This window comes from Streptomyces sp. NPDC051320 (assembly GCF_040682175.1).
GTDB lineage: Bacteria > Actinomycetota > Actinomycetes > Streptomycetales > Streptomycetaceae > Streptomyces.
The window spans coordinates 1-57,671 of the sequence record NZ_JBFBAL010000001.1 but is presented as its reverse complement, the minus strand read 5'-3'; the positions used below and the strand labels follow the sequence as shown (position 1 = coordinate 57,671).

The window sequence follows — 57,671 nt, the reverse complement described above, 5'->3', positions numbered from 1 at the left end:
CCACATCCAGGGGCCAGTGATACCCGTGCAGGACAAGGCCGGTGCCCGTCGCCACCGTCAGGATTACGGCGACAGGCACCGGCCGGCTCCTTGTGGTGTACGGCGTGAGCAGCAGGGCCGCTCCGCCGTACGCCACCATCGCGGTGGCCGAGTGACCCGAGGGGAAGTACCCCGTCGACGGGTCGAGCGGTCCGGGCCTGGCCGTCCAGTCCTTGAGCGGGATCACCAGTGCGGGGACCGCGGCCATCGCGATGGCCGCGACCCCGACATCGAAACGGCTGCCGCGCCACAGGGCGTAGCCCATCGCCAGCGCGAGCACCGGCAGCGCGACCTGCATATTGCCCAGATCGGAGAAGGCCTGATTCAGCCAGCTGGGGCCGTGGTTCACGAGGTGCCGGTCGATCCGCTCGTCCAGCCGCAGCAGCGGACCTGCTGTCCTGACCTGCCAGGTGATCAGCGCGAAGAGGAGCGCGCAGCCGAGTACGGAGAAGACCGGAAGCCGCTCGGCGGGGAAAATAGCCGGCCGCCCGGGAACAGGGGGGGTAGTTCCTGGGCGGCCGCCTGGACCGGTGTACCGCGCGCCCCGGGGGGTGTGGGGCGGGCGGCCATCCGATCGGTGAGGAGACCCGGAGCCTGAAGCTCCGGTGGTGTGCGCGAAGGCACGACCAGGCGTGAGCTGGGGAGGCCCTTGCCTGGAATCGCCCACGGTTACCCGTGAGCGAGGTGTTTCTCTCATCTGTAGAGACCGTACGGCAGAAGACCTGGGGGCCGACAGCGGGAAACGCATCCCGCCATCGGCCCCGCACACCTTCTTCACACGCTCTGACCCTTGCGGGCGATCAGACGCCCGCGAAGGCCTGCTCCAGCAGGTCGAGGCCCTCGTTCAGCAGATCCTCACCGATGACCAGCGGGGGCAGGAAGCGCAGCACGTTTCCGTAGGTTCCGCAGGTCAGGACCAGGAGACCCGCCGCGTGGCACGCCTTGGCCAGAGCCGCGGTCGCCTCCGGATTGGGGTCCTTGGTGCCGGACTTGACCAGCTCGACCGCGATCATGGCGCCGCGGCCGCGGACGTCGCCGACGATGTCGTACTTCTCCTGCACCGCCGCCAGACGCCCCTTCATGACCTCCTCGATGCGCTTGGCCTTCGCGTTGAGGTCGAGCTCCTTCATCGTCTCGATGGCGCCGAGCGCGGCGGCGCAGGCCACCGGATTGCCGCCGTAGGTGCCGCCGAGGCCGCCGGAGTGCGCGGCATCCATGATTTCGGCGCGGCCGGTCACCGCGGAGAGCGGCAGGCCGCCAGCGATGCCCTTGGCCGTGGTGATCAGGTCGGGGACGATGCCCTCGTCCTCGGAGGCGAACCACTGACCGGTCCGGCAGAAGCCGGACTGGATCTCGTCGGCGACGAAGACGATGCCGTTGTCCTTGGCGAACCGCGCGATGGCGGGCAGGAAGCCCTTGGCGGGCTCGATGAAGCCGCCTTCGCCGAGCACCGGCTCGATGATCACCGCGGCGACGTTCTCCGCGCCGATCTGCTTGTTGATCATGTCGATGGCCTGTGCGGAAGCCTCGGCGCCCGCGTTCTCCGGGCCGGTCGGCCAGCGGTATCCGTACGCCACCGGCACCCGGTAGACCTCCGGCGCGAACGGACCGAAGCCCTGCTTGTAGGGCATGTTCTTGGCGGTCAGCGCCATCGTGAGGTTGGTGCGGCCGTGGTAGCCGTGGTCGAAGACCACGACGGCCTGGCGCTTGGTGTAGGCGCGGGCGATCTTCACGGCGTTCTCGACGGCCTCGGCGCCGGAGTTGAAGAGCGCCGACTTCTTGGCGTGGTCACCGGGGGTCAGCTGGGCGAGCTGCTCACAGACCTCGACGTACCCCTCGTACGGCGTGACCATGAAGCAGGTGTGGGTGAAGTCGGCGAGCTGCGCCGACGCACGGCGCACCACGGCCTCGGCGGAGGAGCCCACGGAGGTCACGGCGATGCCGGAGCCGAAGTCGATGAGCCGGTTGCCGTCGACGTCCTCGATGATGCCGCCGCTCGCGCGGGTGGCGAAGACCGGCAGCACCGAGCCGACACCGGCGGCGACCGAGGCGAGACGCCGGGTCTGCAGTTCCTGTGACTTCGGGCCGGGGATGGCGGTGACGACGCGGCGCTCCTGCGGGAGAGCGGTCATGGGGGACTCCTGTGGGACGAAATCGGACGGTTCCTCTCTGTGCAGGCTAGGGGCGGCCCCGACGCCACGGCATGCTCCGTTCGGTACGGGTCGCGATGTGTCGTTGTCCGCCACGGACATAGGCGCGTGATGACGCCCGGTAACGGGAACGTGGCACTAGATTGAGGCCTCATCAGCGCGAGGCAGCGCGAAGCGCCGGCACGGCGCAGCACACGCACAGGGCACACCTGGCTGGTCAGGGGGCACGGGCATGGACACCGAAGGCACGTACGACGCACGCGGTACCCGGGGCGCCCGCCCCGTACCGCGTCCCGCCGGGCCGCCGGCCATCCCGCCACCGCCCGCCCACGCGCCGGGCAACGGCCCGGCGCTGACCGAATGGCTGCGGGCGCCGCGCAACCACGAGGGCCCCGGGGTCTGGGCGTACGGCCATGTGGAGCGCCCCGCGGAGTCGGAGCAGGTGCCCGGACGCAGTGTGCTGAGCGGTGCGGTGATCTCACTGCTGGCCTGCGTGCTGGTCTGGTCGCTCTGGCGCAACGGTTATATCCCGTACTGGCGGGTCCCGCTGGAGCTCTTCACCCCCGGCGACTGGTGGACCGCACGCCGGCTGGCCGAACCGGTGCCGCAGGCGGCCGACAACGCTCTGGAGATCTACCAGTTCCTGATCGCCGGGGCCCTCCTCTACGGCTTCGGCCGGCTGGGCAACTGGCGCGGAGCCTTCGAGCGGGCGGTGCAGGACCGGAGCGCGCAGGGACGTGCGGGGGTTGCACTGGTCAGCGGGTTCCTCGTCTGGCTCCTGGTCTGGTCGGGCACCCTGCCGGGGCTCGACATGGTCTTCATGCTCATGCCGCAGTCCTGGCTGACCGGCGGCGGCGACCGCATCACCGCGGCCTTCGTGGCCTACACGGTGTACGGGCTGATCACCCTGGCGATCTTCTGGCCGTTCGCCCGCCTCGGCCGGTGGGGCGACCTGCTGCGTCCGGGCCGTGCGCCACGGCGGAGCGCCGAACCCCCGCGTCCCGGTGTCGCAGCCCCGGCCCAGGACCCGACCGCGCCGCAGGTGGAGGACTGGCCGGAGCTGCGTGCCCAGGGGCTCGTCGAGCTCGCCGACCGGCTCTCCGACGAGGTGCGGTCCGGCCGGATGAACGACGTCGACTACACCCGGGTCCGCCGCGCCTGGCGCTCCGTCCAGGCCGATCCCTCGCGGCTGGCGCCGTTCAGCGAGGCGGTGCGGCAGCAGGCGTCCGCCGCCTGTGTGCATCCCTCCGGCGACCGCGACCTGCCGGTGCGTTCCGCCCGCCACGATCTGCTCGTCAGCCAGGTCCGGCTCGGCACCGTCGACGACAGCGAGCGCAACCCCCACCCGCGGCGCGGGAGCGGACTCGCGCTCGACCCCGGACTGCTGGGCACCTCATTGCTCGCCGTCGGCCCGCCCGGCGCCGGCAAGACCCGCCTGCTGGTGCGGCCGGTGGTGGAATCCCTCGCACTCCAGGCGCTCACCGGCCAGGCCGCGGTGATCGCCGTCGCCGCGGCAGGCACCCCGTTGGGACCCGACGAGATGTACGACGTCATCATCAGGCCGGGTGATCCGGCCTCGGTGCACGACCTGGACCTCTACGGCGGCACCACCGACCCGGACGAGGCCGCAGCCGTCCTCGCCGAGGCGCTGACCGGAGACCTCCCCGAGGTGGACAGCCGCCGCGCCGCGACCGCGCTGGCCCAACTGCTCGGCCCCTACCACGTGGCGCACGGCCACTTCCCGTCCGTTCCGGACCTGCGTGAACTCCTCGACGGGGTGCCGACGGCGCTGGCCGCGCTACGCGAGGCGCTCGACGCGGGCGGTCACTTCGGCCTCCAGCGCGAACTCGACGCACGCGCACGGCAGGCCGGCGCCCCTGGTGACCCGGGGGTCGCGCTGGCCGACCGGGTCGCGGTCCTCGACCGGCCGGCCTTCGCCGGCTTCTTCCAGGTCGCCGGCCCCGGCACGGGCTCAGGCGGGGACAGCGGTTCGGGCGGCGGCACCGGCCGGACGGTTCGGCCGTTCTCGCTGCGCGCCCTGGAGCACCCCGTCCGGGTCCGTATCGATCTGCCCGAGCGGGCCCATGCCGAGGCGTCGCGGGTACTGGCACGGCTGGTCCTGGCCCAGTTCACCGCGAGCGCGGCGGCCCGTGCCGACCGCTCCCTCTTCGCCTGCCTCGTCCTCGACGACGCGACGCGCACCATCACCGCCGACTCGCTCCGATCCGTGCAGCGGCTGCGCTCCGCGCACGCCGGAGCGGTCCTCACCCTGCGCGGCCTCAGCGATGTGCCGGAAGAGTTGCAGACCGCGCTGTTCGGGGCGGTCGGCTGCCGGATGGCGTTCTCCGGGATCACCACCTGGGAGGGCAGGTCCTTCGCCGAGGCGTGGGGCACCGAATGGGTCGAGACCAGGGACGTCACCCAGCGCACGGTCTTCGCGGACCAGCCGCTCACCCGGGCCATCCACTCCTTCCGCAAACTGGTCACCGGGAAGGCCGTAACGACGGACGCGGTGACCGTGCGAAAGGTCGAGCGGGAGCGCTGGTCGGCCTCCGACCTGGCGCACTCCGTGCCGGCCGGCCATGCGGTGCTGTCGCTGACCTCGGTACGCGGTGACCACGCACCGCCCCTGCTGGTCGACCTCCGCAGCTGACCGGGGGTGCGGAACCCGTACATGCTGGCAGAATCGAAAGAGCCGTTCATACGGGGCGGCCTATTTCTCACCCATTCTTCAGCCGAAAGTCCTACGGTCCCCTCATGCCGCCCACCCTTGCCTCACTGGTTCATCACTCCACGCTCAAGCTGACCGTGCGTGCGGGGGAGGGGCGCCTGGACGCCCCGGTGCGCTGGGCCCATGTCAGCGAGCTCGCCGATCCGGTGCCCTACATGGAGGGCGGCGAGCTCCTCCTCATCACCGCGACGACGCTGGACACCGACGATCCCGAAGCGATGCGCCGTTATGTACGCAGGCTCGCCAAAGCGGGGGTCGTGGGGCTCGGTTTCGCCGTCGGCGTCAACTACGACGACATCCCGCCGACGCTCGTCGCGGCGGCCGAGGAAGAGGGACTACCGCTGCTGGAGGTGCCGCGCCGTACGCCCTTCCTGGCCATCAGCAAGGCGGTCTCGGCGGCCATCGCCGCCGATCAGTACCGCTCGGTGACCGCCGGTTTCGAGGCCCAGCGCGAACTGACCAGGGCGGCGCTCACCGGAGACGGCGCCGGCGATCTGCTGGCCCGGCTCGCGGCTCATGTGAACGGCTGGGCGGCGCTGTACGACGCCTCGGGCGCGGTGGTCGCTGCGGCCCCCGAGTGGGCGGCCCGGCGAGCCGCCCGGCTCACCCCCGACGTGGAACGGCTGCGCGAGCGCGCAGCCCCGGCGAGCGCGGTGGTCGGTGGCTCGGAGGACCGGGTCGAGCTGCACTCGCTGGGCACCGGACGCCGGCCGCACGGTGCACTGGCCGTCGGCACCGCCGCACCGCTCGGCACGGCGGAAAGGTACGCGCTGCACTCGGCGATCGCCCTGCTCACCCTGACCACGGAACGCTCCCGGTCCCTGCAGGCCGCCGAACAGCGCCTGGGCGCCGCGGTACTGAGGATGCTGCTGGCCGGTGAGCCCGACCATGCCCGGGCGGTTGCCGGGGATCTCTACAACGGCCTCCTCGACGCCCCGTACCGCCTGCTCATCGCCGAGGGCGCGGCTGCCGCCCTGCAGGAACTGTCGGAAGCCCTGGAGTCCGGGGCCTCCCGCGCCGGCGAGATGGTCCTGGTGGTCCCCGAGGGCGAGCGGATCGTGGTGCTCGCCCGGGACGGCGGAGCGGCAGTCGCCGCCTGCACCGCTCACGCGGAACAACTGGAGACCCGCCGCACCACCGCGGTGTCCGCCGCTCCCGCGACCGGCGGGGAGGACGACGACCTGGTTATCGGCCAGTCGGCGCCGGCCGGCACGATCGTGGCGGCCTCCGCGTACAAACAGGCCGAACAGGCCCTCTCGGTGGCCCGCCGGCGGGGCCGGATCCTGGTCGAGCACGAGGAACTGGCGGCCGGTTCGGTGGTGCCACTGCTCGCCGACGACGCGGTGCGGGCGTTCGCGGACGGCATGCTGCGGCCGCTGCACGAGCACGACGCGACGGGGCGCGGGGACCTGGTCGCCTCCCTGCGCGCCTGGCTCGCCCATCACGGGCAGTGGGACGCCGCAGCGGCGGATCTCGGGGTGCACCGGCACACGCTGCGGTACCGAATGCGGCGGGTGGAGGAGATTCTGGGGCGGTCGCTGGACGATCCCGACGTGCGGATGGAGCTCTGGCTGGCGCTCAAGGCGGGGAGCATGTCGTAACTCGTGGGACTCCGCCCAGACCCGGCCAAGGGGTCTGGGGGCTTGGCCCCCGGTGCGGGAAGGGGCGGCGAGCGGACAGGCCCCGCGCAGCGGAAGCCCACGGCACGACATTCCGGCGCGCCGGGCCACCCGACCACTCCACGCCGTCCAAATCGAAGAACACCCGGCGCCCCTACCGTGGGGACACCAACCCACCACGCGAAGGGCCGGAACCCCATGACCTCCCCCCATGCCTTCTGGCTGGCCGGCCGCCAGGCCACCGGTAAGGACACCCTCGACGTCACGTCGCCCTGGGACGGCCGCCTGGTCGGCGTCGCGTCGGTGCCCACCGATGCCCAGGTCGAGGAGGCGGTGGCCGCCGCGCACTCCGTGCGGGACGAGTTCGCCGCGACCCCCGCACACATACGGGCCGCCGCCCTGGACCACGTCTCCCGCCGCCTCGCCGAGCGCACGGAGGAGATCGCGCAGCTGATCACCGCCGAGAACGGCAAGCCCATCAAGTGGGCCCGCGGTGAAGTGGGGCGTGCCGTATCGGTGTTCCGGTTCGCCGCCGAGGAGGCCCGCCGTTACAACGGTGGCGAGGCGCAGCGCCTCGACACGGACGCCGGTGGCGTCGGCCGGCTGGCCCTGACCCGCCGTTTCCCCCGGGGCACCGTCCTCGGTATCGCGCCGTTCAACTTCCCGCTCAACCTCTGCGCCCACAAGATCGCCCCGGCGATCGCGGTCGGCGCCCCGATCATCCTCAAGCCCGCCCCGGCGACACCTCTCTCCGGGCTCATCCTCGGCGAGCTGCTCGCCGAGACCGAGCTGCCCGCAGGCTCCTGGTCCATCCTTCCGGTGGGCAACGACCGGATGCCCGCACTGGTCCAGGACGAGCGCCTGCCGGTGATCTCCTTCACCGGCTCCGACAAGGTCGGCTACGCGATCATGGACTCGGTGCCGCGCAAGCACATCACCCTGGAGCTCGGCGGCAACGGCGCGGCCGTGGTCCTCGCCGACTACGCCTCCGAGGAGGACCTCGACCGGGCCGCGTCCCGGATCGCGACCTTCTCGAACTACCAGGGCGGCCAGTCCTGCATCTCCGTGCAGCGGGTGATCGCGGACGCCTCGGTGTACGAGCGACTCGTCCCCAAGGTCGTGGCGGCCGTCGCCCAGCAGGGCACCGGCGATCCGGCCGACGACTCCACCGACGTCGGACCGCTGGTCAGCGAGGACGCCGCGAAGCGGGTCGAGGCCTGGGTCGACGAGGCCGTGAAGGCCGGCGCGCAGCTGCTCACCGGCGGCACCCGGGACGGCGCCGCCTACGCACCGACCGTGCTCTCGGACGTGCCCGCGGACACCACCCTCGCCTGCGAGGAGGTCTTCGGGCCGGTGCTCTCGCTGACGAAGGCCGACGGGGAGGCGGCGGCCTTCGCCGCCGTCAACGACTCCAAGTACGGCCTCCAGGCCGGTGTGTTCACCCACGACGTGCAGACCGCGTTCCGCGCCCACAGCGCCCTCGAGGTCGGCGGCGTGATCATCGGTGACGTGCCCTCGTACCGCGCCGACCAGATGCCGTACGGCGGCGCCAAGCAGTCCGGCGTCGGCCGCGAGGGTGTGCGTTTCGCGATGGAGGACTACACCTACGAACGGGTCATGGTCTTCACCGGCGTCTCACTCTGACCCGATCGGGCACCTTCTGCCCCATCGACCACTCCACCGGCATACGCGGGGTGGTCGATGGGCCAGGAATGGGGTACATACGGACGAGTAGCACCGCTCGGTAGCGGGTAGGTGCGTCCACCCGAACCTCGCGGTGAGGAGTGCCCCTCATGACCGCACCACTGAACAAGACCCAGCCACAGGACAAGCCGGACTCGAACAAGTACGGCGAGCAGGGCAAGCCCAAGGTCACCGAGCAGGAAGCACGCCGCGTGGCCGAGGCGGCTCGTGAACAGGACTGGCGCAAGCCCAGCTTCGCGAAGGAACTGTTCCTCGGCCGCTTCCGGCTCGACCTGATCCATCCGCATCCCCTGCCGGACGCCGAGGCAGCCCGGCGCGGCGAGGAATTCCTGTCGAGGCTGCACGACTTCTGCGAGACCCGGATCGATGGCGCGCTGATCGAGCGCGAGGCCCGGATCCCCGACGAGACGATCAACGGGCTCAAGGAGCTCGGCGCGCTGGGCATGAAGATCGACATCAAGTACGGCGGCCTCGGCCTCACGCAGGTGTACTACAACAAGGCGCTCGCCCTCGTCGGCTCGGCGAGTCCGGCCGTCGGCGCACTGCTCTCCGCCCACCAGTCGATCGGCGTACCGCAGCCGCTCAAACTGTTCGGCACCCAGGAGCAGAAGGACACCTTCCTGCCTCGGCTGGCCCGTACGGACATCTCGGCGTTCCTCCTCACGGAGCCCGATGTCGGCTCCGACCCGGCCCGTCTCGCGACCACCGCGGTGCCGGACGGCGACTCGTACGTTCTCGACGGGGTGAAGCTCTGGACGACCAATGGCGTCGTCGCCGACCTCCTGGTGGTGATGGCCCGCGTCCCCAGGACGGACGAGCGCAAGGGCGGTATCACCGCCTTCGTCGTGGAGGCCGACTCGCCCGGCATCACCGTCGAGAACCGCAACGCCTTCATGGGCCTGCGCGGCCTGGAGAACGGTGTCACCCGCTTCCACCAGGTCCGGGTCCCGGCGGCGAACCGCATCGGCCCGGAGGGCGCCGGCCTCAAGATCGCCCTCACCACCCTCAACACCGGCCGCCTCTCGCTGCCCGCGATGTGTGTGGGGGCCGGCAAATGGTGCCTGAAGATCGCGCGGGAGTGGTCCGGCGAGCGGGAGCAGTGGGGCAGGCCGGTCGCCAAGCACGAAGCGGTCGGTGCCAAGATCTCCTTCATCGCGGCAACGACCTTCGCGCTCGAAGCGGTGGTCGACCTCTCCTCCCAGATGGCCGACGAGGACCGCAACGACATCCGTATCGAGGCCGCGCTGGCCAAGCTGTACGGGTCCGAGATGGGCTGGCTGATGGCCGACGAACTGGTCCAGATCCGCGGTGGCCGCGGCTTCGAGACGGCGGACTCGCTCGCGGCCCGCGGCGAACGGCCGGTGCCCGCCGAGCAGATGCTCCGCGACATGCGGATCAACCGGATCTTCGAGGGCTCCACGGAGATCATGCATCTGCTGATCGCCCGGGAGGCGGTCGACGCTCATCTCTCGGTGGCCGGTGACCTGATCGACCCGGAGAAGTCCCTGTCGGACAAGGCGAAGGCAGGAGCCCAGGCCACCGCCTTCTACGCCCGCTGGCTGCCGAAGCTGGTCGCGGGTCCCGGCGGACTGCCGGGCACCTACGCCGCCTTCCACCCGGACGGTCACCCGGATCTCGCCACGCATCTGCGCTACGTCGAGCGCTCCGCCAGGAAGCTGGCCCGGTCGACCTTCTACGCCATGTCGCGCTGGCAGGGGAAGATGGAGACCAAGCAGGGCTTCCTCGGCCGCATCGTCGACATCGGCGCGGAACTCTTCGCCATGAGCGCGGCCTGCGTCCGTGCCGAACTGCTGCGCACCACCGGGGCCAACGGCCGCGAGGCGTACCAACTGGCCGATGTGTTCTGCCGCCAGTCCCGCGTCCGGGTCGAGGAACTCTTCGGCCGGCTCTGGAACAACACCGACGACCTGGACCACAAGGTCGTCTCCGGTGTGCTCTCGGGCACCTACACCTGGCTGGAGCAGGGCATCATCGACCCCTCGGGAGAGGGCGCCTGGATCGCGGACGCGACACCGGGGCCCTCCGGCAAGGACAACGTCCGCCGCCCGATCCGCTGAGCCCGGCGCCGGGGCGGTCCACGGTCCGGACCGCCCCGGCGCTCAGCGCACCGGCACGGCAGAATGTCCGCCCGTGACCGTGATCGAAATCCCCGGCTCCAAGTCCGTGACCGCCCGCGCGCTGTTCCTGGCCGCCGCGGCGGAGGGCACCACCACCCTGCGACGCCCGCTGGTGTCCGACGACACCGAGGGGTTCGCCGAGGGCCTGGTCCGGCTCGGCTACCGGGTCGAGCGCGGCCCCGGCTCCTGGCGCATCGAGGGCAGGCCCGCCGGACCCGGAACCGCCGACACCGACGTCTTCTGCCGGGACGGCGCCACCACCGCCCGCTTCCTGCCCACCCTGGCCGCGGCCGGCCACGGCACCTTCCGCTTCGACGCGTCGGCCCAGATGCGCCGCCGCCCGCTGGCCCCGCTCACCCGCGCACTCCAGGAGCTGGGCGTCGACCTCGTCCATGAGGAAGCCGAGGGACACCACCCGCTGCGGATCGTCGCGTCCGGCATCAAGGGCGGCGAACTCACCCTCGACGCCGGCCAGTCGTCGCAATACCTCACCGCGCTGCTGATGCTCGGCCCGCTGACGGCGGAGGGCCTTCGTATCACCGTCACCGACCTGGTCTCCGCCCCGTACATCGAGATCACGCTGGCGATGATGCGCAGCTTCGGCGTGGAAGTGGCGCGCGAGGGCCGGGTCTTCACGGTGCCACCGGGCGGCTACCGGGCAACGGCGTACCCGATCGAACCGGACGCCTCCACGGCCAGTTACTTCTTCGCGGCGGCCGCGGTCACCGGTCGGGAGGTCACCGTCCCGGGGCTCGGCACCGGCGCGCTCCAGGGCGACCTGCGGTTCGTCGAGGTGCTCCGGCGAATGGGCGCCGTGGTGCGCAGCACCGCCTCGGGCACCACGGTCACCGGCCCGGACCGCCTGCAGGGCCTCACCGTCAACATGCGCGACATCTCCGACACGATGCCCACCCTGGCCGCCATCGCCCCCTACGCCACCGGCCCGGTTCGTATCGAGGACGTCGGCAATACCCGGGTGAAGGAGTGCGATCGCCTCGAGGCGTGCGCGCAGAATCTCCGGGCGCTCGGCATCGACGTCGCGACCGGACCTGACTGGATCGAGATCCGGCCGGGCACCCCCCGACCCGCCCCGATCACCACGCATGGTGACCACCGCATCGTCATGTCCTTCGCCGTCACCGGCATGCGCGCACCGGGCATCACCTTCGACGACCCCGGCTGCGTGCGGAAGACGTACCCGGACTTCCACCGCGTGTTCGATGCGCTGCAGCGCACCTGGCGAGGCGAAGGACACCGTACGGATTGACCGATCCGGCAGACCCCGGCCACCTCGGTGCCGGAGAATGAACGGCACCGGGATCGGACCGTGGGGGCGGGGGATGTACCAGACGGAGGCACGGCAGTGGTGCCGTGCGGCGGCCGCCGCACTCGTCACTGTGCTCTGCGCCGGTGCGGTGGCCTGCGGCAGCAGTGGGGGACGCCAGGACGGCGGACCCACCGCAGAGACCGACGGGGTGCCGGGTCCGCTCAGCACGGCACGGCTCACCGCGGCGTCCTTCACCGAGGGCGAGAAGGTCGGTGCGTTCATCGTGAGCGAGTACGACCTGGACAGCCCCTTCGGCGACGAGTACTCCGCCCGCCCCGCCGACTGCCTGCCGTTCGTCAGCCTCAAGAAGGGCACCCGCCGGTACGGTGCGCCCGTCGCCGAGGCGAACCGGGAGGTCTACCGGCCCGACGAACCATTGCGGGAGACCACCGCCGTACAGCTGCGCTCGTACGCGCACGGGGGCGCGGCCCGGGTGATGAAGGCGCTCGGCCGGGCGGGGACCGTCTGCAGGGACGGCTTCACCGAGGACAGGTCCGTCGCCGAGGCCCACTACCTCGACGTCCGGACGCTCACCGCGCCCAGGACCGGGGACGAGGCGGCGGCGTTCCGCTTCACCGTCCGGGACGCCGGCGGAGAACAGAAGCACTACGAGTACCTGACCGTCGTGCGGTCCGGGTCCACCACACTCTCCTTCCGTACCGAGATCGACTCCCCCAAGGACGTACGCGGGGTACCCGGGAGCGTGATCGAAGACCAGTGGAAGAAGTTCCGCGCAGCCACGAAGTGAGCCCCGATCCATGGCATGCCGTCCCGGATCCGGGGCGCAGTGTCCTGACGGACAGCCGTTGCGGCCACAATGGGGTCATGAGCGACAGCCCTGCCCCCCTCGCCGACCCGCACATCGCCTTCGATCCGATCGAAGGACGCCGGGACATCGTCGTCCTCGGCTCGACCGGGTCCATCGGCACCCAGGCCATCGACCTGGTGCTGCGCAACCCCGACCGCTTTCGTGTGACGGCACTCTCCGCCGCAGGTGGACGCGTCGCACTCCTCGCCGAGCAGGCGCGCAGGCTGCGTGTCCGGCAGGTCGCGGTCGCCCGCGAGGACGCGGTGCCGGCGTTGCGTGAAGCGCTGAAGGACCAGTTCGGCTCCGAGCCGATGCCGGAGATCCTGGCAGGACCCGACGCGGCCACCGAGCTCGCGGCCTCCGAGTGCCACACCGTGCTGAACGGCATCACCGGCTCGATCGGGCTCGCTCCCACCCTGGCCGCCCTGCGGGCGGGCCGCACGCTGGCGCTCGCCAACAAGGAGTCGCTGATCGTCGGCGGCTCCCTGGTGAAGGCACTGGCTCGCCCCGGCCAGATCATCCCCGTCGACTCCGAGCACGCCGCGCTCTTCCAGGCGCTGGCGGCAGGCAAGCGAGCGGACGTACGCAAGATCGTCGTCACCGCGTCCGGTGGGCCCTTCCGCGGCCGCACCAGGGCCGAACTGGCGGACGTCACCCCCGAGGCGGCGCTGGCGCACCCGACCTGGGCGATGGGCCCGGTGATCACCGTGAACTCCGCGACGCTGGTCAACAAGGGACTGGAGGTCATCGAGGCACACCTCCTCTACGACATCCCCTTCGACCGCATCGAAGTCGTCGTCCACCCCCAGTCGTACGTCCACTCCATGGTGGAGTTCACCGACGGCTCGACGCTGGCCCAAGCCACTCCGCCCGACATGAGCGGACCGATCGCCATCGGTCTGGGCTGGCCGCACCGCGTTCCGGACGCGGCGCCCGCCTTCGACTGGACCAGGGCGTCCAGCTGGGAGTTCTTCCCGCTGGACACCGAGGCCTTCCCGTCGGTCGCTCTCGCCCGCCGGGTCGGCGCCGCCGGAGGCACCGCGCCGGCCGTGTTCAACGCGGCGAACGAGGAGTGCGTCGACGCCTTCCTCGCCGGAAAGCTGCCCTTCAACGGGATTATGGATACGGTCACCGCAGTCGTGACCGAGCATGGCGAGCCCCGTACGGGAACTTCCCTCACGGTCGCGGACGTCCTGCAAGCGGAGACCTGGGCGCGTGCCCGGGCCCGTGAACTCGCCCAGAAGGCCACAGCGGAGGCTCGCGCATGACCACGATTCTGTTGACGGTCCTCGGCATCATCATTTTCGCCTTCGGGCTGCTCTTCTCGATCGCCTGGCACGAACTGGGCCATCTCTCGACGGCCAAGCTCTTCGGGATCCGGGTGCCGCAGTACATGGTCGGTTTCGGCCCGACCATCTGGTCGCGGAAGAAGGGCGACACGGAGTACGGGTTCAAGGCGATCCCGGCCGGTGGCTACATCCGGATGATCGGGATGTTCCCGCCGGGACCGGACGGGAAGATCGAGGCCCGTTCGACCTCTCCCTGGCGCAGCATGGTGGAGGACGCGCGGTCGGCCGCCTTCGAGGAGCTGGAGGACGGTGACGAACAGCGGCTCTTCTACACGCGCAAGCCGTGGAAGCGCGTCATCGTGATGTTCGCCGGCCCGTTCATGAACCTGATCCTCGCCGTGGTGATCTTCCTCGGCGTCGCGATGTCCTTCGGCTTCCAGACCCAGACCACCGAGGTGGCGGGCGTCCAGAAGTGCGTCATCTCGCAGAGCGAGAAGCGGCAGACCTGCCGGAAGGGCGACCCGGTCTCTCCCGCGCAGGCGGCCGGCCTGAAGAAGGGCGACAAGATCGTCGCCTTCGACGGGCACCGGGTCTCCGACTGGGCCACCCTCTCGGACGACATCCGTGACACCATCGGCCCGGCCACCCTCACGGTGGTGCGCGACGGACAGCAGCAGACCCTGCACGCCACCCTGGCCAAGAACATGGTGGCCAAGAAGGACTCGAACGGTGACGTCGTCCCGGACAAGTTCATCGCCGCCGGGTACCTCGGCTTCGCGGCGCAGACCGAGATCAAACCGCTCTCCTTCGGCGCATCCGTGAACCGGATGGGCGACATGATCCAGAACGGTGTCGACTCCATCGTCGCGATGCCGTCCAAGATCCCGGACCTCTGGAACGCCGCCTTCGACGGCGGCGAGCGCAAGGCCGACTCCCCGGTCGGTGTGGTGGGTGCGGCACGTATCGGCGGCGAGGTGATGACGCTGCACGTACCGGCGCAGAACCAGATCGCGATGATGCTGTTCCTGCTGGCCGGCTTCAACCTGTCGCTGTTCCTCTTCAACATGCTGCCGCTGCTGCCGCTGGACGGCGGACACATCGCCGGAGCGCTCTGGGAGGCGCTGCGGCGCAACCTCGCCAAAATCTTCAAGCGCCCGGACCCGGGCCCGTTCGACGTGGCGAAGCTCATGCCGGTCGCCTACGTCGTGGCGGGTGTCTTCATCTGCTTCACCCTGCTCGTCCTGGTGGCCGACATCGTCAACCCGGTCAAAATCACCTGAGAACGGACCGTCGGTGGCGACCGTGCACCCGATGTGTGCGGCCGCTCACCAACGGGTGGTTTGGACGGCCGTTATGGGCGCGGGTGTTCGCCCCGTCCGCGCGGTGCCGTAATCTCGAAGGCCGAAGCCCGTTGATTTCGGGACCTCGATCGACACCTTGGGGATGCACTGCGCATGACTGCGATTTCTCTCGGAATGCCGGACGTTCCGATCAAGCTCGCCGACCGCAGGGTCAGCCGGAAGATCCAGGTCGGGTCGGTGGCGGTCGGCGGAGATGCGCCGGTGTCGGTGCAGTCCATGACGACGACGCGGACCTCGGACATCGGTGCGACGCTGCAGCAGATCGCAGAGTTGACCGCTTCGGGTTGCCAGATCGTGCGGGTGGCGTGTCCGACGCAGGATGACGCTGACGCGTTGGCGACGATCGCGAGCAAGTCGCAGATCCCGGTGATCGCGGACATTCACTTCCAGCCGAAGTACGTGTTCGCCGCGATCGATGCCGGATGTGCCGCGGTGCGGGTGAATCCCGGCAATATCAAGCAGTTCGATGACAAGGTGAAGGAGATCGCGAAGGCGGCGTCGGATGCGGGCACACCGATTCGTATCGGGGTGAACGCGGGTTCGCTGGACGCGCGGTTGCTGCAGAAGTACGGAAGGGCGACTCCTGAGGCCTTGGTGGAGTCGGCGTTGTGGGAGGCGTCGCTCTTCGAGGAGCACGGGTTCCGTGACATCAAGATCTCGGTGAAGCACAACGACCCGGTGATCATGGTGAATGCGTACCGGCAGCTCGCGGCGCAGTCGGACTACCCGTTGCACCTGGGTGTGACGGAGGCGGGCCCGGCGTTCCAGGGCACGATCAAGTCGGCGGTGGCATTCGGGGCGCTGCTCAGTGAGGGCATCGGGGACACCATCCGGGTCTCGCTGTCGGCTCCGCCGGCCGAGGAGGTCAAGGTCGGCATCCAGATTCTGGAGTCGTTGAATCTTCGGCAGCGGCGCCTGGAGATCGTTTCCTGCCCCTCGTGCGGGCGGGCGCAGGTGGACGTGTACAAGCTGGCCGATGAGGTGACGGCGGGCCTGGAGGGCATGGAAGTGCCCTTGCGCGTCGCGGTGATGGGCTGTGTGGTGAACGGTCCGGGTGAGGCGCGTGAGGCCGATCTGGGTGTGGCGTCGGGCAACGGCAAGGGTCAGATCTTTGTGAAGGGTGAGGTCATCAAGACCGTCCCGGAGTCGAAGATCGTGGAGACCCTCATCGAGGAAGCCATGAAGATCGCCGAGCAGATGGAAAAGGACGGCGTGATGAGTGGCGAGCCCGAGGTCTCCATCAGCTGACCTGCGGTTTGTGACAAGAGGCCGGAGCCTGCCCCTGCCCGGGGGTGGGCTCCGGCCTCTTGCGTGTGCGGTGCTCCCCAACTTCTCCGGGTACAGTGCGGAGACCGGCGGACCGTCCGACTGCGCCCCCGAAGGGGCTTCTCGCACGACGCGACGGTCGAGCCCCGACCCGCTTCCTCAGGGGTGGGTGATAACGCTAGCAAGACGTGCGACGCCCTGTCGTTGCCCGTGAGGAGTGATGGAGCGGCTTTCGTGTTGACGCAGACGACGACCCGGGTTCTCGAACCGGGCGACCTCGACGCGGCGCTCGCCCTTCTGCACAGCGAGCCCGTCGTCAACGCCTTCGTCACGTCCCGGGTCCAGGTCGCCGGCCTCGACCCCTGGCGGCTCGGCGGCGAGATGTGGGGCTGGTACTCCGGCGGACGGCTCCGCTCGCTCTGTTATTCCGGTGCCAACCTGGTCCCTATCTGCGCCGGCCCGGAAGCCGTTCGTGCCTTCGCCGACCGCGCCCGACGAGCCGGCCGGCGCTGCTCCTCCATCGTCGGACCCGCCGAGCCCACCGCCCTGCTCTGGAAGCTGCTCGAACCGAGTTGGGGTCCGGCCAGGGAGGTCCGTGCCAGCCAGCCGCTGATGGTGACCGAGCAGCCGTCGCCCGATGTCCCGCCGGACCCGCTGGTCCGCCGGATCCGTAAGGACGAGGTGGACCTGATCATGCCGGCCTGTGTGGCCATGTTCACCGAGGAGGTCGGCGTATCGCCGACGGCGGGGGACGGCGGGCTGCTGTACCAGGCCCGGGTGGCCGAACTGGTCGGAACCGGCCGCTCGTTCGCCCGGATCGAGGACGGCAATGTGGTCTTCAAGGCGGAGATCGGCGCCGCAACCCCACGGGCCTGTCAGATCCAGGGCGTCTGGGTCGCCCCCGAGTACCGCGGCCAAGGTCTCTCCGAGACGGGCATGGCGGCGGTCCTGCGCTACGCGCTCACCGATGTCGCCCCCGTCGTCAGCCTGTACGTCAACGACTTCAACACGGCGGCCCGTGCGTCCTATCGCCGGGTCGGCTTCCGTGAGGTCGGCGCCTTCATGAGTGTGCTGTTCTAGCGCGGCGACGGGCTGTTCAGGGTCCGGGGTGGTGACGTTAGGGTGCCGACCATGGATGACGTAGTGGTCGGGCCCGTCGATCTCGCCGCGCGGGTCGACGAGGCACTGGCCGTGCAGGCTCTCGCGTTCGGGCTCACTGAGGACGAGGTCGGGGTGCGCCGCTACATCGTGCTGCGCCATCTGCAGAACCCCGGTGCCCGAGCCCTCGGCGCGACCACCGCCGACGGCCGGCTGGTCGCCTTCGTCTACGGGATGCCCAACGACCGCCGTCACTGGTGGTCGACGGTCGTGGAACCGTATCTGCGCCGCACCGGCACCGAGGGCTGGCTCAACGACTCCTTCGTGATCACCGAGCTGCACGTGCACCCCGACTTCCAGGGCCGGGGCATCGGTCGCACGCTGATCACCACCCTCACCGACGGGTCCCGCCTGCCGCGCTCGATCCTCTCCGCGATCGACACCGACAGCCCGGCCCGGGGCCTCTACCGGGCCCTCGGCTACACCGACCTCGCCCGGCAGGTCCACTTCCCGAGCGCCGGACTGCCATACGCCGTGATGGGCGCCCCGCTCCCGCTCCTGCGTCCGCTCCGTCCGGACGCCCACTAACCGATTTCCGCCCGCCCGCCGGGCCCGGTTAACCTCCTGACATCACTTACGGGGGTCCGGCGCATTGCATCCGGAAAGACAGTCCTCCGGAAAACTCCAGTCCTCCGGAAACACAGCCAAGCAGGAGAGTCACCATGGCCCAGGTCCAGCGCATGTCCCGGTTGATGGTCAAGACCTTGCGCGACGACCCGGCGGACGCGGAGACGCTCAGCCACAAGCTGCTGGTCCGCGCCGGTTACGTACGCCGTAACGCGGCCGGCATCTGGACGTGGCTGCCGCTCGGCAAGAAGGTCCTGGACAACATCTCCCGCGTGGTCCGCGAGGAGATGGACGCCATCGGCGCCCAGGAGGTCCTGCTCCCCGCGCTGCTCCCGAAGGATGCCTACGAGGCGTCCGGCCGCTGGGAGGAGTACGGCGACCTGCTCTTCCGCCTGAAGGACCGCAAGGGCGGCGACTACCTCCTCGGGCCCACCCACGAGGAGATCTTCACCCAGACCGTCAAGGACCAGTGCACGTCCTACAAGGACCTGCCGGTCATGCTCTACCAGATCCAGACCAAGTACCGGGACGAAGCGCGTCCCCGCTCCGGTGTGCTGCGCGGCCGTGAGTTCCAGATGAAGGACTCGTACTCCTTCGACACCACCGACGAGGGGCTCGCCGAGTCCTACCGGCTGCACCGCGAGGCATACATCAAGATCTTCCAGCGGCTGGGGCTCGACCACCGCATCGTCTCCGCCGTTTCGGGAGCGATGGGCGGTTCGGCGTCGGAGGAGTTCCTGGCACCGGCCGCGGCCGGCGAGGACACCTTCGTGGACTGCCCGAACTGCGACTACGCGGCCAACACCGAGGCCGTGACCTTCAAGGCGGCGCAGCCCGCGGCCGCCGAACACGGTCTCCTCGAGGAGCTGGACACCCCCGACACCCCCACCATCGAGTCCCTGGCCGAGCTGCTGGGCATCCCCGCGTCCGCCACGCTCAAGAACCTGTTGGTGAAGGTGGACGGCGAAATCGTGGCCGTCGGCGTCCCCGGCGACCGCGAGGTGGACCTCGGCAAGCTGGGCGAGCACCTGGCCCCCGCCGTCGTCGAGCTGGTCACGGCCGAGGACTTCGAGGGCCGTCCCGACCTGGTGCGCGGTTATGTCGGCCCGCAGGGACTGGAAAAGGTCCGTTACATCGCCGACCCGCGGATCGCGGCCGGCACGGCATGGGTGACCGGGGCCAACAAGCCCGACACCCACGCCCGGAACGTGGTCGCCGGGCGGGACTTCGAGGTCGACGACTACCTCGACGTCGTCGTCGTCGAGGCGGGGGACCCCTGCCCGTCCTGCGGTGCGGGCCTCCAGCTGGACCGGGCGATCGAGATCGGCCACATCTTCCAGCTGGGCCGCAAGTACGCCGACACCTTCCAGCTCGACGTCCTCGGCCAGCAGGGCAAGCCGGTGCGGGTCACCATGGGCTCGTACGGCATCGGGGTCTCCCGCGCGGTCGCCGCCCTCGCCGAGCAGTCGGCGGACGACAAGGGCCTGTGCTGGCCCGCCGAGGTGGCGCCCGCCGACGTGCACGTCGTCGCCGCCGGCAAGGCGCTGCAGACGGAGCTGGCGCTCGACGTGGCGGAGAGGCTGGGCGCGGCCGGGGTCCGGGTCCTGGTCGACGACCGTCCCGGTATCTCGCCCGGGGTGAAGTTCACCGACTCCGAGCTGATCGGTGTTCCGCGGATTCTGGTCGCCGGGCGGCGGTCGTCCGAGGGCGTACTCGAGCTCAAGGACCGGCGGACGGGTGAGCGCGAGGAGCTCACGGTGGACGAGGCGGTCGTGCGGCTCGCCGGCTGAGGGACCTGCGAGCCGAGTCGGTCCGGGGGCGGAGCCCCCGGACCGCTACAGCCAGCCCGCGAACTCCAGCAGCAGTTCCCCGTCCTGCCGCCGCCCGGCGGCCAGCGCCCGCACCCCCGACTCCACCGCCCGGAACAGCGTCCAGCCCCGCACTCGGTCGGCGTCCACCTCGAGTGAGTCCGCGAGGCGGTTCACCCGGCGCCGTACCGTCGAAGAGCCGACTGCGGCAGCGACCAGATCGTCCACCCGGTCGCGCACCAGCCGGGCCAGGTCGTAGGCGCGTTCCCCGACGAGCGGATCGGGGCCCACCGCCAGCCACGGTGTGCGTTCACCCGCGAGGACCTTGCTCTGCCGGAAGTTGCCGTGCAGCAGCACCTGCTCGGCGGGGGCCGCGGTCAGTTCGTCGCGGGCGGCCAGCGCGGCGTCCACCAGCGGGGCCACCAGGGGCTCGGCCGCCGCACGCATCGCGGCGGCCTGGCGCGCGCTCCGCTCGGGCACCGTTTCGAAGGGGTGGCCGGCCGGCGGCTCGATCCACAGTTTCCGTACCGTGCCCGCTGCCTCGAGCAGCGCTTTGGCCTCCGGCAGCGAATGCAGTGAGACCTCGGGGTGCAGCCGTTCGATCAGCAGCGCGGTGTCGTCTGCCGTGCCTTCGAGCAGCCGCACCGCGCCCCAGCCGTTCCAGTGCGCCAGCGCAGCCCGCTCGAGATCGGGCCGGGCGAACGCCGGTGCCACTTTGAGCACGGCGGGGTCCCCGTCGGTCTGCCGCACCAGAACGACCAGGCAGCTGCGGCCGCCCGGGGCCTGCACCCGCTCGGCCGTCAACTCCCGTACGTCGAGTGCCGCTTGCGTGGCGGTCGAAATCCGGCCCAGCCAGTCGTCGGCGGCGGCTTCCCCGTATGTCTCGCCGAGCGCCCTGACAAGCCGCTGCGGCGGTTCGAAAGTCATACGTGCGTGGTTCCCTTTCCGGCACTGGGGGCTGCCCGCTCGACGAGCCCCGGAAAGGCTACGCTGCCGCCGCCCCGCCAGCGCACCGCCCGCACCGCCGCCTCCCGCAGCGCGAGCGCCGCTTCGTGCCGGAGCGGCCCCCGGGCGGCACGCACCAGATCCGAATAGACATCGGCCACCCGGTCCTCCAGATCCGCGGCCAGCCGCACCGCGTCGGCGGAACCGGCCACCGCGAAGGGCAGGGCATAGGCGGCCGACCCGGCGACCGGCCTGCCGCCCAGGTCGCGCACGGTACGGGCCAGCGAGTCGCGCCGGGCGCGGTGGGCGTCGTACGCCTGGCGGGCCTCGGTGAGCCTGCTGGGGGCGATCCGGCCGCCGACGACCCCGTAGCCGTACACGGCCGCGTGTTCGGCGGCGAGCGCGGCCTGCGCCGCCTCCAGCGAACTCATCAGTAGTCACCCCGCGACAGCAGATAGGCGTGGACGGAGGAGGCGGCGGCGACCGAGGCCAGCAGCCTGGCCAGCTCCGGCGGTGCCTCCAGGAGCGCGGCAACATGGGCGTCGGCTGTGTGCCGCTCGGCCGCGGCCAGCGCCGTCACCGCGGCGCCGGGGTCGGCCGGGACCGCCGGGGGAGCCGCGGCGGCCGTCGCCGAAGGCGTGGGTCGTAGGGACGGGCGGGGCGTCGCTCCGGTCACCGGCGACAACGCCTTGACGTGCTGGGCGACCGCGTCGCGCAGCGGCCTCGCCAGCCGGTCGGTCCGCGCATCGGTGTGCCGTGCGAGCACCGCGTCGTAGAGCGCGAGCAGCGCCCCGCTGGTCCGTGCCGAGCGCTGCCGCAGTGCGTCCGTGGCGTCAGGTGCCGCCGCACCCTGTGTACGGTGTGCAGCGGGCCGGTCCGAACAACCGGTCAGCAGACCGGCCCCGGTGACGCCCGTCACGCTCAGCAGGTGTCTGCGTGTGGTCCCCGTGCGCCGCACCTGTTCTCCTGGCCCCTCGAAGTGATCACCGCTGGCGAGCGTACCTGCGAGGCAATGGCGGCAGGACGGCAACACCCCCGGCGACCGGATACCCTTTGATCCGACACGCGACGATCCCACAACAGCACACGCGGCCGAGGAGTCACCCGGATGAGCACCACCCAGAGCGAGAGGCTGCGCGGGCTGCTGGAACCGCTCGTCGCCGCCAAGGACCTGGATCTGGAAGAGATCGACGTGTCCCGGGCCGGCCGCCGCGGTGTACTGAGGGTCGTTGTGGACTCCGACGAGGGCGTGGAGCTCGACACCTGCGCCGAGCTGAGCCGCGCCATCTCCGAGAAGCTCGACGCGAGCGACGTGATGGGCGAGGACGAGTACGTCCTCGAGGTCAGCTCGCCGGGCGCGGACCGCCCGTTGTCGGAGCACCGCCACTACGTACGGGCCACCGGCCGCCTGGCCAAGCTGACACTGCACGAGGACGGCGAGCTGATCGCCCGCATTCTCGGCGTGGACGACGAAGGGCTCGACCTCGAAGTGCCGGGCGTGAAGGGGCGCAAGCCCACCGCCCGCCGGGTCACCTTCGCGGAGATCGCCAAGGCACGTGTCGAGCTCGAGTTCAACCGCAAGGACAAGAAGGAAGAGGAGGCGTAGCCATGGACATCGACGTAAAGCTTCTGAAGGGCTTGGCGAAGGAGAAGGAGATTTCCTTCGACCTGCTGGTCGAGGCGATCGAGTCGGCCCTCCTCATCGCCTACCACCGCACCGAGGGAAGCCGCCGCCTCGCGCGCGTCAGCCTGGACCACGACAACGGTCACGTGACGGTCTGGGCGAAGGAGGACCCGGCGGATCTCGAAGAGGGCCAGGAGGCCCGGGAGTTCGACGACACCCCGTCCGACTTCGGCCGGATCGCCGCGACCACGGCCAAGCAGGTCATCCTGCAGCGGCTGCGGGACGCGGAGGACGACCTGACGTTCGGTGAGTACGCCGGGCGTGAGGGCGACGTCGTCGCCGGCGTCGTGCAGCAGGGCAAGGACCCGCGGAACGTACTGGTCGACATCGGCAAACTGGAAGCGATCCTGCCGGTGCAGGAGCAGGTGCCGGGCGAGAACTACACCCATGGCCTGCGGTTGCGCACCTATGTGGTGCGGGTCGTCAAGGGCGTCCGCGGCCCGTCCGTGACGCTGTCGCGCACCCACCCGAACCTGGTGAAGAAGCTCTTCGCGCTGGAGGTCCCGGAGATCGCCGACGGTTCGGTGGTCATCGAGGCCATCGCCCGCGAAGCCGGTCACCGGAGCAAGATCGCGGTCCGGTCCACCCGGTCGGGGCTCAACCCGAAGGGCGCCTGTATCGGCCCGATGGGCAGCCGTGTGCGCAATGTCATGGCCGAACTGCTCGGCGAGAAGATCGACATCGTGGACTGGTCGGACGACCCGGCCGAGATGGTGGCCAACGCGCTCTCGCCGGCCCGGGTCAGCAAGGTGGAGATCGTCGACCTGGGAGCCCGCTCCGCGCGGGTCACGGTCCCCGACTACCAGCTCTCCCTCGCCATCGGCAAGGAAGGGCAGAACGCCAGGCTGGCCGCAAGGCTGACCGGCTGGCGCATCGACATCCGCCCGGACACCGAGCAGACGCCGGAACAGGCGCCGGACCGCATGTCCGACCAGGACTGAACGGCCCGCTCCCGCCCGGCTCCGCAGAAACCGGAAAAGATCAAGACAACATCCGTTCGATTTCCGCCCCCCATGGGTGAGGTCGCTACGGGGAGGTAGACTTAAAAGTGTCTGGCCGGACAGCTGCTCCAGTCTGCCCTGAGCGAACCTGCGTGGGATGCCGGGAGCGTGCGGCCAAGAGCGATCTGCTGCGCATCGTGGCGGTGCAGGGGGTTTGCGTCCCTGATCCGCGCGGTACGCTGCCCGGCCGGGGTGCGTATCTGCATCCCGCCTCGGTCTGCCTCGATCTGGCGGTCCGCCGCCGGGCGTTCTCCAGGGCCTTCAAGGTCCGGGGACCGCTCGACAGTGCGGCGCTGTACCAGTATGTCGAGCAGGCAGCACCGTAAGACAGAGAACGGCACGGGACCCCGTGCGGTCAGGTACCTCGCGAGTTGGAAGTAGGTCGAGATTGCGATGAGCACTCGATGAGTACGCGATGAGTACGCCCATGAAGTAGCGACGGTCCGGCGGTAACCCGGACCTAAAAGGAGCGAAGTGGCTAAGGTCCGGGTATACGAACTCGCCAAGGAGTTCGGGGTTGAGAGCAAGGTCGTCATGGCCAAGCTCCAAGAACTCGGTGAATTCGTACGTTCGGCGTCCTCGACGATCGAGGCGCCGGTTGTACGCAAGTTGACTGACGCTTTGCAGGGGCCCGGCGGCAACGCCGGCAAGTCCGCTGCCAAGCCCGGCGCGCCTCGCAAGGCCGCGCCGTCACCCGCCAACCGAGCGGGTTCTTCCGCCGCAGCGCCGTCCCCGGCCGCCGCGGCACGTCCTGCTGCCCCGAAGCCCGGTGCCCCGGCCGCCAAGCCGGCCGCCGCCGAGGCTCCGCAGAGCAGCACCCCCAGCAGCCCCGCGGCGCCGTCTCCGGCTGCCCCGGGTCCCCGTCCGGGTCCGAAGCCCGCAGCGGCCAAGCCCGCTCCGGCGGCTCCGGTTCCCGCCGCCGAGTTCTCGGCTCCGGAGCCCGCGGCGCCGCAGGCCCCGCGTCCCGCGGGTGCCACGCCGGGTCCCCGTCCCGCCGGTGGGTCCTCCCGCCCGGGCCAGGGCGGCGGCCAGCGCGATGCCGGCCAGCGTGGCGAGCGTCCGGCCCGTCCCGCAGGTCAGGGCGCACCGCGCCCCGGCGGCAGCCGTCCGGCCGGTCCCCGTCCGGGCAACAATCCCTTCACCTCCGGCGGCTCCACCGGTATGGCGCGCCCGCAGGCGCCCCGTCCGGGCGGTGCCCCGCGCCCCGGTGGCGGTCAGGACCGCCCCGGCGGCCCGCGTCCGCAGGGTGGCCCCGGCGGAGCCCCCCGGCCGCAGGGCCAGGGCGGCGGCCGTCCGAGCCCCGGTGGCATGCCCCGTCCGCAGGGAGGTGCCCCGCGACCCGGCGGCGCCCCCGGCGGTAGCCGCCCGAACCCCGGCATGATGCCGCAGCGTCCCGCCGCGGCTCCTCGCCCCGGTGGCGGTCCCGGTGGTGGCGGTCGTGGTCCCGGCGGCGGCGCAGGCCGTCCCGGCGGCGGCGCCCGTCCCGGCGGTGGCGGTGGCTTCGCCGGCCGTCCGGCAGGTCCTGGCGGCGGCGGTCGTCCCGGCGGTGGCGGCGGCTTCGGCGGTCGTCCCGGCGGTGCTCCCGGCGGTGGCTTCGGCGGTCGTCCCGGTTTCGCGGGCCGTCCTGGTGGCCCCGGCGGCCGTGGTGGCACACAGGGCGCGTTCGGCCGTCCCGGCGGGCCCGCCCGCCGTGGCCGCAAGTCGAAGCGGCAGAGGCGCCAGGAGTACGAGTCGATGCAGGCGCCGTCGGCCGGTGGCATCATGCTGCCCCGCGGCAACGGACAGTCCGTCCGCCTGTCGCGCGGTGCCTCCCTCACCGACTTCGCGGAGAAGATCAACGCCAACCCGGCGTCGCTCGTCGCCGTGATGATGAACCTCGGCGAGATGGTCACGGCCACCCAGTCCGTGCCCGACGAGACGCTGAAGCTGCTCGCGGACGAGATGAGTTACGTCCTCGAGATCGTCAGCCCCGAGGAGGAGGACCGCGAGCTGCTCGAGTCCTTCGACATCGAGTTCGGCGAGGACGAGGGCGGCGAAGAGGCTCTGGTCTCCCGTCCGCCGGTGGTGACCGTCATGGGTCACGTCGACCACGGTAAGACCCGACTGCTCGACGCGATCCGCAAGACCAACGTCATCGCGGGCGAGGCCGGCGGTATCACCCAGCACATCGGTGCGTACCAGGTCTCCTCCGAGGTCAATGGCGAGGACCGCAAGATCACCTTCATCGACACCCCGGGTCACGAGGCGTTCACCGCCATGCGTGCCCGTGGTGCCAAGTCGACCGACATCGCGATCCTTGTGGTGGCGGCCAACGACGGTGTGATGCCCCAGACGATCGAGGCGCTGAACCACGCCAAGGCGGCCAACGTGCCGATCGTGGTCGCGGTCAACAAGATCGACGTCGAGGGCGCGGACCCGGCCAAGGTGCGCGGTCAGCTCACCGAGTTCGGTCTGGTGGCCGAGGAGTACGGCGGCGACACGATGTTCGTCGACATCTCCGCCAAGCAGGGTCTCCACATCGAGTCCCTTCTGGAGGCCGTCGTCCTCACCGCCGATGCCGCGCTCGACCTGCGGGCCAACCCGGAGCAGGACGCGCAGGGCATCGCGATCGAGTCCCACCTCGACCGCGGCCGTGGTGCCGTCGCGACCGTCCTGGTCCAGCGCGGCACCCTGCGGGTCGGCGACACGATGGTGGTCGGCGACGCGTACGGACGAGTCCGCGCGATGCTCGACGACAAGGGCGAGAACGTGGAAGAGGCGGGTCCCTCGACCCCGGTCCTCGTCCTCGGTCTCACCAATGTCCCGGGCGCCGGCGACAACTTCCTGGTCGTCGACGAGGACCGTACGGCCCGCCAGATCGCCGAGAAGCGTGCCGCGCGTGAGCGCAACGTCCGCTTCGCCCGCAAGGGTGTCCGGTTCTCCCTGGAGAACCTGGACGAGGCGCTCAAGGCCGGTCTGGTCCAGGAGCTCAACCTCATCATCAAGGGCGACGCGTCCGGTTCGGTGGAGGCTCTCGAGTCCTCGCTGCTCCAGCTCGACGTCGGCGAAGAGGTCGAGATCCGGGTCCTGCACCGCGGTGTGGGCGCGGTCACCGAGTCGGACATCGACCTGGCGACCGGCTCCGACGCGATCGTGATCGGCTTCAACGTCCGTGCGGCAGGCCGTGCCGCGCAGATGGCCGACCGCGAAGGTGTGGACGTCCGGTACTACTCGGTCATCTACCAGGCGATCGAAGAGATCGAAGCGGCCCTCAAGGGCATGCTCAAGCCGGAGTACGAAGAGGTCGAGCTCGGCACGGCGGAGATCCGCGAGATCTTCCGCTCGTCCAAGCTGGGCAACATCGCCGGTGTGCTGGTCCGCTCCGGAGAGGTCAAGCGCAACACGAAGGCGCGGCTGCTGCGCGATGGCAAGGTCATCGCGGAGAGCCTCACCATCTCGGGTCTGCGCCGCTTCAAGGACGACGTCACCGAGATCCGCGAAGGCTTCGAGGGTGGTATCAACCTCGGAAACTTCAACGACATCAAGATCGACGACGTCATCGCGACGTACGAGATGCGCGAGAAGCCCCGCGGCTGATCCGCGCACCTCGGTTGATCCGTAGCGTGTCGGTCGGGGCCGCTCGGCGGGAGTTATATCCGTCGAGCGGCCCCGGCCGTTGCGTGTACGGTTCTGGTGTCCCTGCCATCCGGTTGGCGGGGCACGACCCCGAACCGGCGGGATATCCGGACGTGCATGTATGTGGGGACACTGTCCTTCGATCTGCTTCTCGGCGACGTACGGTCGCTGAAGGAGAAACGCTCCGTCGTCCGGCCGATCGTCGCCGAGCTCCAGCGGAAATTCGCGGTGAGCGTGGCAGAGGTCGGCGACCAGGATCTTCATCGCAGGGCCCGGATCGGGGTCGCGATGGTGGCCGGGGACACGGGGCATCTCACCGAAGTACTCGACCGGTGCGAGCGACTTGTCGCTGCCCGGCCGGAAGTGGAGCTGCTGTCCGTACGACGGCGGCTGCACGGCGACGAAGACGACTGAGCAAGGTAAAGGGAGACGGACCAGTGGCCGACAACGCGCGGGCGAAGAAGCTGGCGGACCTCATCCAGGTGGTGGTCGCCGAGAAACTGCAGCGCGGTATCAAGGACCCCCGTCTGGGCACGCACGTGACCATCACGGACACCCGGGTCACCGGCGACCTGCGGGAGGCAACGGTCTTCTACACGGTCTACGGGGACGACGAGGAGCGGGCGAGCGCGGCAGCCGGTCTGGAGAGCGCCAAGGGCATTCTCCGGTCGGCGGTCGGCGCGGCGGCGGGGACGAAGTTCACCCCGACGCTGGCGTTCGTGGCGGACGCGCTGCCGGAGAACGCCAAGGCGATCGAAGACCTGCTCGACCGGGCCAGGGCATCGGACGCCAAGGTGCGCGAGGCATCGTCCGGAGCCACCTATGCCGGTGGCGCGGACCCGTATCGCAAGCCGGAAGACGACGAGGACAGCACCTCCGAATGACAGAGCAGAACAAGACACCGGGGAAAGCGAGCGGGAGCGAAGCGACCCCGGGCAGGGGTGGCGGCGGCAGGAGTGGTGGTGGCGGGCCCCGGGGGGACGGCCTCGTCATCGTCGACAAGCCGTCCGGCTTCACCTCGCACGACGTGGTGGCCAAGATGCGCGGGATCGCCAGGACCCGCCGGGTGGGTCACGCCGGCACCCTCGACCCGATGGCTACCGGGGTACTGGTTCTCGGCGTCGAGAGGGCGACCAAGATGCTCGGGTACCTGGCGCTGACCGAGAAGGAGTACCTCGGCACCATCCGGCTCGGCCAGAACACGGTGACCGATGACGCGGAGGGCGAGATCACCTCGTCCACCGACGCCTCCGGGGTCACCCGTGAGGCGATCGACGCGGGCGTGGCGAAGCAGACCGGTGCCATCATGCAGGTGCCCTCCAAGGTCAGCGCCATCAAGATCGACGGCAAGCGCTCGTACGCACGGGTGCGCGGCGGTGAGGACTTCGAGATTCCGGCCCGCCCGGTGACGGTCTCCTCGTTCCAGGTGTACGACGTCCGCCCGGCCGTCGCAGAGGACGGCACACACGTCGTCGACCTGGTCGTCTCCGTGGTCTGCTCATCCGGTACGTACGTCCGCGCCATCGCCCGTGATCTGGGCGCCGAGACCGGTGTCGGGGGGCACTTGACGGCGCTGCGGCGTACTCGGGTCGGCCCCTACGGGCTGGACACGGCGCGGACCCTGGACCAGCTCCAGGAAGAGCTCACCGTGATGCCGGCCGCCGAAGCCGCTGCCGCCGCGTTCCCCCGCTGGGACGTCGACGAGAAGCGGGCACGTTTGTTGCTCAACGGAGTCCGGCTCGACATGCCGGCCCATCCGGCCGGGGCGGTGGCCGCGTTCGGTCCCGACGGGCGCTTCCTCGCCCTGGTCGAGGACCAGCACGGAAAGTCCAAGAGCCTCGCCGTCTTCGGCTGAGGCCCCGGCGTAGAGCCTCGTCGCAGCGTCTCATCGTGGAGCGGACAGGGCCCGTTGTCCGCTCCACGATCCCCCTCGGAAGGGGTCTGTCCAATCCGCGTCCGCGATTCACTCCAATGGGCAGGCGCTCGGAGTGAATGACCGGAGTGTTGGGGGGCGCTTTCGGCCTGCGACCTTCTGCCGGCGATCATCCCGCGCCTACCGTCGATGACATGGGAAGCGGGGAGACGCTGGTACGCATCTGCGATCCGGCAGGGCGGCCGCGGGGCACCGGCTTCGTCGCCGACGACCGGGGCACGGTGGTGACCAGCCACGAGGTGGTCGACGGACTGGCCGGGGTCATGCTGCACGCCCCGGGCGGACGGAGCTGCCTCGCGGCGGGCGATGCGATGACCGTACTGCCCGAGCTGGGACTCGCGCTGCTCCGCACCGATGGCCTGGGCCGGCGGCCGCTGCCCATCTCCACCAGGGAGACCGTCGAGACCGGCACCTACGTACGGGTCGCGGTACACGGCTGGCTCGAGGCACGGGTGCTGGGCCTGTCACCGGTGACGTATGCGGCGGCCGGCCGCAGCCATCTGCTCGACGCCGCACTGGAGTTGGCGATGGGGACGGAGGGCAGCGATGCGCTGCGGCGCGGCGGCGCGGCAGCCGGTGGCCCGGTCGTCGACGCCACCACGGGGGCGGTGCTCGGCGTGCTCGGCACCGCACTGCGGGGCGCCCATCCGGCCGCCGGCCTGGCGGTGCCGCTGCGCGGCGCCGCGCTCGCCCCGCTGCTGCGGCGTAACGCGGCGACCGTGCCGGGCCACGGGCGCGACCTCAATCTCGCCGGAGTGCTGGAACTGACCGCCCTCTCGGTGGGGTCGTCCGGCGGGCCCGCCGCTTGGCCCGAGCCGGTGGAACGGGCCGCCCTCCTCCGCGAGTTGGCCGAGTTCACGACCGGTGACAGCTGCCTGCTCGGCCTGGTCGGCGATCCGGGCACCGGCCGGACGACGGAACTCAGAGCCCTTGCCGCCCGCCGCGCCCTCGGTGCGCAACCGGCCCCGACCCTCTGGCTGCGCGGTGCGGAGCTGCGAGCCGACGACACCTCGGTGGCCGACGCCCTGAGCCGTACCCTCCGGCAAGCGGGCCGGATCGTGGCTGCCGGGGAAACGGACAGCGCTACCCCGGAGCAGATCGCCCGGATCTCCGCCGGAGCCGGGCAGCCGCTGCTGGTGCTGCTCGACAGCCCGGAGGAGATGCCGGCGGCGCAGGCACCGGCGGTGTGGACAGCGCGGACGGTGCGGTGGCTGCGTGCGCACAACGTGCGAATGATCATCGGATGCCGGCCGGAACACTGGGAGCAGCTGCCGCTCCCGGGCGCACCGCGCGTGTCGATGGGCGACCTGCTCCCTCAGGAAGCCGCCGTGGCACGGCAGCGTTACGGCATCCCCGACGGGTCGCTCGCAGCCGAGGACGCCGGGCACCCGCTGACCCTGCGGATGCTCGCCGAGGTGCGGGCGGCGCTGCCCGGTGGCGTGGACGGCTGTCCCACCCGGGAAGACGTCTTCACCGGGTATCTGGGCCTGGTATGTCTGCGCATCGCGGTGCGGATCGCTGCCTCCCGCGACACTGCTGTGAGCGGCAGCGCGGTACGGAGGCTGGCGACGCGGGTCTCGGGACAGGTGCACGAGGCGGCGCGGCGCTGCCTGGGGCCCGGCCAGGGTGAGCTGGACCGCGCATCCTTCGAGGAACTCTTCCCCTGGCCCACGGGCTGGGCGCCCGCGGTCCTCGCGGAAGGCCTGCTGACCCCCGCGGGACCCGGCTACCGCTTCGCTCACAGTGAGCTCGCCGACTGGCTGCAGGCCGAGCATCTCGACCTGGACGCGGCACTGTACGCGCTGGTGCACCGCCGGTCCGGCCCTGACGGTTGTCGCGGGGGCGGCGGAGCCACCGGGCCGGGGGAAGACGCTCCGGTGCCGGCGCCGGCGGTTCCCCGGCACCGGATCGGTCCCGTGGTACAGGCGCTGCTCCTGCTGGAGCGCCGGCACGGCCCGCACGAACTGGGGCGCAGACTCGGGGACCTGATCGAAACCCTGGACCGGTTGCACCGTCCGGAACCCGGCGAGGCCGAGCCGCGCGCCGAACCGGATCAGGACAGCGAGGCCCGGTGGTGGGCGGCCCGTCTGCTGGCTGACGTCCTGCTGCGGCTGCCAGACCCCCGCAGCCAGCTCGGCGTGCTGCGGATCCTGGCGGACCGGATCGCCCTGCTGTCGGTGCGCTCGGACAGCCCCGGGCACCTCTGTGGCTTCCAGCGGTTCGGCAGCGCCTTCTGGGAACAGCTGAGGATCGGCGAGAGCCGGCGCATCGACCTGCTGCGGCGGCTGGTACCGGCCGACGGCGCACGCGGCAGCCTCGTCAGATGCGGCAGCCCCCTCGCAGCGGGCAGCGGCACCCCGTCCGGTGGGCGGGGGTCCGGCGCGCAGGCACGGCGTGCGCAGTCCGCCGACCGCTATCTGGACGCCGTGGCCCGGCGGCTCGCCGCCGATCCGCGGTCCGTACAGCCCTTGCTGTGCCGCTGGTTCACCGACGAACGGCCGCTGCCCTCCGCCGTACACAGCGAGCTGAGCCCCACCGTCGCGGGCGCCGCACAAGCGCTGCTGTACGCACGGCGCGGCCTCGCCGTCGACGACCTCGCCGAGGCACTGGTGGCCACCACGCATCCCCGCGCCGAGGAGCTGCTCGCCGCGCTGACCGAGGATGACCCGTCCGCGATGTGCCGCGCCGTCGACCGCTGGGCACACGACGACCGGCCCGAGCGGTGGGCCGCCGCGGCCGCCCACATCGGGCCGGTAGCCGGTCACGCGAGAACCGGCGCCGCTCGCGAGTTGTTGCACTACGCCGCACGCGCGCTCCTGGCCCGCCCCGACGACGCATCACTCCACGGGCCCGCTCTGGAGCTGCTCATCAGGGATCCGCGGACCCGGGAGCGTCATCTGCCCCGGGCCATGGCGCTCTACGCGGCCGGACATCCGACCTTGCCCGTGGCCGCCCTCGCCGCAGCGCTGCCCACCTGTCCGGAGGCGGTGCGCACAGCCCTCGTCCGGGACTGTGCCGACCGCCGTCCCGACGGCGCCGCGCAAGCGGCGGCCCTCGTCGATCACCTACTCGAGCACGACCTGCCGGACCGCGACCTCCCGGGCGCTGTCCTTCCGGATTCCCGCGCGCTCCTCCTCCCGCTGGTCACCGGCCTGCTGCACGGCCGGCCCGGCCGCGTGCGCAGCGCCCTGGCCGCGGTACTCGCCGCACCCGGCCGCCGGTGCGCACAGCACCTGCGGGACGAGTTGCTCGACCTGCTCCTGGACTACGAGCGGTACGGGGCGGGCAGGGAAGCCGGGGAGGACACCTCGGTAGCGGAGGCGCTGCTGCGGGCCGCCGCGCTGGGTTGCGGCCGCCGCGCCGAGTTCCGAACCCGCGACCTCGTCCACCGGACCGGCCTGCTGATGGGCCGCACCCCGGAGGGCGCGGCGCGGTTCGACCGGCAGCTCGTCGCACTCTGTCGCGAGATGCCAGGACTTGCCGCGCTGGTCGCGGACTGGCTGGCGGTGGCGCCGCAGGAGTGGGCCGTGGTGGTGGGGCCGAGCACCCTTCGGACCGTCGAGAAGCTGGGTGCGCACATGCCGATGCAAACCGCGCACGCATGACATGGCAGTCTTAGACCTGCATGAGTGCACAGCAATGATCATGTACACGGGTTCGGGCGAGGAGCGGGTCTCAGTGCAGCGCTGGCGTGGCTTGGAGGACATTCCCCAGGACTGGGGACGCAGCGTCGTCACCATCGGCTCGTACGACGGCGTACACCGCGGTCACCAGCTGATCATCGGACGGACCGTGCAGCGCGCCCGCGAACTGGGGATGCCCTCCGTCGTCGTCACCTTCGACCCGCATCCCAGCGAGGTCGTCCGCCCCGGCAGCCACCCGCCGCTGCTCGCGCCGCACCACCGGCGTGCCGAGCTGATGGCCGAACTGGGCGTGGACGCTCAGCTGATCCTGCCGTTCACCGCCGAGTTCTCGAAGTTGTCACCCGCCGACTTCATCGTGAAGGTCCTGGTGGACAAGCTGCACGCGCGGCTGGTCATCGAGGGCCCCAACTTCCGCTTCGGCCACAAGGCGGCCGGCAACGTCGACGTGCTGGCCGAGTGCGGCACGACGTACGACTACCGGGTCGAGGTCGTCGATCTCTCAGTGAGCGGAGAGGCGGGCGGTGGCGAGCCGTTCTCCTCGACCCTGACTCGCCGCCTGGTCGCCGAGGGTGACATGACGGGCGCGGCGGAGATCCTCGGCCGCCCGCACCGCGTCGAGGGCGTCGTGGTGCGCGGTGCCCAGCGCGGCCGTGAGCTGGGCTTCCCGACGGCGAACGTCGAGACGCTGCCGCACACGGCCATCCCGGCGGACGGGGTCTACGCGGGGTGGCTGACCGCCGACGACGAGCGGATGCCGGCGGCGATCTCGGTCGGCTCCAACCCCCAGTTCGCCGGTACGGAGCGCACGGTGGAGGCCTACGCCATCGACCGCGTCGGGCTCGATCTGTACGGGATGCACGTAGCGGTCGACTTCCTGGCCTATGTACGCGGCATGGAGAAGTTCGAGTCCATCGACGCGCTGCTGGTGGCCATCGCCGACGACGTGAAGCGTTGCACCGCCCTGATCGAGGCGTACGAACAGCGCTGAGCCGGGACCGGGCCCTCGTGCTCAATACACCTAGGAGGCGGCGACCGTCTCCGACGCCTTGAGCGCCGTCGCCCAGTGGCAGGCCACCCGGTTCCCGGTATCGCTGCTCGGCAGGACCGGCAGATCCTGCGTACGGCAGGCGTCCGCCACCCCGGCGCGCTCCGCCTCACCGGAGGCGAGGATGTGGCAGCGGGCGTGGAACCGGCAGCCGGACGGAACCCGCGACGGGTCCGGGGGCTCGCCGGTGAGCACCACCGGATCACCCTCGGCGTCCGGCATCACCGACAGCAGCGCCTGCGTGTACGGATGCCGGGGCGCCGTCAGGATCTCGTCCACCTCGCCCATCTCGACGATCCGGCCGAGGTACATCACCGCGACCCGGTCGGCGATGTTCCAGGCGAGCCCCAGGTCATGGGTGACGACCAGGGCGGAGAGGCCCAGTTCGTCACGCAGCCTGAGCAGCAGGGCGAGGATCTCCCCGCGGACCGACGCGTCCAGCGACGCCACCGGTTCGTCGGCCACGATCAGTTCCGGCTCCAGCACCAGCGCGCCGGCGATCACCACACGCTGGCGCTGCCCGCCCGACAACTCGTGCGGATAGCGCAGGAAGAACCTCTCGGGCGGCCGCAGCCCCGCCCGCGACAGCGCCTCGGCCACCGCGGCCCGCTCGTCTCCCGTGGAGCCGTGGATGCGCAGGCCCTCCGCCACCGCCTCGTACACCGTGTGACGCGGATTCAGCGAACCGCTGGGGTCCTGCAGCACCAACTGGACCCGCTTGCGGTAGGCCTTGAGCGCCCGCGAGGAGTAGTCGAACGGCTTACCGTCGAACATCACCTGCCCCGCCGTCGGCCGGACCAGGCCCAGCAGTGAGCGGGCCAGCGTGGTCTTGCCGCATCCGGACTCGCCGACCAGCGCGACGATCTCACCCGGCCGGATGTCGAGGTCGACCCCGTCGACCGCGCGTGCCTCGGGGCCTCCGCGCCGCCCGGGGAACGCTACTTCCAGCCCCGCCGTGCCGATCAGGGGAGTGGTGGTCATGAGGTGCTCCTTGCTTCCTCGGCGCCCTGCTGCGCCGCCCCGGGGTGATCGGCCGCCGGTGGCCCGATGAGCACACAGGCCGCCTGACGACCGTGCCCGGCGTCCCGCAGCACCTGGTCCTCGGTGGCACACACCTCCAGCGCCGCGGGGCAGCGTGGATGGAACGTACAGCCCGAGGGCAGCGCCGCCGGGTCGGGCGGATCACCGGGCAGCCCGCAGGGCGCGCGACGGGACACGGCGTCACCGATCCGCGGGAAGGCGCCGGACAGGGCGCTGCTGTACGGATGCGCGGCGGCGGTGAAGACCTGTTGGGCCGGGCCCTCCTCGACGACGCGGCCCGCATACATCACCGCCAGCCGGTCGCAGGTGTCGGCGAGCACGGCCAGGTCGTGGCTGATCATCAGCAGGCTGATGTCCTGCTCCGCAACCAACTGCTCGATGAGCCGGAGGATCTGGGCCTGGATCATCACATCGAGCGCGGTGGTCGGCTCGTCCGCCACGATCAGCTGCGGGTCGCAGGCCAGCGCCATCGCGATCATCACCCGCTGGCGCATACCGCCGGAGAGTTCGTGCGGATAGGCGTCCATCCGGGCGGCCGGCAGCCCGACCTGCTCGAGCAGGTCGCCGGCCCGTCGTCGGGCGGCCGCCGGTGTCGCCTGGCGATGCACCAGAAGCGGTTCGGCGATCTGGTCGCCGATCCGGTGCACCGCGTTCAGCGAGTGCATCGCGCCCTGGAAGACGATCGACGCACCGGCCCAGCGGACGGCCCGCAGCCTGCCCCACTTCATGGTGAGGACGTCCTCGCCGTCGAGCAGGATCTCACCGGCCAGCTTCGCCGAGGCGGGCAGCAGGCGCAGCAGCGCCAGCGCCAGGGTCGACTTCCCGCATCCCGACTCACCGGCGATGCCGAGTTTCTGCCCGGCTGCCACGGTCAGGTCCACACCGCGGACGGCGGGGACCGCGGTCGCCCCCGACCCGTAGGTCACGTGCAGGCCCTTGATTTCGAGGAGGCTCAACGGGCCACCCCCAGCTTCGGATTGAGCACGGCCTCGACGGCACGGCCGCAGAGGGTGAAGGAGAGTGCGACCAGCGCGATGGCGATACCGGGCGGCGCCAGATACCACCAGTGCCCCGAGGAGACCGCGCCCGCCTCGCGCGCGTCCTGGAGCATGCCGCCCCAGGAGATGACCGTCGGGTCTCCGAGTCCCAGGAAGGCGAGCGTCGCCTCGGTGAGGATCGCGTTGGAGATGCCGAGCGTCGTCTGGGCGAGCACCAGCGGTACGACGTTGGGCAGCACGTGCCGCGCCATGACGTGACCGTGGCCGCCGCCGAGCGCCCGCGCGCGTTCGATGTAGGGCCGCGATTCGACGGCGATGGTCTGCGCCCGCACGAGCCGGGCCGTGGTCGGCCAACTGGTGACACCGATCGCCAGGATCACCGTCCAGACGGAGTGATTGAGCACCGTCGCCAGCACAATCGCGAGCACCAGCGTCGGCATCACCAGGAACCAGTCGGTGATCCGCATCAGGACCGTCGCGAACCAGCCCCCGAAGTGCCCGGCGATGATGCCGACGAGAGTCCCGATGGCCACCGAGAGGGCGGCGGCGAGCAGCCCCACGGTGAGCGAGATGCGCGCCCCCCACACCAACAGGCCGAGCAGTGAACGCCCGAACTGGTCGGTGCCGAGCGGGAACTCGCCGCTCGGCGACTCGAGGGCCGTGCCAGGAGCCTTGGTCACACTCTGCACGTCACCGCCGACCAGCAGCGGCGCGGCCAGCGCGATCACCGCGATCAGCACCAGCCCGGCAAGTCCGAAGACACCAGCCCGGTGTGTGCGGTACTGCTGCCAGAAACGGGCCACCGAATGCCGGCGTCTGGCCCACGCCAGCGAGCCGGCGGTCTGCTGGCCGGTCTGTTGTGCGGTCGTCATCGGCCCACCCTGGGATCGAGCAGCGGATAGAGCAGATCGGCCAGCAGGTTCATCACGATCATCGCGCCGGCGAACACCACGAACAGTCCCTGCACCAGCGGCAGGTCGGGCACGCTCAGCGCCTGGTAGAACAGGCCGCCGAGACCCGGCCAGGAGAAGACGGTCTCCACCAGGATCGAACCGGCGGCCACATGGCCGAAGTTGATGAAAACCATCGTGACGGTGGGCAGCAGTGCATTGGGCACGGCGTGGTGCCGGCGGACGAGATCGTCGCGCAGTCCCTTGGCCCGCGCCGTCGTCAGGTAGTCGCTGCCCATCTCGTCGAGCAGCGAGGAGCGCATCACCAGCAGCGTCTGGGCGTAACCGACCGCCACCAGGGTGATGACCGGCAGGACCATGTGGTGCGCCACATCAGTGACGTACGCGAAGCCGGTGAGACCACCGGATTCCATGCCGCCGGTGGGGAACATGCCGGGAATCGGGCCGATGCCGACCGAGAAGATGATGATCAGCAGAAGTCCCAGCCAGAAGGACGGCACCGACCAGAGCGTGAGCGCCACCCCTGTGTTGACCTTGTCGCCGAGTCCGCCGTGGCCCCACGCGGAACGGGTGCCGAGCCAGAGACCGAGCGCCGAGTAGATCACCACGGCAACTCCGGTGAGCAGCAGCGTCGCGGGCACCTTCTGCGTGATCAGGTCCCAGACCGGGGCGTGGAACTGATAGGAGGTGCCCAGGTCGCCGCTGAGCGCCTTCGTGCAGTACTCGGTGAACTGACGCCACATCGGCAGATCGAGCCCCAGTTGCTGACGCAGATGCGCCAGCTGAGCGGGGGAGACCGGGCGGCCGTGCGTCATGGTGCGCACCGGGTCGCCCGGGATCACCCGGAACAGGAAGAAGCTGGTGACCAGGACGGCGAGCAGCGAGACGGCGGCGCCGGCGAGCTTGCCGCCCACGTACACGAGATACGCGGTCGCGTTACGGGTGCGGGGGCCGGACGGCCCGGTCTTCACCTGGACCGGGCCGTCGGCCGCACCCTCCGCGAGCGGAGTGGTGCTGGGAGCGCTCATGGATTATTCACGGTCTTCCGCGGTGGAACGGCGGCGCAGGGCGACGAAGCCTCCGAGCCCGATGACGATGACGGCCGCGACGATGCCGATGATGAGGCCGGTCGAGGAGCCCGACGACGTGGCGGTGCTACTGCTCGCCGGAACCGCCGACCACCAGCTCCAGTAGCCGTCCTGGCCCCAGATGTTGCCTGCGGCCTCGGGCATCGTCTCGATGGACTTGATCTGATCGGTACGGTACGCCTCGACGGCGTTCGGGTACGCCATGACATTCATGTATCCGGTGTCGTACAGCCGCGATTCCATCTGCTTCACCAGATCGGCCCGCTTGGCCGGGTCGTACTCGGCGCCCTGTTGGGCGTACAGCTCGTCGAACTTCTTGTCGCAGATGAAGTTGTCGGTGGCTCCGGTGTCCTTGGGCGTGGCGGGCAGCGCGGCGCAGGTGTGAATGGAGAGGACGTAGTCCGGGTCGGGGTTGACCGAGTAGCCGTCGAAGGCCAGGTCGTAGTTACCGGCCAGCCAGGGGTCGGAGACGTTGTCCAGGCAGTCGACCGTGAGGCCGATGCCGAGCTTGCCCCACCACTCCTTCATGTACTTGCCGATGGCCTTGTCGTTCGGGTCGGTGGCATGGCAGAGGATGCGGAAGCTGAGCGGCTTTCCGTCCTTACCGAGGCGTTTGCCCGCGCTGTTCTTCCGGTAGCCCGCCTCGTCGAGCAGACTGGCCGCCTTGGCCGGGTCGTACGAGACCTTCTGGTCCGCGGCCGGCTTCCAGAAGTAGTCGGAGAAGCGCGGCGGGATGTAGCCCTCGCCCTGGGCGGCGTGGCCCTGGAAGACCTTGTCGATGATGGTCTTCGTGTCGGTGGCCGCGAAGAGCGCCTTGCGGACCTTCGGGTCGAGCAGCGCGGGGTTGCCGTTGCCGAACTTCTTGCCGTTCTTGGCCTTGGCGCCCGGGTTGGTGGCGAGGGCGTAGAACCTGCGGCCGGGTGCGTCGTTGACCTTGATGTTCTTCTCGGTCCTGAGCGCGGCGGCCTGCGCCGGGGTGAGGCCCTGGACGAAGGAGACCTCGCCCTTCTCCAGCGCGGCCACCGCGGAATCGTTGTCCTTGTAGAACTTGAAGTCCAGTTCGTCGAACTTCGGCGTGCCCCGCCAGAAGGTCTTGTTCGGCTTGAACTTCAGATACTGGTCGACCTTGTAGTCCGTCAGGATGAACGGCCCGTCGCCGACGATCGGGAACTGCTTGTCGTTGTTGAACTTCGAGAAGTCCTTGACCTGCTCCCAGACGTGCTTCGGCACGATCGGCACGTCGAGCGCGGTCATCGTGGCCTGCGGCTTCTTCAACTGGACGACCAGCGTCTGCGGGTCGGGCGCGGTGACCTTCTTGAAGTTCGCGGTGAAGTTGCCGTTCGCGGTGGCCGCGCCCTCGTCGGTCATCATCTTGTTGAACGTCCAGGCCGCGTCGTCGGCTGTGGCCTGCCGGCCGTCCGACCACTTGGAGTTCTTGCGGATGGTGAACGTCCACGTGAGCTTGTCCGGCGAGGTCTTCCAGGCGGTGGCGAGGCCCGGGATCGTGTGGCCGTCCTTGACGTCATAGTTCGTCAGGTAGTCGTACATCAGCCGCAGTGCGGTGGTGGATCCCAGGCGGGTGGCCAGAAAGGGACTCAGCGAGTCGATGCTCTGGTTCACGGCGACAGTGAGGACCTTCTTGCCACCGGACGGAGCATCACCCTTGGTCGTGGCCGCCTGGGCCTGCTGCGGAGCAGGGTTCAGCGGGGTCGCGGCTGCCGCCACGAGCGCGAACGCGGCGGCGCCGGTGGCCAGAAGCAGACGGGTGCGGGAGCGGTGCTGGATGGTGCCGGTCGGAACTCTTCTGTCCATGGGGCGTTGACCTCGCGTCAGGTGAATCATGGAGTCGCCAGCTGGTGAAGCGAAGGTTTATCAGCGGTGGTCTAAACGTGTCAACGTTGGCCTATACCCCATCTGGGCTGCAGAAATGCCTGAAGGCCCACACCGCGCGGACGGTGTGGGCCTTCAGTGGTCTATACCTCTATTGCCTTACTGCTGAGGGGCTGGCGGGGGCTGCTGCCAGCCTTGTCCCGGCGGCGGGTACTGCTGCGGATACTGCTGGCCGCCGTACGGCTGCGGAGGTGACTGCTGCTGCCCGTACGGCTGGGGAGGCTGTGGCTGCTGTGGTGCGTACGGCTGGGGAGGCTGTGGCTGCTGTGGTGCGTACGGCTGGGGAGGCTGTGGCTGCTGCGGTGCGTACGGCTGTTGCTGCGCGCCGCCCGGCATCGGCGGTGCCATGTGCGGCGGCGCGGCCTGACCGTCTCCGGTCCACAACCCCTGGGCCTGCTGCGCCCGCTGGAAGTCCTCGGCGACCAGGGCGGAGAGGTTGAAGTACGCCTCCCGGGTCTTGGGCCGCATCATGTCCAAGTCGACCTCCGCGCCTGCCGACAGATGCTCGTCGAACGGCACGACGACGACCGCGCGGCAGCGGGTCTCGAAGTGCTGCACGATGTCCTCGACCTTGATCATCTTGCCGGTCTCGCGGACCCCCGAGATCACCGTGAGCGAACGGGAGACCAGTTCGGCATAGCCGTGCGCGGAGAGCCAGTCGAGCGTGGTGCTCGCGCTGGACGCACCGTCTACGGACGGAGTGGAGATGATGATCAACTGGTCGGCCAGGTCGAGGACGCCGCGCATCGCGCTGTAGAGCAGACCGGTGCCCGAGTCCGTGAGGATGATCGGGTACTGCTTGCCCAGGACATCGATGGCCCGTCGATAGTCCTCGTCGTTGAACGTGGTGGAAACGGCGGGGTCCACGTCGTTGGCGATGATCTCCAGCCCGGACGGCGCCTGCGAGGTGAACCGGCGGATGTCCATGTAGGAGTTGAGATGAGGGATCGCCTGGACCAGGTCACGAATGGTGGCCCCGGTCTCGCGCCGTACCCGGCGGCCGAGTGTTCCGGCGTCCGGGTTGGCGTCGATCGCCAGAATCTTGTCCTGCCGTTCGGTGGCCAGCGTCGAACCCAGTGCGGTGGTGGTCGTGGTCTTGCCGACGCCGCCCTTGAGGCTGATGACGGCGATCCGATAGCAGGACAGCACCGGTGTGCGGATCAGCTCGAGCTTGCGCTGCCGCTCGGCCTCCTCCTTCTTGCCACCGATCCTGAAGCGGGACGCACCGGCCGGGCCACTGCGGCTGCTCTTCGGCTTCTGCTTGTTCCGGATCAGCCGGTCGGACGAGAGCTCAACGGCCGCCGTATAACCGAGCGGTGCACCGCCCGGGACGGAACGCTCGCGCTGGTCGTGTGCGACAGGCTGCGGCCAGGCCGCCCCCGTGCGGGGATCGACGGGTCCCGGAGGAGGCTGCTGCTCCTGCGGCTGCTGGGGTCCGTTGGGAGCCTCTGCCCCGGGTTGCGGGAAGCCGTATCCGCCCTGCGGCGGGTGGGGCATCTGCGGCGTCTGTGGCCCGCGTGGTGCCGGTGGGCCCTGCGGCTGCTGGGTGGCAGGCAGGTTCTCGGCGGGCGGCGGGAAGCCGTAACCCGCCCGGGGCGCCTGCTGCTGCGGGATCTGCGGTGTCTGCTGCTGGGGGAAGCCATATCCGCCTTGCGGCGACTGGGGCGCCCCGGAGGGCGGCGGGGCCTGGGGCACCTGAGGCGCCTGGGAGGCCTGCGGCGGGAGAGGCAACGGCTGCGGCTGCTGGGCGGGGGGCTGGGCCTGTTGCGGGAACCCGTAACCGCCGTGCGGCGGGTACGGGTTCTGCGGGTACGGATTCTGCGGGTTCTGCGGTCCCTGGGGCGCCGGTGCGCTCTGCGGCGGCTGTTGTTGCGCGGCCGGCAGCTGAGGCGCCGGGGGCGGGAAGCCGTAACCCGCCTGCGGGCCCTGTGGCCCCTGCGGCTGCTGGGCGGGGGGTTGCGCCTGTTGCGGAAAGCCGTAACCGGCCTGGGGCGTCTGCGGAGGCGGCGAATGCGGGATCGCATCCTGCGGAGGCGGCGCCTGCGGAGCCGGTGCCTGCGGGACGGACGGCGGTGGGGTGGGCGGCTGTAGCGGTTCGACGGCCGGGGGCTGCGGCGCGGCGGCCGACCGGGGGTAGCCGTAACCACCCGGAAGGTCGGGTGTGGGGGCGGCCTGTGTCTCCCATGCCGCGGGGGAAGCCGTGGGACCGCCCTGCGGCTGGGACTGATCGGCGGTCGGCGGGGGTGTCGGCCACTGCGAAGCGGGGGGCGGGGTCGCGGGCTGAAACGCCGGGGGCAGCGGCGGCAGCTCACTCTGCGGCCCGTCCGACGGCGCAGGCGACCAGGGCAGCCCCGATGGAGGCGGCGTGTCCTGCGGGACGGCGTCCTGGATCGCGTCCACGGGTACGGCATCGGCGGGTTCATCGGCCGGGCCGTCCGCCTCGGCAGCACCGTCCGTCGTCTCGGCCGTCGTCTGGGCCGCCGCCCCGGAAAGCTCGTCCCGGGTGTCTGCGGCGCTCCATGCCTCAGCGGCCGACTCGTTCCCGGATTCCTCCGGTTCCTTCGGTTCGGGGCTCGCCGGGGCTGCGCTGCTCTCGCCGGCAGGCTCCGAGAGGACCACCGGAGCTTCGGCGCGTTCCCGGGCGGCCTTCGCGGCCGCTTCCAGCTTCTCGAACTCACGCTTCAGCGCGGCCGGTGAGAATTTCATGGTCGCGCCGCTCTCCACGTCGCCACCTCCGAGTGCCTCGGCGGCCTTCTCCGGCCGCTCGGGCTGCCGTTCGGCGGCCGGCTCCGTTTCCCGGGCCGGCGCGCGCTCCGGAGCCGCTTCCGGCTCGGGCGGCGGCGACGGTGTCCAGCTCGGCTGGAACCCCCCGGTCAACGGCAGGCCGGGCACCGCAGCCGGACCTCCGACGGGCGGGCCGGCCTGAACTCGCGGCGGGGGCGGGGGAGTGGAAGCGGGTGGCGGGGTCGGCTCCGGCGCGGGCGTCACCGGCTCCTGTTCCTGCGCGTCCGATTCCTGCGCCTGCGCGTCCGACGCGTTCTGCGTGTACCAGGCCGGCGGGGTGTAGTCGATGGTGAACTCACCCGTCGCCTCGACAGGCTCCGCGTCGGACTGATCGTCGACGGGTGAGTCCGAGCCCCCGCGGATCTCGTCCCGATCGCTGCTCACAATGCCTCCCGCTGGTGGTCGAGCACCCTCGTGCCGTCGTGGTGGGGGGCGACCGTTCCTGTCGTCCGATCCGCCTGGCTCTCCCCGTAAGGACGCGAACGACCCGCTCGCGGGTTCTGGCGTGCGCCCCGTCCCAGCCTAATCACCAATCGCACCGGCACGGCATGGCGGAGTGCACCGGGAACAGTGACCTTTACGTCACGCCCGGCCCAGAAGCTGCCGAGTTGCGTCACATCGCGTCGATCAAAACGTAAGGAAGGCGCCAAAAGCGGACGATATCAGGGCCGTTGTTCCGTTACGGCCGCGGTCCCGCCGTTGTGCGGCGCGGGCTCAAGATCGAACTCGCCGTCCCGGGCCCCCAGTACGAAGGCCCGCCACTCGGCCTCGGTGTAGCGCAGCACCGTGCCGTGGTCGACGGACGATCGCATGGCAACGGCCCCACCGGGCAGATACGCGATCTCGACCCGCTCCTCGTGTTCCGAGGTGCCCGGCGCGCTCTGCCATTCGACCCCCGAGATGTCGAGGGCGTAGAGCTCGTCCTTCTCGCGCTCCTTGCGATCCTTCTCGCCCGATCCCGTTGCATCAGCCATGGCGGCGCGGTCCCTTCCCGACGTAAGAACAAGCTGCCGACCCACCCTACTTGGGCGGCCGGCACCTGCTCACACCTTCGTAACGGTGCATGGTGACGAACGGTTTCAGCGGCTGAGCAGCTCGATCGCGGTACAGGTGCCACCCGCCGCGCCGACCGCCATCACGGTCACCGCCACACAGCGTCTTTTCAGTTGCCGGTAGCGGGCCGTGTACTCGGCGCGCAGCGAGACGGCCCGGTCGGCGATCCGGACGAGCACGGCCCGGGAGACGGCCACCCGGTCGTCGGTGTAGACCCGCTCCACGTCCTCACGCTGCGCGGCCGTCAGCCAGGGCAGTTGCTCCGCGAAGCACACCGCCTGGCGTCGGGCCTCGTCGACCTCGGCGTTCCACAGGAGATATCCCTCGATCTGCACCAGACCGCGTGCCATGTCCCCATCGGCCTCCACGCCGTCTCCTTCCTCGGGGAGTACGCCTCAGCAGCTGTTGGCCAACTGCTTCTCAGCTCTGCTTGTCGCCGGGGGCCACGGTCGCGGAAGCGGTGGGACGGGTGGCGATTTCGTCGAGAGTGACGATTTCCGGGTGGTGCAGGTCGAACGACGGGGCTTCGGAACGGATCCGCGGCAGGGTGCAGAAGTTGTGCCGCGGCGGCGGGCAGGACGTCGCCCATTCGAGTGAACGTCCGTAGCCCCAGGGGTCGTCGACCTCGACCTTCTTGCCGTACTTGGCGGTCTTCCAGACGTTGTAGAGGAACGGCAGGAGCGACAGCCCGAGCAGGAAGGAGCTGATGGTCGAAACGGTGTTCAGCGCGGTGAAGCCGTCGGCCGCCAGGTAGTCCGCGTACCGCCGCGGCATGCCCTCGACGCCCAGCCAGTGCTGCACCAGGAAGGTGCCGTGGAAGCCCACGAACAGCGTCCAGAAGTTGATCTTGCCGAGCCGCTCGTCCAGCATCTTCCCGGTGAACTTCGGCCACCAGAAGTAGAACCCGGAGAACATCGCGAAGACCACGGTGCCGAAGACGACGTAGTGGAAGTGCGCCACCACGAAGTAGGAGTCCGAGACGTGGAAGTCCATCGGCGGCGAGGCCAGGATGACGCCGGTCAGACCACCGAAGAGGAAGGTGACCAGGAAGCCGACGGCCCAGAGCATCGGGGTCTCGAAACTCAGTGACCCCTTCCACATCGTGCCGATCCAGTTGAAGAACTTCACCCCGGTCGGCACCGCGATCAGGAAGGACATGAAGGAGAAGTACGGCAGCAGTACCCCGCCGGTGACGAACATGTGGTGCGCCCACACCGTCACCGACAGGCCGGCGATCGAAATCGTCGCGCCGACCAGTCCGATGTAGCCGAACATCGGCTTCCTGGAGAACACCGGGATGACCTCGGAGACGATCCCGAAGAACGGCAGCGCGATGATGTACACCTCAGGATGGCCGAAGAACCAGAAGAGGTGTTGCCAGAGCAGCGCGCCACCACTTGCCGCATCGAAGATGTGCGCGCCGAACTGCCGGTCGGCCTCCAGCGCGAGCAGTGCCCCGGCGAGGATCGGGAAGGCGAAAAGCACCAGCACGGCGGTCAGCAGGACGTTCCATACGAAGATCGGCATCCGGAACATCGTCATGCCGGGCGCGCGCATGCAGACGATCGTGGTGACGAAGTTGACCGAGCCGAGGATCGTACCGAAACCGGACAGCGCCAGACCCATGATCCACAGGTCGCCGCCGACCTCGGGCGAGTAGACCTCGTTGTTCAACGGAGCGTATGCGAACCAGCCGAAAGAGGCCGAGCCCTGCGGGGTGAGGAAGCCGCCCACGGCGATCAGTGAGCCGAAGAGGTAGAACCAGTACGCGAGCATGTTCAGCCGCGGGAAGGCCACATCGGGCGCGCCGATCTGCAGCGGCATGATCCAGTTCGTGAATCCGGCGAACAACGGGGTCGCGAACATCAGCAGCATGATCGTGCCATGCATGGTGAACGCCTGGTTGTACTGCTCGTTCGACATGATCTGGGTGCCCGGACGGGCCAGCTCGGCCCGCATCACCAGGGCCAGCACACCACCGATGCAGAAAAAGGCGAACGAGGTGACCAGATACATCGTGCCGATCGTCTTATGATCAGTCGTGGTGGCCCAGGAGACGATGACCGTGCCAGGACGTCTCCGGCGTACCGGGACCTCGTTCGCGTAAGTGGCCTCTTCCTCTGCCGAACCCTCGGTGGCCCTCGTCGTCACAGCGACGTTCCTCCTGATCGATGCGCCAAAATCAAGCAGGAGCATGGCCCAGCCCCGGCCGGGCGGCCCAGATTCACCCGTTTCGGGGCGCGTCGCGGGTGCTGATCGGGCGTACCGAAAGACTGGTAGTCTGTGTGGCGGCCGTTTGTGTACGCGCCTCCGGATCATCGGAGGCTGCGCCCAACGGATCTCCGCCTCCCGAGTTACGGAAGATCCCCAGAGAATTCGACCTGGGGCACTCGGTGGCCTGAACACTCACGAGGAGTAAACGTGTCGCTCGACGCCGCTACGAAGAAGCAGATCATGTCCGAGTTCGGCCAGAAGGAGGGCGACACCGGTTCCCCCGAGGTTCAGGTCGCCATGCTCTCCCGCCGCATCTCGGACCTGACGGAGCACCTCAAGACGCACAAGCACGACCACCACTCCCGCCGGGGTCTGCTGATCCTGGTCGGCCAGCGTCGCCGCCTTCTGCAGTACCTGGCCAAGAAGGACATCCAGCGCTTCCGTGCGCTGGTCGACCGCCTCGGCATCCGCCGCGGTGCGGCCGGCGGTGCCAAGTAAGTACGTCTGTGAGCGAGGGAGCGGGCCCCACATCCAGGGGACCGCTCCCTTTGCTGTACGTGCGGAACCCGCACCCGGCTCAGTAACCTGGGCTTGGAACGCGACAGCGAACGAGGAGAAGCGCACCCCGCCGCCACCGGTCCTCGGTAGTGGCCCCCGGGAAAACGCCCGGGTGCTTCGATCGAAGACCGGTCCCGCACTCAGGGAGCGCTTCTCCGCAGCGTCCTCCGCCACACGGGCGAGGGGACGAAAGACGACGAGTATGGAGAAAACGCTAGTGGAGAACGAGACCCACTACGCCGAGGCCGTTATCGACAACGGAACCTTCGGCACCCGCACCATCCGCTTCGAGACGGGACGGCTGGCCAAGCAGGCCGCCGGTTCCGCCGTTGCGTACCTGGACGACGACACCATGGTGCTGTCGGCCACCAGCGCTTCCAAGAAGCCCAAGGACCAGCTCGACTTCTTCCCCCTGACGGTGGACGTCGAGGAGCGGCAGTACGCGGCCGGCAAGATCCCGGGTTCCTTCTTCCGTCGTGAGGGTCGGCCCTCCGAGGACGCGATCCTCACCTGCCGCCTGATCGACCGCCCGCTGCGCCCCTCCTTCAGGAAGGGCCTGCGCAACGAGATCCAGATCGTCGAGACGATCATGGCGCTCAACCCCGACCACCTCTACGACGTGGTCGCGATCAACGCCGCCTCGTGCTCCACGATGCTGGCCGGTCTGCCGTTCTCCGGCCCGATCGGCGGCACCCGTGTCGCCCTGATCAAGGGCCAGTGGGTTGCCTTCCCGACGCACACCGAGCTCGAGGACGCCGTCTTCGACATGGTCGTCGCGGGCCGCGTCCTCGAGGACGGCGACGTCGCGATCATGATGGTCGAGGCTGAGGCCACCGAGAAGACCATCCAGCTCGTCAAGGACGGCGCCGAGGCCCCCACCGAGGAGGTCGTCGCCGCCGGTCTCGAGGCCGCGAAGCCCTTCATCAAGGTGCTGTGCAAGGCCCAGTCGGACCTCGCCGCCAAGGCCGCCAAGCCCACCGGTGAGTTCCCGGTCTTCCTCGACTACCAGGACGACGTCCTGCAGGCGCTCACCGCCGCCGTCAGCACCGAGCTCGCCAAGGCGCTCACCATCGCCGGCAAGCAGGAGCGCGAGGGCGAGCTCGACCGCATCAAGGAGATCGCCGGCGAGAAGCTGCTCCCGCAGTTCGAGGGCCGCGAGAAGGAGATCTCGGGTGCCTACCGCGCGCTGACCAAGAAGCTGGTCCGCGAGCGCGTCATCAAGGACAAGGTCCGTATCGACGGCCGTGGCGTCACGGACATCCGTACGCTCGCCGCCGAGGTCGAGGCGATCCCGCGGGTGCACGGCTCGGCGCTCTTCGAGCGTGGCGAGACCCAGATCCTGGGCGTCACCACCCTCAACATGCTCCGCATGGAGCAGCAGCTGGACACCCTCTCCCCGGTGACCCGCAAGCGCTACATGCACAACTACAACTTCCCGCCGTACTCGGTCGGTGAGACCGGCCGCGTGGGCTCGCCGAAGCGCCGCGAGATCGGCCACGGTGCGCTCGCCGAGCGTGCCCTGGTGCCGGTGCTGCCGTCGCGCGAGGAGTTCCCCTACGCGATCCGCCAGGTCTCCGAGGCGCTGGGCTCCAACGGCTCGACGTCCATGGGCTCGGTCTGTGCCTCCACCATGTCGCTGCTGAACGCCGGTGTGCCCCTCAAGGCCGCCGTCGCCGGTATCGCCATGGGTCTGATCTCGCAGGAGATCGACGGCAAGACGCACTACGTCGCCCTCACCGACATCCTCGGTGCGGAGGACGCGTACGGCGACATGGACTTCAAGGTCGCCGGCACCAAGCAGTTCGTGACCGCGCTGCAGCTCGACACCAAGCTCGACGGCATCCCCGCCTCAGTGCTGGCCGCCGCGCTGAAGCAGGCCCGGGACGCCCGCCTGCACATCCTCGATGTGATGAACGAGGCCATCGACGTTCCGGACGAGATGTCCCCGAACGCCCCGCGGATCATCACCGTCAAGATCCCGGTGGACAAGATCGGCGAGGTCATCGGCCCCAAGGGCAAGATGATCAACCAGATCCAGGAGGACACCGGCGCCGACATCACGATCGAGGACGACGGCACCATCTACATCGGTGCCCAGGCCGGCTCGCAGGCCGAGGCCGCGCGCGCCACGATCAACTCGATCGCCAACCCGACCATGCCGGAGGTCGGCGAGCGTTACCTGGGTACGGTCGTCAAGACCACCACCTTCGGTGCGTTCGTGTCGCTGATGCCGGGCAAGGACGGCCTGCTGCACATCTCGCAGATCCGCAAGCTGGCCGGTGGCAAGCGCGTGGAGAACGTCGAGGACGTGCTCGCGGTCGGCTCCAAGGTGCAGGTCGAGATCGGTGAGATCGACTCGCGCGGCAAGCTCTCCCTGGTCCCCGTGATCGAGGGAGAAGAGGACCAGAAGAAGGACGACTCCGACAAGTGACGTCCCGTAGTTCCGCGGCGACGGCCCGCACCTCTTCGGAGGTGCGGGCCGTCGCCCGTACCCAAACGCTTCTCAAGGGCGAGAACGGCGCAGGTACCGTGCGCAGGACCACCCTCCCGGGTGGCCTGCGCGTGGTCACCGAGACGTTGCCCTCCGTGCGGTCGGCGACCTTCGGCATCTGGGCGCACGTCGGCTCCCGTGACGAGACGCCCACGCTGAACGGCGCCACCCACTACCTCGAGCACCTCCTCTTCAAGGGCACCGCCCGGCGCAGCGCCCTCGACATCTCCGCCGCGATCGACGCGGTCGGCGGCGAGATGAACGCCTTCACGGCGAAGGAGTACACCTGCTACTACGCGCGGGTCCTGGACACCGACCTGCCGCTGGCCATCGATGTGGTCTGCGACATGCTGACCGGCTCGCTGATAACGCCCGAGGACGTCGACGCGGAACGCGGCGTCATCCTCGAGGAGATCGCCATGACGGAGGACGACCCGGGCGACTGTGTCCACGACCTCTTCGCGACCACCATGCTCGGCGACACCCCGCTCGGCCGCCCGGTCCTGGGCACCGTGGACACCGTCAACGCCCTGGACCGCGGCCGGATCGCCCGCTTCTACAAGAAGCACTACGACCCGACGCACCTCGTCGTCGCCGCCGCGGGCAATATCGACCACGCCACGGTGGTACGCCAGGTCCGCCGGGCCTTCGACCGTGCGGGTGCCCTGACCCGTACGGACGCGGTCCCGCTGGGCCCGCGCGAGGGCTCTCGCACCGTTCGCCCCGCGGGCCGTGTCGATCTGCTGAACCGGAAGACCGAGCAGGCACACGTCGTCCTCGGCATGCCGGGTCTTGCCCGCACGGACGACCGGCGCTGGGCCATGAGCGTGCTGAACACCGCACTCGGCGGCGGTATGTCCTCACGTCTCTTCCAGGAGATCCGGGAGAAGCGCGGCCTCGCCTACAGCGTGTACTCGTACACCTCGGGCTTCGCCGACTGCGGGCTCTTCGGGGTCTACGCCGGCTGCCGGCCGAGCCAGGTGCCCGAGGTCCTCAAGATCTGTCGCGCGGAACTGGCCCAGGTGGCGTCCGACGGACTCACCGACGACGAGATCCGCCGCGCCATCGGCCAGCTCGCCGGTTCCACGGTCCTCGGGCTGGAGGACACCGGGGCGCTGATGCACCGGATCGGCAAGAGCGAAGTGTGCTGGGGCTCGCAGATCTCGGTCGACGAAATGCTGGAGCGGACCGCGTCGGTCACCCCGGACGACGTTCGCTCCGTCGCCCGCGACATTCTTGACCAGCGGGCCTCCCTTTCGGTTATCGGCCCACTGAAGGACAAGCAGGCCGACCGCCTCCACGAAGCGGTCTCCTGACCGCGAGCAACCTGACCACGAGCGGTTTCGCCCACGAGCGGTCCGCGTACGAGCGGTCGGCGTACGAGCCGTCCGCGTACGAAGGAAGAGAGAGCATGAGCAGCAAGCTGCGGGTGGCGGTCATCGGCGCCGGGGGCCGGATCGGCTCCGAAGCCGCACGAGCCGTCGACGCCGCCCCCGACCTCGAACTGGTCGCCGCGGTCGACCGGGACGACACACTCGAGGCGCTCACCGCAGCCGGGGCCCAGGTCGCCGTCGACCTGACGCACCCGGAAGCGGTGATGGGCAACCTGGACTTCTGCGTACGCAACGGAATCCACGGCGTCGTCGGCACCACCGGCTGGACCGACGAGCGCCTCGCGAAACTCCGCGGTTGGCTCGAGGACTCGCCGGGGACCGGCGTGCTGGTCGCTCCGAACTTCTCCATCGGCGCCGTGCTCACCATGACGTTCGCACAGGCAGCGGCACGATTCTTCGAGTCCGTCGAGGTCATCGAGCTGCATCACCCGAACAAGGCGGACGCTCCGTCCGGCACCGCACAGCGCACTGCACAGCTGATCGCGGCGGCTCGGGCGAAGGCCGGCTGTGCTCCGCAGCCCGATGCGACCAGCACCGCCCTGGACGGGGCGCGTGGCGCCGACGTGGACGGCGTCCCCGTGCACTCGGTACGGCTGCGCGGCCTGCTCGCCCACCAGGAGGTGCTGCTCGGTGGTGCCGGCGAGACGCTCACCATCCGCCACGACTCCCTGCACCACAGCAGCTTCATGCCGGGCATCCTGCTCGGCATCCGCCGCGTGGTCACCGCCCCCGGCCTGACCCTCGGCCTGGAACACTTCCTCGATCTGAGCTGACGGCGACCATGCGCGCAAAGATCACTTACTTCGTCACGGCTGCCGTCCTGGTCTTCTACTTCTTCCTGGTCGGCAGCCGGGGCGTGCTGCTCATTCAGAACGGCACGCTGCTCACGGTCACCTTCGGTGTGGCCGTGCTGATCCTTCCGCTGATCGGCATCTGGTTCCTCTGGAAGAACACGCAGTTCGTCCAGCGCGCCAACCGGCTCGCTGCCGAACTGGACGCCGAGGGCGGCCTGCCGGTGGACGAGTTGGTCCGAACGCCGAGCGGCCGTATCGACCGGGATTCCGCCGACGCGGTCTTCACCCGTCGCAAGGAGGAGACCGAGGACAGCCCGGACGACTGGCGCTGCTGGTTCCGGCTCGCGGTCGCCTACCAGGACGCCCGGGACACCCCGCGCGCCCGTAAGGCGATGCAGCGCGCCATCGCACTGCATGCGGGCCGTCCGGTGAGCGTCTGACAGCGGCCGGGCACCCGGCCGGTCACCGGCGCGCGTACTCGGCGTTCCACGCCTCGATGGTGTCGGCGGCGCGGTCGAAGGCCTCGTGGCGGGCCAGGAAGTCGGCATTGTGGTCGGTGAGCAGCGGAGCGAGCTGCTCACCGTTCTGCTGCAGCAGGACGAGCGCCTCCCCCTGGACGGTCCGCGGCAGCCCCAGCCAGCGAACCGGCTGCTGCACGGTGCGTACTGCGGCGGTCCGGCGCCACGGCACGGTGTGGGTCCGCAGGAAACCCACCCGCCGGACTCCGTGCCGGCTCACCCAGGTGCCGACGCGCAGCAGCCGCAGGGCACCCGCGATGACGGCCAGGCCGAGGCCCACGCAGGTGATTCCACCCGGCACGGCACCGGCGGCGGCGATGATCACGGCCGCCAGCAGTATGAAAGAGGCCAGCAGCAGAAGCAGCGCGGCCGTCCCGACCCGCCAGGGGCCGGGACGGTACGGCCGCCGCCACTGGTCATGGTCGTCGAACGGCAGCGCAACATCGTCGGAAGGCTCGGCGGCTGCGCCGAACGCACGGTCGGCCGTCAGGAAAGGCAGGGGCACGGCTGATCCTCACTCACAAGCACGCTCCATTGGCTGTGCCCGGTGAGGCTACCGATGAGATGATCGGCCGACCACCCCAGGGGTCCGGACGAGTCAGTGTCCGTGTGCGGCTTCCGAATGATGGGTGGCGGCGGGTGACTGATCCGCGGCCAGCGCAGGCAGCCCGAACAGCAGCGATCCGACCAGACCGGCGATGACGGTGATGCCGATCAGGGCCTGGCCTGCGAGCTGGGACGTGCTGGGGCGTGGACGGGACGGCGGTTCGACGTTGCTGCGGAAGTGGTCGGCCTCGGCGACAAATGCGAACGGGACGGCCTCTCGCCGGCGGAACATAGGGGCACTTCTCCTTGAATCTGGGTTCGGATCACGCATCACGCGGTCATCCGGTTGAGCTCTTTCCCGGATACTCCGCTTCTACCGATACAGACGTCCAAAGCTGTCGATCGGTGCCCGTTCACGACCGATCGGCCGAAGAATTCTGCCCTCGGTCCGTCCGTCGGGTGTTGTCGGTGCCGCGCCGTAGAGTGGGCGCCGCCCGAGCGATGCAACTGGAAGGACCCCGCCGGTGAGCGACACTCCCACCTCAGACCCCAAGCCGAGCTTCCGCAGCGACGTCACCGTCGAGCTGGTCAAGCACAGCGCGAGCGACTCCGACGTGCTGTGGGCGGCCCGAGTCTCCACGGCGGGTGAGCAGTCCCTGGAAGAGCTGCAGAAGGACCCTGAGCGCTCCAAGGGGCTCATCAACTTCCTGATGCGGGACCGCCACGGGAGCCCCTTCGAGCACAACTCGATGACCTTCTTCGTCAGCGCCCCGATCTTCGTCTTCCGTGAGTTCATGCGTCACCGGGTCGGGTGGTGTCTCGCGGGCGACACCGAAATCACCCTGGAGAGTGAGGCGGGAAACCTCCGGCGCAGAACGATCGCGGATCTGTACCGGCTCTGGCATGTCGGCGTCGAGGACCGCTTGCCGCACTCCGCAGGGGGAGTCACCTGGCATTCCGGGGCAGGAAAGTGGATGGCGCAGGTCCGCACCGGCGACAAGAACCACTACCTGGGGCTGTACGAGAACCGTGAGGCGGCCGAGTCGGCAGTCGTCGAGTTCCGGGAAGAGCACCCGAGCACCCGGATCCCGAAGCTGGAGTCGGCCCGCCGGAATCAGGTGCGTTGCTACGACGAGGAAACGCTGGTCGCGACCCGTGCTCCGATCATCGATGTGATCGAGTCCGGTGTGAAGCCGCTGATCATGATCACGACCGAGAGCGGCCGCGTGCTCCGCTCCACCGTGGACCACGCTGTTTTCACGCCGGAAGGGTGGCGGAAGGCGGGGGAGCTGGCGGTCGGGGACGCGGTGATGGCCGCTGCCACAGCCGCAGGCCCCACCGAGCGGCCGGTGCCGCCGAGTCTGCGGCGCGGGATCGGCGTTTGGACCTCGATGCAGCGTTCCCAGCTGATCAACGACGTGGACGTATGCCATCTCTGCGAGGGTTCGTTCCCCAGCGAGGAACTCGCACTCGACCATGTGATCCCCGTGGCGAGCGACCTGACGAAGGCGCTGGACGAGGCGAATCTCGCCCCCGCGTGCCAGGCGTGCCATGCGCGCAAGAGCGCGGAGGAGGAATACGCACGACGGGGCGGGAAGGCCGCGGCAGCTCGGCCGGACGCGATCGTTTCGATCATCGAAGACGGCGAGGAGATGACCTACGACCTGTCGGTGGAGGGCCCCTGGCACAACTTCCTGGCCAACGGCATCGTCGTACACAACTCGTACAACGAGGAATCCGGTCGTTACCGGGAACTCCAGCCGGTCTTCTACGTACCCGGCGAAGATCGCAAGCTGGTCCAGCAGGGCCGTCCGGGGAAGTACGAATTCGTCGAGGGCACCGACGCGCAGCAGGAACTCACCGGCCGTGCGATGGAGGACTCCTACCGCCAGGCGTACGAGGCGTACCAGGAGATGCTGGCCGCCGGTGTGGCGCGTGAAGTGGCACGTGCGGTGCTGCCGGTGGGCCTGTTCTCCTCGATGTACGCGACGTGCAACGCGCGTTCGCTGATGCATTTCCTCGGGCTGCGCACCCAGCACGAGCTGGCGAAGGTGCCGTCCTTCCCGCAACGGGAGATCGAGATGGTCGGGGAGCAGATGGAGGAGCACTGGGCGAGGCTCATGCCACTCACCCATGCGGCCTTCAACACCAACGGCCGGGTCGCCCCGTAGAGCACTGGTGTACGCATCACCCGCACGAAGTGTCCGTATTGCACCGTTTGGAGAAGTTCATCTAGGCTGATCAAACGGACCCGGCACTGCTTGAACCCCCGAGCAGGCAGTGCCGGGCTCCGTCGCTCCGGTCGCCCGAAGGCGTCCCCGAAGGCACGTACCGCACTGAGCAGCGAGTAGCGTGGTACCCATGGCTCCGATCTCCACTCCGCAGACCCCCTTCGGGCGGGTCCTCACCGCTATGGTCACGCCCTTCACGGCGGACGGTGCGCTCGACATCGAAGGCGCTCAGCGGCTCGCTGCCCATCTGGTGGACGCAGGCAACGACGGCCTGGTCGTCAACGGCACCACCGGCGAGTCCCCGACCACCAGCGACGCGGAGAAAAACGACCTCGTACGAGCCGTACGGGAAGCGGTCGGCGACCGGGCCCACGTCATCGCAGGCGTCGGCACCAACGACACCCGGCACAGCCTCGAACTGGCCCGCGCCGCAGAGGCCGCGGGCGCCCACGGACTGCTGGCCGTGACGCCGTACTACAACAAGCCGCCGCAGGAGGGCCTGCTCAGGCACTTCGTCGCCATCGCCGACGCCACCGAGCTACCGGTCATGCTGTATGACATTCCGGGCCGCAGCGGTGTCCCGATCAACACCGAGACGATCGTCCGGCTCGCCGAGCACCCGCGGATCGTCGCGAACAAGGACGCCAAGGGTGACCTCGGGCGGGCCAGCTGGGCCATCGCTCGCAGCGGTCTGGCCTGGTACTCCGGCGACGACATGTTGAATCTCCCGCTGTTCTCGGTCGGCGCCTGCGGCTTCGTCTCCGTGGTGGGCCATCTGGTCACCCCCGAGCTGCGCGCCCTCCTGGAGGCATACCTGGCGGGCGACGTGCAGAAGGCGACCGAGATCCACCAGCGGCTGCTCCCGGTCTTCACCGGCATGTTCCGTACGCAGGGAGTGATCACCACCAAGGCGGCACTCGCCCAGCAGGGACTGCCGGCCGGCCCGCTGCGTCTGCCGCTGGTGGAGCTCACCTCGGAGGAAAAGGCTCAGCTCAAGATCGATCTCGCGGCCGGCGGGGTAGAACTTTGAACACGGACTTCTGAATCTGACTGCTCAGCCCGACTTCTGAACGTGACGTCCGACCACGAACGTCATCACAGGCTTCACAACTGAATACGTACAACCATCTGACAACAGCAAGTGCACGAATGTCATGCGCGCCACGTGCCTTAGGTACGTGGCGTGTGTGGTGAGGAGAGTCTTTTGAGTCATCCGCATCCTGAACTCGGCGCGCCGCCGAAGCTTCCCAAGAACGGCCTGCGCGTCACGCCCCTCGGCGGTCTCGGCGAGATCGGCCGAAACATGACGGTCTTCGAGTACGGAGGCCGGCTGCTGATCGTCGACTGTGGCGTGCTCTTCCCCGAGGAGGAGCAGCCGGGGATCGACCTGATCCTGCCGGACTTCACGTCCATCAGGGACCGCCTCAACGACATCGAGGGCATCGTGCTCACGCACGGCCACGAGGACCACATCGGTGGTGTGCCCTACCTGCTCAGGCTGAAGCAGGACATCCCGCTGATCGGCTCCAAGCTGACCCTCGCGCTGATCGAGGCCAAGCTCCAGGAGCACCGCATCCGCCCGTACACCCTCGAGGTGACGGAGGGACACCGGGAGAGGATCGGCCCGTTCGACTGCGAGTTCGTGGCGGTCAACCACTCCATCCCGGATGCCCTTGCGGTCGCCATCCGCACACCCGCCGGTATGGCGGTGCACACCGGCGACTTCAAGATGGACCAGCTTCCGCTGGACCGACGCCTCACGGACCTGCCGACCTTCGCCAAGCTCGGCGAGGAGGGTATCGACCTCCTGCTGGCAGACTCGACCAATGCCGAGGTACCGGGCTTCGTACCGCCGGAGCGCGACATCTCCAACGTGCTCCGCACGGTCTTCGCCAACGCGCCCAAGCGCATCATCGTGGCGAGTTTCGCCAGCCACGTGCACCGCATCCAGCAGATCCTCGACGCGGCGCACGAGTACGGGCGCCGGGTCGCCTTCGTCGGCCGCTCGATGGTCAGGAACATGGGCATCGCCCGTGATCTCGGCTATCTCCGAGTCCCCGCAGGGCTGGTGGTCGACGTCAAGACGCTCGACGACCTGCCGGACGACGAGGTCGTGCTGGTCTGCACGGGCTCGCAGGGCGAGCCGATGGCGGCTCTCTCCCGGATGGCCAATCGCGACCATCAGATCCGGATTGTCCAGGGCGACACGGTGATCCTGGCGTCCTCGCTCATTCCCGGCAACGAGAACGCGGTCTACCGCGTGATCAACGGCCTGACCCGCTGGGGCGCCGACGTCGTCCACAAGGGCAATGCGAAGGTCCATGTCTCGGGCCACGCGTCGGCCGGCGAGCTGTTGTACTTCTACAACATCTGCAAGCCCAAGAACCTGATGCCGGTCCACGGCGAGTGGCGCCACCTGCGGGCCAACGCTGAACTCGGTGCGCTGACGGGTGTTCCCAAGGACCACATCGTCATTGCCGAGGACGGCGTGGTCGTCGACCTGGTCGAGGGCAAAGCGAAGATCGTCGGCAAGGTGCAGGCCGGTTACGTGTACGTGGACGGCCTCTCGGTCGGTGATGTCACGGAGACCTCGCTCAAGGACCGTCGCATCCTCGGTGAAGAGGGCATCATCTCGGTCTTCATCGTGGTCGACAGCTCGAGCGGCAAAATCGTGGGTGGGCCCTATATCCAAGCCAGGGGATCGGGCATCGACGACGCGGCGTTCAGCGCTGTGGTGCCCAAGATCGAGGAAGCACTGAACAAGTCCGCCCAGGACGGAGTCATGGAGCCGCACCAGCTCCAGCAGCTCATCCGTCGCACCGTGGGCAAGTGGGTCTCCGACAACTACCGTCGGCGTCCGATGATCCTCCCCGTCGTCGTCGAGGTCTGACCCGGTCGAGGCCTGACACAGCGGTTCGTACCGGAGCGGGGACCCCGATTTGCATCGGGGCGCCCCGCTCCAGTACGTTTACGGCTCCACCTGAACGGGCCTCCCAACACACTCGTGTGCTCGGACCGGACCAAAACGGGTGGGAATTCCGACTCAGAATCTCTGATAAAGTCGGAATCGCCGGAAAGGGAAACGCGAAAGCGCGGAACTGGAAAGCGGACCCCGCCGGCCGGGAATCGGACACGAAAGAGTCTGATAGAGTCGGAAACGCAAGACCGAAGGGAAGCCCGGAGGAAAACCCCAGAGAATGTTCTGCGGGTGAGTACAAAGGAAGCGTCCGTTCCTTGAGAACTCAACAGCGTGCCAAAAGTCAACGCCAGATATGTTGATACCCCGTCTCGTAAGAGACGCGGTTCCTTTGAAAAAGTCCTGCTGCTT

General features: G+C 69.7%; 45 protein-coding genes (1 of these 45 running past the window's edge). 29 read left to right on the top strand and 16 right to left on the bottom strand.

The genetic code is table 11. The annotated features are described in order from the left end of the window. On the bottom strand, positions 1-736 hold the 5' portion of the coding sequence (locus AB0M87_RS00225; RefSeq protein ID WP_365848868.1) for a phosphatase PAP2 family protein. It extends 101 nt beyond the left edge of the window; only the first 736 of its 837 coding nucleotides appear in the window; it begins with the start codon at positions 734-736; its stop codon lies off the left edge, out of view. Between the two features lie 103 nt (positions 737-839). Continuing rightward, positions 840-2,171 (bottom strand): 4-aminobutyrate--2-oxoglutarate transaminase, encoded by a 1,332-nt coding sequence (gene gabT / locus AB0M87_RS00220; protein ID WP_365848866.1) that lies wholly within the window; start codon positions 2,169-2,171, stop codon positions 840-842. A gap of 250 nt (positions 2,172-2,421) precedes the next feature. Between gabT and AB0M87_RS00215 the strand changes: the two genes are divergently transcribed. The 12 genes from AB0M87_RS00215 to AB0M87_RS00160 all read left to right on the top strand — a co-directional run bounded on the left by AB0M87_RS00215 (position 2,422) and on the right by AB0M87_RS00160 (position 19,947). Next, a complete protein-coding gene (locus AB0M87_RS00215) occupies positions 2,422-4,842 on the top strand; it encodes an ATP/GTP-binding protein (RefSeq protein WP_365848865.1) in 2,421 nt (806 codons plus the stop codon). 104 nt (positions 4,843-4,946) lie between these two features. Then, positions 4,947-6,521 carry a PucR family transcriptional regulator gene (locus AB0M87_RS00210; RefSeq protein WP_365848863.1) on the top strand — a complete coding sequence of 525 codons (1,575 nt, stop codon included), beginning with the start codon at positions 4,947-4,949 and terminating at the stop codon, positions 6,519-6,521. Between the two features lie 216 nt (positions 6,522-6,737). Then, positions 6,738-8,183 carry an aldehyde dehydrogenase family protein gene (locus tag AB0M87_RS00205; protein ID WP_365848861.1) on the top strand — a complete coding sequence of 482 codons (1,446 nt, stop codon included), beginning with the start codon at positions 6,738-6,740 and terminating at the stop codon, positions 8,181-8,183. A gap of 149 nt (positions 8,184-8,332) precedes the next feature. Beyond that, positions 8,333-10,321, top strand: coding sequence for an acyl-CoA dehydrogenase family protein (locus AB0M87_RS00200; RefSeq protein WP_365848860.1), 1,989 nt, complete (start codon positions 8,333-8,335; stop codon positions 10,319-10,321). A gap of 73 nt (positions 10,322-10,394) precedes the next feature. Continuing rightward, positions 10,395-11,648, top strand: coding sequence for a 3-phosphoshikimate 1-carboxyvinyltransferase (gene aroA / locus AB0M87_RS00195; protein ID WP_365848859.1), 1,254 nt, complete (start codon positions 10,395-10,397; stop codon positions 11,646-11,648). 37 nt (positions 11,649-11,685) lie between these two features. Then, positions 11,686-12,456: a hypothetical protein gene (locus tag AB0M87_RS00190; protein ID WP_365848858.1), complete on the top strand. Its 771-nt coding sequence runs from the start codon at positions 11,686-11,688 to the stop codon at positions 12,454-12,456. A 77-nt stretch (positions 12,457-12,533) separates the two neighbouring features. Beyond that, positions 12,534-13,784 (top strand): 1-deoxy-D-xylulose-5-phosphate reductoisomerase, encoded by a 1,251-nt coding sequence (gene dxr / locus AB0M87_RS00185; RefSeq protein WP_365848857.1) that lies wholly within the window; start codon positions 12,534-12,536, stop codon positions 13,782-13,784. Further along, the gene (locus AB0M87_RS00180) at positions 13,781-15,085 is read left to right on the top strand and encodes a site-2 protease family protein (RefSeq protein ID WP_365848856.1); all 1,305 of its coding nucleotides are present in this window, start codon (positions 13,781-13,783) and stop codon (positions 15,083-15,085) included. Before dxr ends, AB0M87_RS00180 begins: the two co-directional genes overlap by 4 nt. A 174-nt stretch (positions 15,086-15,259) precedes the next feature. Beyond that, a complete protein-coding gene (gene ispG / locus AB0M87_RS00175) occupies positions 15,260-16,414 on the top strand; it encodes a flavodoxin-dependent (E)-4-hydroxy-3-methylbut-2-enyl-diphosphate synthase (RefSeq protein WP_365848854.1) in 1,155 nt (384 codons plus the stop codon). A gap of 252 nt (positions 16,415-16,666) precedes the next feature. Further along, positions 16,667-17,512: a GNAT family N-acetyltransferase gene (locus tag AB0M87_RS00170; protein WP_365848852.1), complete on the top strand. Its 846-nt coding sequence runs from the start codon at positions 16,667-16,669 to the stop codon at positions 17,510-17,512. A 51-nt stretch (positions 17,513-17,563) separates the two neighbouring features. Continuing rightward, positions 17,564-18,118, top strand: a complete 555-nt coding sequence (locus AB0M87_RS00165) for a GNAT family N-acetyltransferase (protein WP_365848850.1) — start codon at positions 17,564-17,566, stop codon at positions 18,116-18,118. A 134-nt stretch (positions 18,119-18,252) separates the two neighbouring features. Continuing rightward, positions 18,253-19,947 (top strand): proline--tRNA ligase, encoded by a 1,695-nt coding sequence (locus AB0M87_RS00160; RefSeq protein ID WP_365848849.1) that lies wholly within the window; start codon positions 18,253-18,255, stop codon positions 19,945-19,947. A gap of 45 nt (positions 19,948-19,992) precedes the next feature. Here AB0M87_RS00160 and AB0M87_RS00155 read toward each other — a convergent pair whose 3' ends face one another. From AB0M87_RS00155 to AB0M87_RS00145, 3 genes are read right to left on the bottom strand one after another with little or no spacing between them, the layout of a single operon-like run. Then, complete coding sequence (locus AB0M87_RS00155; RefSeq protein WP_365848848.1) at positions 19,993-20,892, bottom strand: aminoglycoside phosphotransferase family protein; 900 nt, start codon at positions 20,890-20,892, stop codon at positions 19,993-19,995. Further along, the gene (locus AB0M87_RS00150) at positions 20,889-21,341 is read right to left on the bottom strand and encodes a ferritin-like domain-containing protein (RefSeq protein ID WP_365848847.1); all 453 of its coding nucleotides are present in this window, start codon (positions 21,339-21,341) and stop codon (positions 20,889-20,891) included. The genes AB0M87_RS00155 and AB0M87_RS00150 overlap by 4 nt, the downstream gene beginning before the upstream one ends. Next, positions 21,341-21,868, bottom strand: coding sequence for a hypothetical protein (locus tag AB0M87_RS00145; RefSeq protein WP_365848846.1), 528 nt, complete (start codon positions 21,866-21,868; stop codon positions 21,341-21,343). The genes AB0M87_RS00150 and AB0M87_RS00145 overlap by 1 nt, the downstream gene beginning before the upstream one ends. A gap of 150 nt (positions 21,869-22,018) precedes the next feature. Here AB0M87_RS00145 and rimP point away from each other — a divergent pair, with 150 nt between their 5' ends. From rimP to AB0M87_RS00100, 9 genes are all read left to right on the top strand, one after another. Further along, complete coding sequence (gene rimP / locus AB0M87_RS00140) at positions 22,019-22,516, top strand: ribosome maturation factor RimP (RefSeq protein WP_365848845.1); 498 nt, start codon at positions 22,019-22,021, stop codon at positions 22,514-22,516. A 2-nt stretch (positions 22,517-22,518) separates the two neighbouring features. After that, the gene (nusA, locus tag AB0M87_RS00135; protein WP_365848844.1) at positions 22,519-23,535 is read left to right on the top strand and encodes a transcription termination factor NusA; all 1,017 of its coding nucleotides are present in this window, start codon (positions 22,519-22,521) and stop codon (positions 23,533-23,535) included. A 107-nt stretch (positions 23,536-23,642) separates the two neighbouring features. Continuing rightward, positions 23,643-23,921, top strand: a complete 279-nt coding sequence (locus AB0M87_RS00130) for a YlxR family protein (protein WP_365848843.1) — start codon at positions 23,643-23,645, stop codon at positions 23,919-23,921. Between the two features lie 148 nt (positions 23,922-24,069). After that, complete coding sequence (gene infB, locus AB0M87_RS00125) at positions 24,070-27,171, top strand: translation initiation factor IF-2 (protein WP_365848841.1); 3,102 nt, start codon at positions 24,070-24,072, stop codon at positions 27,169-27,171. Between the two features lie 156 nt (positions 27,172-27,327). Next, positions 27,328-27,624 (top strand): DUF503 domain-containing protein, encoded by a 297-nt coding sequence (locus tag AB0M87_RS00120; RefSeq protein ID WP_365848839.1) that lies wholly within the window; start codon positions 27,328-27,330, stop codon positions 27,622-27,624. Positions 27,625-27,647: 23 nt separating this feature from the next. Further along, complete coding sequence (rbfA, locus tag AB0M87_RS00115; protein ID WP_365848837.1) at positions 27,648-28,094, top strand: 30S ribosome-binding factor RbfA; 447 nt, start codon at positions 27,648-27,650, stop codon at positions 28,092-28,094. Continuing rightward, entirely contained in the window at positions 28,091-29,065 is a 975-nt protein-coding gene (gene truB, locus AB0M87_RS00110; protein WP_365848836.1) for a tRNA pseudouridine(55) synthase TruB, read from the top strand. The genes rbfA and truB overlap by 4 nt, the downstream gene beginning before the upstream one ends. A gap of 212 nt (positions 29,066-29,277) precedes the next feature. Further along, positions 29,278-32,748 carry a serine protease gene (locus AB0M87_RS00105; protein ID WP_365848834.1) on the top strand — a complete coding sequence of 1,157 codons (3,471 nt, stop codon included), beginning with the start codon at positions 29,278-29,280 and terminating at the stop codon, positions 32,746-32,748. Positions 32,749-32,821: 73 nt separating this feature from the next. Beyond that, positions 32,822-33,775 (top strand): bifunctional riboflavin kinase/FAD synthetase, encoded by a 954-nt coding sequence (locus AB0M87_RS00100; protein ID WP_365849827.1) that lies wholly within the window; start codon positions 32,822-32,824, stop codon positions 33,773-33,775. 30 nt (positions 33,776-33,805) lie between these two features. Here AB0M87_RS00100 and AB0M87_RS00095 read toward each other — a convergent pair whose 3' ends face one another. The 9 genes from AB0M87_RS00095 to ctaD all read right to left on the bottom strand — a co-directional run bounded on the left by AB0M87_RS00095 (position 33,806) and on the right by ctaD (position 45,748). Further along, positions 33,806-34,813 (bottom strand): ABC transporter ATP-binding protein, encoded by a 1,008-nt coding sequence (locus AB0M87_RS00095; protein WP_365848833.1) that lies wholly within the window; start codon positions 34,811-34,813, stop codon positions 33,806-33,808. Beyond that, on the bottom strand, positions 34,810-35,880 hold the full coding sequence (locus AB0M87_RS00090) for an ABC transporter ATP-binding protein (protein WP_365849826.1): 1,071 nt from the start codon (positions 35,878-35,880) through the stop codon (positions 34,810-34,812). The genes AB0M87_RS00095 and AB0M87_RS00090 overlap by 4 nt, the downstream gene beginning before the upstream one ends. Beyond that, positions 35,826-36,743, bottom strand: a complete 918-nt coding sequence (locus tag AB0M87_RS00085) for an ABC transporter permease (RefSeq protein WP_365848831.1) — start codon at positions 36,741-36,743, stop codon at positions 35,826-35,828. Before AB0M87_RS00085 ends, AB0M87_RS00090 begins: the two co-directional genes overlap by 55 nt. After that, the gene (locus AB0M87_RS00080) at positions 36,740-37,810 is read right to left on the bottom strand and encodes an ABC transporter permease (protein WP_365848829.1); all 1,071 of its coding nucleotides are present in this window, start codon (positions 37,808-37,810) and stop codon (positions 36,740-36,742) included. Before AB0M87_RS00080 ends, AB0M87_RS00085 begins: the two co-directional genes overlap by 4 nt. 3 nt (positions 37,811-37,813) lie before the next feature. Then, the gene (locus tag AB0M87_RS00075) at positions 37,814-39,682 is read right to left on the bottom strand and encodes an ABC transporter substrate-binding protein (protein WP_365848828.1); all 1,869 of its coding nucleotides are present in this window, start codon (positions 39,680-39,682) and stop codon (positions 37,814-37,816) included. A gap of 177 nt (positions 39,683-39,859) precedes the next feature. Beyond that, positions 39,860-42,928: an SCO5717 family growth-regulating ATPase gene (locus AB0M87_RS00070; RefSeq protein WP_365848826.1), complete on the bottom strand. Its 3,069-nt coding sequence runs from the start codon at positions 42,926-42,928 to the stop codon at positions 39,860-39,862. A gap of 278 nt (positions 42,929-43,206) precedes the next feature. Beyond that, positions 43,207-43,518 carry a DUF397 domain-containing protein gene (locus AB0M87_RS00065; protein WP_365848825.1) on the bottom strand — a complete coding sequence of 104 codons (312 nt, stop codon included), beginning with the start codon at positions 43,516-43,518 and terminating at the stop codon, positions 43,207-43,209. A gap of 105 nt (positions 43,519-43,623) precedes the next feature. Then, on the bottom strand, positions 43,624-43,965 hold the full coding sequence (locus tag AB0M87_RS00060) for a hypothetical protein (RefSeq protein ID WP_365848824.1): 342 nt from the start codon (positions 43,963-43,965) through the stop codon (positions 43,624-43,626). Positions 43,966-44,017: 52 nt separating this feature from the next. Beyond that, entirely contained in the window at positions 44,018-45,748 is a 1,731-nt protein-coding gene (ctaD, locus tag AB0M87_RS00055) for a cytochrome c oxidase subunit I (RefSeq protein WP_365848822.1), read from the bottom strand. A 270-nt stretch (positions 45,749-46,018) separates the two neighbouring features. On the opposite strand from ctaD, the gene rpsO reads away from it, so the two are divergent. The 5 genes from rpsO (at position 46,019) to AB0M87_RS00030 (ending at position 51,488) form a co-directional block, all read left to right on the top strand. Next, positions 46,019-46,309 carry a 30S ribosomal protein S15 gene (gene rpsO, locus AB0M87_RS00050; protein ID WP_067164948.1) on the top strand — a complete coding sequence of 97 codons (291 nt, stop codon included), beginning with the start codon at positions 46,019-46,021 and terminating at the stop codon, positions 46,307-46,309. 277 nt (positions 46,310-46,586) lie between these two features. Beyond that, positions 46,587-48,800, top strand: coding sequence for a polyribonucleotide nucleotidyltransferase (locus AB0M87_RS00045; RefSeq protein ID WP_365849825.1), 2,214 nt, complete (start codon positions 46,587-46,589; stop codon positions 48,798-48,800). Next, a complete protein-coding gene (locus AB0M87_RS00040; protein ID WP_365848820.1) occupies positions 48,797-50,176 on the top strand; it encodes a pitrilysin family protein in 1,380 nt (459 codons plus the stop codon). Before AB0M87_RS00045 ends, AB0M87_RS00040 begins: the two co-directional genes overlap by 4 nt. Positions 50,177-50,271: 95 nt before the next feature. Continuing rightward, entirely contained in the window at positions 50,272-51,027 is a 756-nt protein-coding gene (dapB, locus tag AB0M87_RS00035) for a 4-hydroxy-tetrahydrodipicolinate reductase (protein WP_365848819.1), read from the top strand. An 8-nt stretch (positions 51,028-51,035) separates the two neighbouring features. After that, a complete protein-coding gene (locus AB0M87_RS00030; RefSeq protein WP_365848818.1) occupies positions 51,036-51,488 on the top strand; it encodes a tetratricopeptide repeat protein in 453 nt (150 codons plus the stop codon). Between the two features lie 22 nt (positions 51,489-51,510). On the opposite strand, the gene AB0M87_RS00025 is transcribed toward AB0M87_RS00030, so the two are convergent. Together AB0M87_RS00025 and AB0M87_RS00020 are read right to left on the bottom strand one after the other, a co-directional pair. After that, a complete protein-coding gene (locus AB0M87_RS00025) occupies positions 51,511-52,071 on the bottom strand; it encodes a hypothetical protein (RefSeq protein WP_365848817.1) in 561 nt (186 codons plus the stop codon). Positions 52,072-52,164: 93 nt separating this feature from the next. Beyond that, on the bottom strand, positions 52,165-52,404 hold the full coding sequence (locus tag AB0M87_RS00020) for a hypothetical protein (protein WP_365848815.1): 240 nt from the start codon (positions 52,402-52,404) through the stop codon (positions 52,165-52,167). A gap of 232 nt (positions 52,405-52,636) precedes the next feature. On the opposite strand from AB0M87_RS00020, the gene thyX reads away from it, so the two are divergent. From thyX to AB0M87_RS00005, 3 genes are all read left to right on the top strand, one after another. Continuing rightward, positions 52,637-54,283, top strand: coding sequence for an FAD-dependent thymidylate synthase (gene thyX, locus AB0M87_RS00015; protein WP_365848813.1), 1,647 nt, complete (start codon positions 52,637-52,639; stop codon positions 54,281-54,283). A gap of 190 nt (positions 54,284-54,473) precedes the next feature. Further along, on the top strand, positions 54,474-55,373 hold the full coding sequence (dapA, locus tag AB0M87_RS00010; RefSeq protein ID WP_365848812.1) for a 4-hydroxy-tetrahydrodipicolinate synthase: 900 nt from the start codon (positions 54,474-54,476) through the stop codon (positions 55,371-55,373). A 174-nt stretch (positions 55,374-55,547) separates the two neighbouring features. Further along, positions 55,548-57,233 (top strand): ribonuclease J, encoded by a 1,686-nt coding sequence (locus AB0M87_RS00005; RefSeq protein WP_365848810.1) that lies wholly within the window; start codon positions 55,548-55,550, stop codon positions 57,231-57,233. The last annotated feature ends 438 nt before the right edge of the window (positions 57,234-57,671 follow it).

What these genes read in the sequence shown, in the direction of transcription:
- AB0M87_RS00075 (WP_365848828.1), bottom strand. Translation starts at nt 39,682, where the DNA reads ATGGACAGAAGAGTTCCGACCGGCACCATCCAGCACCGCTCCCGCACC.
- AB0M87_RS00190 (WP_365848858.1), top strand. Translation starts at nt 11,686, where the DNA reads ATGAACGGCACCGGGATCGGACCGTGGGGGCGGGGGATGTACCAGACG.
- AB0M87_RS00030 (WP_365848818.1), top strand. Translation starts at nt 51,036, where the DNA reads ATGCGCGCAAAGATCACTTACTTCGTCACGGCTGCCGTCCTGGTCTTC.
- truB (WP_365848836.1), top strand. Translation starts at nt 28,091, where the DNA reads ATGACAGAGCAGAACAAGACACCGGGGAAAGCGAGCGGGAGCGAAGCG.
- AB0M87_RS00210 (WP_365848863.1), top strand. Translation starts at nt 4,947, where the DNA reads ATGCCGCCCACCCTTGCCTCACTGGTTCATCACTCCACGCTCAAGCTG.
- AB0M87_RS00200 (WP_365848860.1), top strand. Translation starts at nt 8,333, where the DNA reads ATGACCGCACCACTGAACAAGACCCAGCCACAGGACAAGCCGGACTCG.
- dxr (WP_365848857.1), top strand. Translation starts at nt 12,534, where the DNA reads ATGAGCGACAGCCCTGCCCCCCTCGCCGACCCGCACATCGCCTTCGAT.
- AB0M87_RS00095 (WP_365848833.1), bottom strand. Translation starts at nt 34,813, where the DNA reads ATGACCACCACTCCCCTGATCGGCACGGCGGGGCTGGAAGTAGCGTTC.
- dapB (WP_365848819.1), top strand. Translation starts at nt 50,272, where the DNA reads ATGAGCAGCAAGCTGCGGGTGGCGGTCATCGGCGCCGGGGGCCGGATC.
- dapA (WP_365848812.1), top strand. Translation starts at nt 54,474, where the DNA reads ATGGCTCCGATCTCCACTCCGCAGACCCCCTTCGGGCGGGTCCTCACC.
- AB0M87_RS00020 (WP_365848815.1), bottom strand. Translation starts at nt 52,404, where the DNA reads ATGTTCCGCCGGCGAGAGGCCGTCCCGTTCGCATTTGTCGCCGAGGCC.
- AB0M87_RS00180 (WP_365848856.1), top strand. Translation starts at nt 13,781, where the DNA reads ATGACCACGATTCTGTTGACGGTCCTCGGCATCATCATTTTCGCCTTC.
- AB0M87_RS00065 (WP_365848825.1), bottom strand. Translation starts at nt 43,518, where the DNA reads ATGGCTGATGCAACGGGATCGGGCGAGAAGGATCGCAAGGAGCGCGAG.
- rimP (WP_365848845.1), top strand. Translation starts at nt 22,019, where the DNA reads ATGAGCACCACCCAGAGCGAGAGGCTGCGCGGGCTGCTGGAACCGCTC.
- AB0M87_RS00085 (WP_365848831.1), bottom strand. Translation starts at nt 36,743, where the DNA reads ATGACGACCGCACAACAGACCGGCCAGCAGACCGCCGGCTCGCTGGCG.
- AB0M87_RS00105 (WP_365848834.1), top strand. Translation starts at nt 29,278, where the DNA reads ATGGGAAGCGGGGAGACGCTGGTACGCATCTGCGATCCGGCAGGGCGG.
- AB0M87_RS00155 (WP_365848848.1), bottom strand. Translation starts at nt 20,892, where the DNA reads ATGACTTTCGAACCGCCGCAGCGGCTTGTCAGGGCGCTCGGCGAGACA.
- gabT (WP_365848866.1), bottom strand. Translation starts at nt 2,171, where the DNA reads ATGACCGCTCTCCCGCAGGAGCGCCGCGTCGTCACCGCCATCCCCGGC.
- AB0M87_RS00150 (WP_365848847.1), bottom strand. Translation starts at nt 21,341, where the DNA reads ATGAGTTCGCTGGAGGCGGCGCAGGCCGCGCTCGCCGCCGAACACGCG.
- AB0M87_RS00215 (WP_365848865.1), top strand. Translation starts at nt 2,422, where the DNA reads ATGGACACCGAAGGCACGTACGACGCACGCGGTACCCGGGGCGCCCGC.
- AB0M87_RS00165 (WP_365848850.1), top strand. Translation starts at nt 17,564, where the DNA reads ATGGATGACGTAGTGGTCGGGCCCGTCGATCTCGCCGCGCGGGTCGAC.
- nusA (WP_365848844.1), top strand. Translation starts at nt 22,519, where the DNA reads ATGGACATCGACGTAAAGCTTCTGAAGGGCTTGGCGAAGGAGAAGGAG.
- AB0M87_RS00120 (WP_365848839.1), top strand. Translation starts at nt 27,328, where the DNA reads ATGTATGTGGGGACACTGTCCTTCGATCTGCTTCTCGGCGACGTACGG.
- ispG (WP_365848854.1), top strand. Translation starts at nt 15,260, where the DNA reads ATGACTGCGATTTCTCTCGGAATGCCGGACGTTCCGATCAAGCTCGCC.
- AB0M87_RS00080 (WP_365848829.1), bottom strand. Translation starts at nt 37,810, where the DNA reads ATGAGCGCTCCCAGCACCACTCCGCTCGCGGAGGGTGCGGCCGACGGC.
- AB0M87_RS00205 (WP_365848861.1), top strand. Translation starts at nt 6,738, where the DNA reads ATGACCTCCCCCCATGCCTTCTGGCTGGCCGGCCGCCAGGCCACCGGT.
- AB0M87_RS00160 (WP_365848849.1), top strand. Translation starts at nt 18,253, where the DNA reads ATGGCCCAGGTCCAGCGCATGTCCCGGTTGATGGTCAAGACCTTGCGC.